Here is a 56,026-nt window from a genome sequence, read left to right as displayed (position 1 = left end):
GCCGACTCCGTCACCGGCTGGCTGAAGACCATGGCCCTGCCCGCCTTCGCCCTGTCCCTGCCGGTGGCCGCCCAGCTGACCCGGATCGTGCGAACCTCGGTGGTGGAGGAGCTGGACAAGGACTACGTCCGTACGGCGATCGGGAGCGGGCTGCCGCCCCGGGTGGCCGTCGGCCGGAACGTGCTGCGCAACGCGCTGGTCAACCCGCTCACCGTGCTCGGTCTGCGCGTCGGCTACCTGCTCGGCGGCGCCGTCGTCATCGAGACGATCTTCTCGCTGCCCGGCATGGGCAAGCTGATGATCGACGCCGTGCAGAACGGCGACCCGGCCGTGGTCCAGGGGGTCGTGCTGACCACGGCCACCGGGTTCGTCGTCGTCAACCTCGTCATCGACATCCTCTACCTGCTCGTCAACCCGCGTCTGAGGGCGGCCTGATGGTCACGCGCGCGAGCCTCACCGAGCGGCTCTCCCGGCCCGGCGTCCGACTCCGGGGATGGCGCCGGCTCCCGCCCGTGTCGAAGGTCGCCGTCTGCTTCCTCGCCGTGGTCGTCCTGGTCGCCGTGCTCGCCCCGGTGCTCGCCCCGCACGACCCGCTGGACCAGCAGGACCCGGTCGACGGCACCGGGCACCCCTCGGCCGCGCACTGGATGGGCCAGGACAGCCTCGGCCGGGACATCCTCAGCCGGCTGATGTACGGAGCCCGCTGGTCGCTCGCGATCGGACTCGGCGCGACCGCACTGGCACTGGCCGTCGGCGCGCTGCTCGGGGCGCTCGCGGCCACCTCGCGCAAGGCCGTGGACGAGACGCTGATGCGCTGCCTGGACGTGGTGATGGCATTCCCGGGCATCGCGCTCGCGGCCGTGCTGGTCGCCGTCTTCGGCGGCGGGATCGGAGTGCTGATCGGCGCGATCGCCTTCCTGTTCACCCCGCCCGTCGCACGGGTGGTGCGGGCCAACGTGCTCGACCAGTACGGCGAGGACTACGTCACCGCGGAACGCGTCATCGGCGCCCGCACCCCGCACATCGTGCTGCGGCACGTGGCCGTCAACTGTGCCGCGCCGGTGCTGGTGTTCTGCACGGTCCAGGTCGCCGAGGCCATCGTCTTCGAGGCCTCGCTGTCCTTCATCGGCGCGGGCGTGCGCCCACCCGACCCGTCCTGGGGCAGTGTCATCGCCGACGGCAAGAACATGGTGCTGACCGGCGGCTGGTGGGCGACCGTCTTCCCCGGGCTGCTGATCCTGCTCACCGTGCTGTCCCTGAACATCCTCTCCGAGGTCGTCTCGGACGCCTGGGCGGCGCCGGCCGCCCGGGAGGTGGAGGCGCCCGAGGACCGCCTGGAGACACCGGAACCCGGCACCGGCGAGGTGCTCGCGCTGCCCGGCCTGACCGAGGCGGCCCGGCGCCTGCGCTCCCGGGCCCGCCCCCGCCCCGCACCCGGCGGCCCGCCGGTACTCGCGGTTGAGAACCTCGCCATCGGATTCCCGGACCGGCACCGGGGTGTGGACATCGTGGACGGGGTCAGCTTCGAGGTGCACCCCGGGGAGGTGCTGGGCCTGGTGGGCGAGTCGGGCTGCGGCAAGTCGCTGACCGCGCTCACGATCATGGGGCTGCAGCCGAAGGCCGCCCGGGTCCGCGGCCAGGTACGCTTCCGGCAACGGGACCTGCTCGCCGAGCCGATGCGGGTACGGCGGCGGCTGCTCGGCCACGAGATGGCGATGGTCTACCAGGACGCCCTGTCCTCGCTGAACCCCGCGATGACCATCCGGGCCCAGCTGAAGCAGCTCGCCCGGCGCGGAGGCCGCCGAACCCCACCCGAGCTGCTCTCGATGGTCGGCCTCGACCCCGACCGCACCCTGCGCAGCTACCCGCACGAACTCTCCGGCGGCCAGCGCCAGCGCGTCCTGATCGCCATGGCCCTCTCCCGCGACCCCGGGCTGATCGTCGCCGACGAGCCGACCACCGCGCTGGACGTGACGGTTCAGGCCCAGGTCATGGAGCTGCTGCTGCGGCTGCGCGAGGAGCTGGGCTTCGCGCTGATCCTGGTCTCGCACGACCTGGCACTGGTCGCCGACGTCACCGACCGGGTGGTGGTGATGTACGGCGGGCAGATCGTGGAGACGGGAGTGACCGCCGACCTGGTGGAGGCACCGGCCCACCACTACACGCGCGGGCTGCTCGGCAGCGTGCTCTCGCTGGAGTACGCGGAGCAGCGGATGACACAGATCAAGGGGGTCGTACCGGCCCCGGCGGACTTCCCGGCGGGCTGCCGCTTCGCCGACCGCTGCCCGCTGGCCACCGAGGTCTGCCACACGACCGCGCCCGTCCTGGCGGGCACCCCCACGCACACGGCCGCCTGCCACCACCCGGCGGTGGAGCCCACGTCGGCGGAGAGCGAGGCCCTGCAGTGACCGCTGTCGTGGAGGTACGGGACGTCCATGTCGTCCACAAGGCCCGCAGCGGGGGCGTTTTCACCCGCGACCGCGTCCACGCCCTCACCGGCGCCGATCTCGCCGTCGCGCCCGGTGAGACGGTGGGCGTGGTCGGCGAGTCGGGGTGCGGGAAGTCGACGCTGGCGAAGGTGCTGGTGGGCATCCAGCGGCCGACCTCGGGGACGGTGTCGTTCCAGGGCCGCGACCTGTGGTCGATGTCGCCCGCCGAACGCCGGGCCGCGGTCGGCGCGGGCACCGGCATGATCTTCCAGGACCCGTCGACGGCCCTGAACCGCCGGCTGACGGTGCGGCGGATCCTGCGCGACCCGCTGGACGTCCACGGGCGCGGAACCAAGACCGAACGGGACGACCGGATCAGCGAGTTGATGACCCTCGTCGGCCTGCCCCGGGCCCTCGCCCACGCGCTGCCCGGGCAGCTCTCCGGCGGGCAGCGGCAGCGCGTCGCCATCGCCCGCGCCCTCGCGCTCGACCCGGGCCTGGTGGTCGCCGACGAGCCGACCAGCGCACTGGACGTGTCGGTCCGCGCCCAGATCCTCAACCTCCTCCTGGACCTGAAGGAACGCCTTGGCCTCGCCCTGGTGTTCGTCTCGCACGACATCCAGACGGTACGGCGGATGAGCGACCGGGTGATCACCATGTACCTCGGCCGGATCGTCGAGGAGACCCCGGCCGACCGGGTCACCGACCAGGCCCGGCACCCGTACACCCGGGCCCTGTTCTCCGCGACGCCCGGCCTGCTGGACCCCATCGACCCGATCCCGCTGACCGGCCCGGTGCCCTCGGCGACCCGCCCGCCGAGCGGCTGCCCCTTCCGCACCCGCTGCTGGAAGGCGGACGAGATCTGCGCGGGCGCGATGCCGGACTTCTCGGCCGCGTCACGGCCCGGACACCGCTACCGCTGCCACCATCCTGTGGAGGAGGACCAGTCGACCCGTGACCTAGCCCGCCAGGAGCCGTGAATGACCCTTCCCGTCCCGCTGACCGGTGTCGTCCCGCCCGTCTGCACGCCCCTCACACCGGAGCGCGAGGTGGACGTGCCCTCGCTGCTCGCGCTGGTCGACCACCTGGTGGCGGGCGGGGTGCACGGGCTGTTCCTGCTGGGCTCCTCCTCGGAGGCGGCCTTCCTGACGGACCGGCAGCGCCGCCAGGTGGTGGAGGCGGTCGTGGCCCACGTCGGCGGGCAGTTGCCCGTCATCGCCGGGGCCATCGACATGACCACCCCGCGCGTCCTCGACCACGTCTCGGCGGTCACCGCGGCCGGCGCCCGGGCCGTCGTCGTCACCGCCCCCTTCTACGCCCGCACCCACCCGTCCGAGATCGTCCACCACTACCGCCGGATCGCGGCCGCGAGCCCGGTTCCGGTGATCGCGTACGACATCCCCGTAGCCGTGCACAGCAAGCTCCCCGCCGAGCTGGTGCTGGGTCTCGCCGCCGACGGTGTGCTGGCGGGTCTGAAGGACTCCAGCGGGGACCTGGGCGCCTTCCGGGAAGTCCTCACCGGTGCCCGCGCGCACGCCGGGTTCAGCGTCCTGACCGGCTCCGAGGTGGTCGTGGACGCTGCCTTGGCCATGGGCGCCGACGGCGCGGTGCCCGGGCTCGCCAACGTCGACCCGCACGGCTACGTCCGCCTCTACCGCCTGTGCCGGGCCGGCGACTGGGAGGGCGCGCGGGCCGAGCAGGAGCGGCTGTGTGCGCTGTTCGGGATCGTCCGGGTCGGGGACCCGGCCCGGATGGGCGGCAGCTCCTCGGCACTGGGCGCGTTCAAGGCGGCACTGCACCTGAGGGGGGTCATCGACTGCGCGGTGACGGCGGAGCCGCAGATGCCGCTGTCCGGGGACGAGGTGGCGAAGGTGGGGAAGTTCCTCGCGGCGGCGGGGCTGCTCTAGGGGCAGGTGGGCGGGGTGACTTTCAGGGCTTCGATGAAGGGGGTGAAGGCTGCGGGCGGGAAGGTGAGGGTTGCTCTTGCCGGGGCCTTTGAGTCGCGGATGGCTATGTGGTTGGGGCGTGCCGCGATCTCCACACAGTTGTTGCCGTCGCCGCTTCCCGAGAAGGACGACCTCCGCCAGTTGTCAGGGGCCACGGTGTGCCTCACAACTCTTTCGCTAGCTTGTGGATGAAGTCACGCGACCGCTCAGGGTCGAGTGACACAGCCTCCACTTTACGGAAGAGCGTTCGAAACGCGCCGAGTTGGGCCTCGGAGTCGATGAACCCGGCACCATGGGGCGCGTCTCGCACCGCCGTGTCCAACCTGGGTACGGCACCACCTACGTACATCATGGCGTTCGTGGCTCCGGCGAAGCCGTCCAGGTCGAACGGGATGACGCGCACGGTGATGTGGGGCGCTTCGGAGAACTCCAGGATGCGGTCGAGCTGAGCGCGTGTGGCGGCCCGATCTCCGGCCCTGATACGCAGGGCCGCCTCGTGGATCACTGCCTCGTAAGGGATACAGGCAGGGCTCTCGATAATGACCTTGCGTTCCATTCGATGGCGGACGCGCAACTCAAGGTCAGCCTCGGGTAGTTCGGGGACTCGATACGAAAAGATGGCGCGTGCGTAGTCATCCGTCTGGAAGAGGCCTGGTACGTGCAGGAACTCCACGTCAAGGCGATACGAGGCGTGGTATTCCAACTCGGCGAGATCCAGGAACGACGTTGGCAGCAGGCCCCGGTACTCCTCCCACCAGCCCGAGGTCCGGTCGGTCGCCATCGTCACCAACGCCTCGATCAACTCGGCGTCCGTACAGGAGTACTGAGCGGCGAGTCGTCGTACGCGCTCCTCGCTCACGCCCGCCGTGCCGAACTCGATCTGACTGATCTGAGCCGAGTCCGTCCCGAGCAGGGCGGCGGCTTCGAGTCCTTTGAGCCCGGCGGCCTCGCGTAGTTTCCGCAGCTCAGAACCCAGACGCGTCTGGCGTACCGTGGGCTGTTTCCTGCGCGCCATGTCTTCCTCCTTGCCGCCAACTTCTCTGCAACAAAGCCTCGTTCGAGGGGCAGATTACGGCAGCGACTTGCACGGTCCCAAATTGTGGCTCTACCGTCGGTGACGCAACGCACACGCAGCGGAAGTGCACCGCGTGGCGTCCTGCCATGACGCCCGCGGCAATGCCACCGCGCCCGAAAACCCCGCCACCACGCCTGGAGTTGACGCATGCCCGAAACCTGGGACTACTCCCTCTACATCCCCAACGACCTCAGAGCTGTGACGATCTGCCGCCGCACCCTGCGCCTGATCCTGACGATGCACGGGTTGATCGGGCTGGTCGACACGGCCGAACTCCTCGCCACGGAGCTGGTCTCGAACGCCGTACGCCACACGAAGGGGCCGGCCGCACTCAGGGTCCGCCGGACGGCGGAGGGGGTGGTGTGGATCGGCGCCTGGGACACGGACCCCGGCCCACCCGAACCACCGCAACCGCTGGACCAGCTCGCCGAGCTGGCGGAGGCGGGCCGGGGCCTGGCATTGATCCGGGCGTGCGCGGACTACTGGGGCTGGCAGCCGTCGGCACGGTTCGGGAATCGGGGGAAGTACGTGTGGTGCGAACTTGCGGCGGCCTAGCTCGTTGATCACGTCGGACAGGAAGGAGAGCTGATGGTCGGCTCGTCGCATGAGGCACTGCACCGGATCTTCCAGAAGGACCCGGCACTGCTGACCCGCGCGTTACAGCGGGTGCTGCACGTCCCGTTTCCCGAACCGAGGGAGATCGCCGCGCTGAACGTGGACCTCACCGAGATCGAACCGATCGAGCGCCGCGTGGACACACTGCTGCGAGCGGAGACGGACGAGGGCACGTACCTGCTCGTGGTCGAGTCCCAGGGAAAGACGGACGAGCGCAAGCGGGGCAGCTGGTCTTATTACCTCTCCTACCTCTACGAGAAGTACCGCTGCGAGCCGGTGCTCATCGTCATCACACAGAGCAGCGCTACGGCCCGGTGGGCGTCCCGTCCGATCCGGCTGGGCTTCCCCGGCTGGGACTCGCTGACGGTACGACCCCTGGTCCTGGGCCCGGACAACGTGCCGGTGATCGCGGACGAGCGGCAGGCGGAGGGGGATGTCCCTCTTGCGGTGCTCTCGGCGATGACACACGGGCGTGGCCCGCAGGCCGCCGCCATACTGAAATCCCTGGCATCCGCCCTGCGGACCATCGACCCCGACAGTGCCGCGGTCTTCGTGCAGTTCATCGACTCATGCCTGGCCGACCCCCAGGCGAAGCAGATGTGGAGGGAATTGATGACGGCGATCCAGTACTTCTGGCGACACCCGCTCGCCGAGCAAGTGCGCGAGGAAGGACGAGAGCAGGGCCTGGAACAGGGCTTGGAGCAGGGTCGGGCCGAGGCCAAGGCCGAGATGGTCCTCCACATCCTGGAGTGGCGTGGCATCCCCGTACCCGACAGCGTCCGCGAACGGGTGAACGCCTGCACCGATCTGGACCGACTTGAGGTCTGGGCCCAGCGAGCTGTGCGCGCCACGAACGCGGCGGAGCTGTTCGCCGAGGAGTGAGGAGAGCGACATGAGAAAGCGGTCGGGCTCACCACCCACCGGAGTCACTGGAAAGGGAATGTTGAGTCAGGCGCTGCCAGGGTCAGGCAAGCATGCCGTGGTACCAACCCCGACCCACCGCCCTTACGCACTGGGATCCACATTCCACGCCTCGGGCAGACCACTACCGCAGAAGACGCAGAAGAAGTCGTCCTCACGCACGATGTTGTGCTGCTGGCAGCCAGGGCAGCGCCGGAACACCACCTCGTGGGTGAAGCCGGGCGGACGGCTGAGGCCTGCGCGATCGAGAGCCCGAGCAACCGCCGCCCAGGAGCTGACGTCGGGGCAGTACCCGGTGGACTGATTACTGACGTCACCCACGCCCCAGCGATTTGCCTCACAGGTGAAGCTGATCTCACCGGCGCCCAGGACCGCTTCTCCACCGGCACAGGCCACGTGCTCGCTGCGTCGCGGTGCCAACCGAAGCACTCCGTCCAGACCGACCACAAAAGTGAACGGGTCGACCAGTTCCGCTGCCGGTCGCCCAGCGAGCCAGTTCGCGAACTCACCCGCCGAGCCGATCCGGCAGCCGCCGCTGTCCGGCCGTACGGCGGCCTTGAGCTCAACCGGTCCCACGTAGCGGTAACTTCGCTCCTGCGCGGTCATGTGGGCCAGCCTAGGGCAGGCGACGGCACCGCAGATGCCTTTGTAGGCGGTGAGAGCCGCTGCCGGATCGCGGTTCGGCGGGTCGGCGATTCGGAGACCATAGTTACGTGCGCGCGATGCCATCGAGTAGAGAAGCATCCGAGAATTCACCCATTCCGACTGCAACCGCCATACAGCATCACGACTCGTCGTTCGCGATAGCAGTAATGATGACGCCCTTCTTCAGCGCGTCAATCCCTCCACCCGACAACTGCACCTTACTGCACCGAATATAGGAACTCTCTGACTTCATCGATAGTAGTGTGCCACTCAGAGATCTTATGCCCATCTTCATCAACCGTGGATCGCGGTTCCACAAAACGCCACGGCTCTTCCGGGGTGAAATCCTCCGAGAGCCCCTCCAGGAAAATGATCGAGTTCTGGACGTAGACGACGTCTCCATACCTGTAGAGGGGCCAACAGAAAATGAAGTTACTACTCCTTGGATCCGTGATAGATGAAATAAGGCATGATGTGGCATCATCCGCACGCTCTAGAGCCCTCAAGGATCGAATCCAGCTGGCCTCGTACTCGGCTGCATCCCAATAGGTAAGATCCATCGGAAAATTCTCCTGGAAGTCCCGTACGGTGATGCACCCAATGGCGCTGTCGCTCGCCGCTTCGGATGACGATGGGACAGATGCCACCCTGATGGAGAACGATTCAATCCTTGATGTAGTTGAGATCCGCATCATAAGTACCGATCCTCTGACCCCTCTTATTGAACATCTTCCATCCGTCGGAAACATTGTGCCCGTCTACGTCCGGCGTGATGTAGTTCTTCCCGTTGAAGAACACCTCTTGCCCGTGAGAATGGAAGGGAGCCTTCTGAGGTGAAATTCTCCTGGCGTACCCGAGCTCGGCGGCCCTGTCTGCTGGCGTCGGGCCGTAGAGTTCCCGGTTTCCATCCCTCCGCTGTTTAACCATATCAGGGTGGTACGGGTCATTCTCGAGCGCCGGAGACGATGTATACCCCTCAGGGAGTACTTCTTTCCTCTTGCAAGGAGTCAACCCGAGGGGGTCGGCCCAAGTATGGGGGTTGTGGACGTAACCGACGGAATTTGGCGCAGGAGTGAGGCCGAGGGGGTCGGGCGTGAGGTAGCGAGCAGTTTCGGGGTCGTAGTGGCGGAAGTAGTTGTAGTGGAGGCCGGTTTCAGGGTCGTAGTACTGGCCGGGGAAGCGCAGGGGCGTGTAGGCGATGCTGTTGGCCGCCCATGCCGTTGTTCCCCATAGGGTGCTGCGGGTGTGCCAGGCGATGTCGCCGTGCTCGTCGACCAGTTCGCTGGGGGTACCGACCAAGTCGGTGACGATGGCGAAGAAGCGGGAGTCGATCTCGTCCTGGGGTGCGTCGGCCGCGATGATGCGTTCCGTCTGGGCGAGGGGATACAGGCCCTCGTGGTCCCAGGTGAGGGTGATCGGGTTGGGGAGGTCGGGGGATGTCGTGGTCTGTTCGCAGAGGGTGGTGCCGTCCCATGTGAAGTCGACTCGTTCGACGATCGTTTCGGCGTCCGGGGCGAGACGGAGTTTCGTGGTGCGGCGGCCCAGCGGGTCGTAGGTGTAGCGCCAACGGGTGCCGTCCGGGGTCACGACCGAGGCCAGGCGGTCCTCGGGGTCCCATTCGTAGTGCCAGGTGTCCGGCTTGCGGGACAGGCGGGTCTTCTGGCGGAGGGTGATGCGGCCCAGCGCGTCGTGTTCGTAGCGGACGTTGCCGGCGCGCGTGATGCGGGTGCCCGTGTAGGTGCGCGGGCCCACCGCCTCCTGGCCCGGGTGGGTCGACGGCCAGCTCGCCTCGGTCTGGTTGCCCGCCTCGTCGTACGCGTACCGTTCCGTCCAACCCGCCGCGTGTACCGCCGTCACCCGGCCCGCCGCGTCGAGGTCGAAGTGGCGGGAGCCGGAGAGCTGGTCTTCTATGCCGATGAGGTTGCCGTCGGCGCGGTAGGTGTACGCCCGGTGTTGCACCGTGCGGCCCTCCACCCCCGTCACCCACTGCGTGGTCAGGCGGCCCAGCGCGTCGAAGGCGTGCTCCAGGGTGACCGTCTCGCCGATGCGGCGGGACAGTTCGCGGCCCGCCTCGTCGTAGGTGAAGTCGATCGTGCGGCCCGAGGCCACCATGCCGGTGCGGCGGCCGGCCGCGTCGTAGGACCAGGTGGTGGTGGCGCCGGTGGGCGTCGTGCGGCCGGTGCGGCGGCCCAGGTCGTCGTACCTGTACGTGACCGTGCGGCCGTCGACCGATTCCGAGTGCAGGCGGCCGTGCCGGTCGCGCAGCAGCGTGAGCGTCGTGCCGTCGGGGCCGGTGGCCTGGGCGAGCTGGTCGGTGAGGTCGTAGGCGTACGTCGTGACCCGGCCGGCGGCGTCCTTGCGGGTCACCTGGCCCAGTTCGTTGCGCTCAAAGGACACCACCTCGCCAAGAAGGTTTCTGCGCGAGGCCAAGCGTCCTGCCGCATCGTGCGTGTAGGTGAGGGTGCGGTCGTCGAAGTCCGTCTCCGTCACCAGGCGGCCTGCCGCGTCGTACTCGTACGTCCACGTCAGGCCATGCGGGTTGGTGACCTTCGTCAGGCGCAGTTCGCTGTCGTGGTCGAACTCGTAGCGGACACCGTCCGGGCCGGTGCGTGCCGTCAGCAGGTCGAAGTGCGTGTACTCGAAGCGCGAGACGCCGCCCAGCGCATCCGTGTGGCTCGTGCAGTTGCCCTCGCCGTCGTACGTCCATGACTCGGTCGTGCCGTCCGGGGCCGTACGGCACGACAGGCGGCCCTCTACCGTCCACTCCAGGCGGGTCACCGCACCCGTCGGGTCCGTTGTCGCGATCGGGCGGCCGGCGGCGTCCCGTTCGTAGCGCGTCACTGCGCCGAGCGGGTCCCTCACCTCCACGGGGAGGCCCGCACGATCGCAGACGACCCTTGTCGTGTTGCCCAATGGATCCGTCACGGACGTGAGGTGACCGGCTTCCGTGTACGTGAAACGGGTCGTCTGACCCGCCTGGTCCGTCACCGACGTGCGGTTGCCTCGCTCGTCGAAGCCCTGGCGGATCACCGTGCCGTCCGGATTCACCACCTTCACCGGCAAGCCGAGTTCGTTGTACTCCGCCCTCGCCTCGCGGCCGTCCGGGCGTACCACCCTCGTGGTGTTGCCCGTCTCGTCGTACTCGAATGTCGTCGTGTGGCCCAGTGGGTCCGTCTGGGACAGCAGGCGGTTGTAGCGGTCGCGGTGGTAACTGGTTTCGGCGCCGAGCGGGTCGATCACGGCCACCACCTGCCGTGCTCCGTTGACCAGGTAGCGAGTGCTGTGGCCTTCGCCGTTGGTCGCCGTGGTCACCCGCAGGCCCGTCTCCGGGTCCGGTTCCCCGTAGGAGAAGCGCGTTGCCATGTGGCCCGCGGAGCCGGTCTGGGCTGTGCAGCGGTCCTGGTCGTCGTACTCGTACGTGTAGCTGCGGTCGTTCGTGTCCCTCCAGGACGTGACCCGGCCCGAGTCGTCGTAAGTGAAGCGGAGTGGCAGCCCCGAGGAGTTGATGATCTCCGTGAGGTTGCCCTCTGTGTAGCCGAAGCGTTTCAGCTCCTGGCTGGTCGCCGCCAGGTGGTAGGTCGTGACGCGGCCCGACTCCGTCGTGATGCGGACTCCCTGGCCTGCGCTCGTCCCCACGGCTAGGGGCGTGCCTTCCGCGTCGTACTCGAACGTGATCCAGTTGCCGTTGCGGTCGTCGATCTGTTCCAGGACGGCCAGGTTTTCGCCCCGGTCGGCGAAGTGCCAGGTGCGGAGCGTGCGCGGGTCTGTGATCGTGTAGCCGTCGGCAACGCGGTCCAAGGGCCAGCGGGGGCCGTGCGATGGGAGGGTGGGCAGACCGGGGGCCGGGTGCGGGTACGCCAGGAGCAGACCGTCCTCGGTGACGAAGACGACTCCCTCCGCGTCGATCTCCAGACGCTGGTCCAGGGTGGAGGACCACGAGGGGCCGAACCAGCGGCCCAGGCGGTAGCCGGACTCCACTCGCCGCTTCAGGACCAATGGCAGCACACCGGGGAGGGCCGCGTCGGTCTGTGGCAGGAACATCTTGCCGGTGGCGACGTCGACCGGGTCACCACAGTCCTCCACGGCGTCCTCTTCGCGGGAGTGATCGTGCGGGTCATCGTTGACCGTCTCCCGCGCGGAGTTTCCGGCCTCGCCCTCCGCCGCTCGTTCCCCGGCCGCCGCTTCCTCGGCCCCCCTCGTCCCGTCCTCCGCAACCCGGACACCGTCCGCGGCCGCTCCCTCGGCGCCCGCCTCCGGGATGAGGAACTGGGGCAGGAGTTCACCGCCGACCCCGCCGGGGTCCTGCAGGAAGGAGTTCCAGAGCTGGTTGCCGGTCTGGGTGGGATGCGTGACGAAGTGCACGGCGCCGCCCAGGAGTTCCACCTTGGCCTGGAGCGCTTCGTAGGGGTGTGTGATCGCGTACGGGTCGAGCGGGTTCGCGTTGCGGGCCAGGTTGTTCAGATCGCCCAGCCCGCGCATGAAGCCGCCGAAGAAGCGCATGTCCTCCGTCTTGGCGGCATCCCAGACATCAGCACCGTCCAGTTTGAGCTGGTTCAGGGCCGACGGCTCGCTGGGGGCGTGCTGCAGCGCTGCTTTGACACGGTCGGCGGCCTCCGCGGCAAGGTGGCTGCGCTGGCGCCTTGCGGCGGCCAGGATCTGCTCGGCCGCCTGCTTGGCCTCATCCCCCGGGTCCTGGTCCGAAGGCTTCGGACCAGGGTCCTTCTCGCCCGCCTCGACCGCGTCGTTGTACGTCTGCACCTTCTGCTCATGGGCTTTCGAGGCGGCCTTGCCCTCGCGGTACTTCGCCACCGCCTCCCGCGCCTGAGACTGCGCCCACTCCACCGTGTGCGCGAAGTTCTCCAGAGCCGAGGCCGCCTCCCCGCACGCCTCGGCCGCCTGACGCCACTTGACCTGATGCGTCGCGAACGTCTTGCGGAAGGTATCGGCCGCCTCACCCTTGAAATCCGACGAGTCCAACGTCTGCATCCCCGACGCCACCGCGCCGAAGGACCCCGCGAAGTTCCGCAGATGCCCCGCCGTCTCCCGCAGCTTCGCCGGGCTGCCGTGGATGAGTTCCTTCGGATCCTCCGTCTCGTCCAGCTGCTGCTCGTCCACGTGCGCGCCCAGCCTGGACGCGGTGGAGTCACCCCAGTCGTCGACCTTGTCGGCCGCACCGTGCGCGCCGGCCCAGTCGAGCGCGTCGCCCACGCCGTGGGCGCCCTCGTCGATCACGTGGCCCGTCGCCCGCTTGACGTCGTCGTACCCGGACTTCAGCGAACCGACGGCACTGTTGAACTTGCTGGTGAACGACATCAGTTACCGTCACCCGGCCCGGCCACATCCCGCACGATCGACGGCGAGATCGGGTTGCCGGGCATGCCCTCGCTCGTCTCCACGTCCGTGAGCATGCCCTTCCCGGTCTGCTTCACGGAGTTCACCAGGTTGTCGCGGTCCTTCTCGCCGTAACCCGTGGTCGCCGCGGCATGGTTGATCTGGTCCAGGCTCTCCTTCTGCACCTGCTCGTTGGAGGCGAAGGGATCTCCGACCACGGAGTTGTAGGCGACCTTCAGCGAGCCCTTCACGTACTCGTCCGTCTGGTGGAAGGTGCCGGCCGCGAGCCCCATCCCCTCCGCCAGCGCGTTGCCCTCCTGCATCAGATCGCGCACCCCCCACTGCCAGCGCTCGCAGAAGGTGTGCAGCATCGCACCGAGATGGTCGTCACCGACGTCCATGCCGTCCATCTCCAGGCCGGTGAAACCACGCCCCGCGCCCGCCCAGCCCTTCATCCCACCCAGCGAATCCATCTCGCTCAGCGCCTTGTTGATGCCCTCGGCGATCGACTTCAGCCCCTGCACCCGCAGATCCGGCTGCCCGCCCCCACTCGGCGTCGTCACTGCCGTCCCTCCCCCGTGTCCGGTCCGTTCACAGCGACCGCTTCCGGCACGATCCCGACGACCGGTGGCAGCACCAGCCCCCGCTCACCGTCACCGGCATCCACCAGCACCCCGCACGGCAGCCCGGCCTCGGCCACCGCCGGTACGCCCGCGTCCAGCACCGCGGCGCCCCACACGGCCCGGTACCGCCAGGTCCGGTCGCGCTCCTCACGCGCCCTCGCATAGCGCGCGAGCGCGGCCTCGTCGGTGAACGCGAGCAGCCACCGCGCCCCCTGCATCTCCACCGTGAGGGCCGCACCGTTCTCCCCGTACGGGACGAGAACACGGCGACGTCGGAACTCCCCGAGGCGGGCGTGGAACAGGCGCCGGTGAACGCTGAGTCGCAGGGCCTGTTCCGCAGAGAGCGGCGCGTCTCGCCGGTCGGCCGGCTGTGTTGCCACGGATTCCGGGCCGGCCGTGGGTGCGGGCTCGGCCATCGTTGCCGTATCCACTGCGGACTGCTTCGCGGTGGCTAATGTGTGTGAATCCGGGTGCGATGGAGTCGCAGAAAGCACCTCAGTAGGTGGCAGCGGTGCACTGCCAGCGTGCAGAACCGTCTGCTCCGCGATGTCCGTCAGCGCCGACCTGGGCGGATGCACCTCGGCCTCGCCCGTCGATCCCGTCGCCCCCGTCGATCCCGTCAACTCAGCGCTGCCCACAGCGCTTTCCCCCCGCCGAAAATGTCTTGATACGTTCAGCCGATTTTCATTCCGTGAACGATCTTCAATGCTCACATGCGCGGGCTGACGCGAGCAACGTTCGTCGGATCAATAATGGGCAAAGGACGGTCAATTGCCGCCGTGTAAGCAGCAATTAGCCCACCGAAACGGACGGCCAAGCCGGCCGTACCCGCTGGAACTCGATCGTCTCGTACGCCCCCGCCACCCCCGTCTCGTACAGGATCCCGACGGTGTCGCGGCCCAGCTGCACAAGATCGGAGTAGGCGGCTCGCTGCGAGGACAGCGTCAGGGTCTTGGTGAAGGTCGCTCCGCCGTCCACGCTGGACCACAGGGCCATCGCCCGGCGCGCGGTCGGCACGGACGGGCCGGAGAACAGCAGCGGTGCCGTGCGGCCCCGGAGTTGGAGGACACTGCCCTGGATCACCGGGATGTCGTTCAGCGTGGGTTGGCCGGCGAAGGGGCGGTCGAGAGTCTCGCCGGCGTCGCTCGAATAGGCGTCGAGACGGTTGCCGGGGCTGCTGCCGTTCTGGTCGCGTGAGGTGAAGTAGAGGCGGCCGTCCGGGAGTTGGGCGGCACTGGTCTCGTTGGCGTTGGCGACGCCGTCGTAGGTGTCGTCCACGAAGCCCAGGTGCCAGGTGCGGCCGCCGTCGTCGCTGTAGAGGGCGTGGGCGCCGTAGTACCTGGGCTCCTGGCCGGTGTCCGGCGAGCCGGGGGGCGGGGCCGCGGAGTGGTCGGCGGGGACGAGGAGGCGGCCGGTGTGCGGGCCGCGGGTCAGGGCCAGCGCGTGCCCGGGGCCGGTCGCATACCAGCGCCAGTGCGGCGGCTTCACCTCGGCCGTGATGTCCCTCGGAAGGGTGAAGTGGCGGCCGTCGTCCGGGCTGCGCTGCACGAACACCCGCCGGCTCTGCTCCGGCGCGGCCTCCCCCCGCATGATCTGCGCCTCCGTCACCGATCCGCTGTTGTAGGAGGTGACCAGGACGACCTCGCCGGTGCGCGGGTCGACCACGGGTGCCGGGTTGCCCCGGGTGTCGCCCTGCCCGGCGGCCACCACCGTCAGCGGGCCCCAGGCGCAGCCTCCGTCGGTGGAGCGGCGCAGGACGACATCGATGTCGCTGCTGTCGCCGGGGCCCTCGTGCCGGCCCTCGGCGAAGGCCAGGACGGTGCCGCGCCGGGTGCGGACGGTCGCGGGGATGCGGTAGGTGTCGTAGCCGCCCTCGCCCGCCACGTACGGCACGGAGGAGACGCAGCCGTGCGCGGTGTGGGCGGAATGGGCGGTGACGAGCGGGGTGAGAAACGCGGTGGCGGCGAGAAGGGCGCGGCTCAGCGGGGTCACGCCCCCATGGTCCCCGGGATCACCGGCGCCGATGCGCGACTCAGGGCCGAACGGGTGTTCGTCAGGACGGGGTACGCGCGGCGGCCAGCAGCCGGTTCACGTCGTCGGCGCAGATGGTGAGGGCGGCGCCGATCGTGGTGAGGGCGTCGCGTTCCGCGGGGGTGTAGGGGCCGTCGGCCAGGGCGATGCGGGCCGCCTGGAGGAAGAGGGACTCGCGGCCGGCCGGGGCGAGGTGCGGGGCGAGCGGGTCGAGGGCCTCGTGCAGCTCTATGGTGAGGCTCGCGCCGCACGGCCCGCCGAGGACCCGGCCGGTGTCGGCGGCGAGGGCGTCGACCAGGGCGGCCAGTTGGTCCTCGGTGCAGTCCTCGAAGCCGGCGGTGCGGACCGCGGTGGCGGCCGTCTCCAGGGCCGTACGGGAGCTGGTGCCGCCCGCGGCGAGGACGGCGAGGGCGACGGTGTGCACGGCGTCGCGGAGCATCGCGGAGAAGCGGCGGGTGGTGGGGTGGTCGAGGACGTCGGTGCCGTAGTGGTGGCCGCAGGACGCGCACTCCACGACCGGTCCGGTCACCCCGCGCGGCAGCACGGGCACGCCGAGGAGGGTGAAGCGGCGGCGGCCGGTCAGCCGCTGGTAGTTGCGGTCGCCTCCGCAGCCGGGGCAGTAGAACTCACCGTCTCCCACGGGTGTCCATGCGGTGCGGGTGCCCAGGATGCGCACAGCCCTGGTGGCACGGCCGTCTCGTCCCCGTACTGGCAGCACGTCGCACCTCCGTAACGACGCGGCAGCATCGCCGCGCTGGCGTGATGTTAGCCACATCCGGGAGGCTGAGTCAGTACCCCGTACGAGACCTGTCCGTTACCTGAGGGGTGCAATGGCCGGCAATCGACGGGGCTCCAGCCGCCGTATGCAGCGACTGGAGCCCCGAAACGCCCGGTCAGAGCAGGGTCAGCGGGTCGCGCGGTTGACCGCGGAGACGACCGCCTTCAGCGACGCACGCGTCGTGTTCGCGTCGATGCCGATGCCCCACAGAACCTTGTCGTCGATCGCGCATTCGATGTAGGAGGCGGCCTGCGCGGAGGCGCCCTCGCTCATCGTGTGCTCCTGGTAGTCCAGCAGGCGTACGTCGATGCCGATGGACTGCAGGGCGTCGAAGAAGGCCGAGATCGGACCGTTGCCGGAACCGGTCAGGACCGTGTCCTCGCCGTCGACGGTGGCCTCCACGGTCAGGGTGTCGACGCCGTCGGTGTCCGTGGTCGACTGGCCCGTCCTGACCTGGATACGGCCCCAGGGGTTGTCCGGGTTCGGCAGGTACTCGTCCTGGAAGGCCGCCCAGATCTCCTTCGGCGTGATCTCGCCGCCCTCGGCGTCCGTCTTCGCCTGGATGAGCTTCGAGAACTCGATCTGCATCCGGCGCGGCAGCTCCAGCTTGTGGTCGTTCTTCAGGACGTAGGAGACACCGCCCTTGCCGGACTGCGAGTTGACGCGGATGACGGCCTCGTAGGAGCGGCCGACGTCCTTCGGGTCGATCGGCAGGTACGGCACCGCCCACTCGATGTCGTCCACGGTGACACCCTTGGCCCGGGCCTCGGCCTCCATGGCGTCGAAGCCCTTCTTGATGGCGTCCTGGTGGGAGCCGGAGAAGGACGTGTAGACCAGGTCGCCCACGTACGGGTGGCGCGGGTGGACCTCCATCTGGTTGCAGTACTCCCACGTACGACGGATCTCGTCGATGTCGGAGAAGTCGATCTGCGGGTCGACGCCCTGGGAGAACAGGTTCATGCCCAGGGTGACCAGGTCGACGTTGCCGGTGCGCTCGCCCTGCCCGAACAGACAGCCCTCGACGCGGTCGGCGCCGGCCATCAGCGCCAGCTCGGCCGCCGCCACGGCGGTACCGCGGTCGTTGTGGGGGTGGACGGACAGGCAGACGTACTCGCGGCGGGACAGGTTGCGGTGCATCCACTCGAAGCGGTCCGCGTGCGTGGACGGGGTTGAGCGCTCGACCGTGGCGGGCAGGTTGAGGATGATCTCGCGGCCCGGGCCGGGCTGGTAGACGTCCATCACCGCCTCGCAGACCTCCAGGGCGAAGTCCAGCTCGGTGTCGGTGAAGATCTCCGGGCTGTACTGGTAGCCGAAGTCGGTCTCCGGGCCCAGCAGCTTCTCGGCGTACTCCATGACCAGACGGGTGCCGTCGACGGCGATCTGCTTGATGTCGTCCTTGGAGCCGCGGAAGACGACCCGGCGGAAGACCGGGGCGGTGGCGTTGTACAGGTGGACGGTCGCGCGCCTGGCGCCCTTCAGGGACTCCACGGTCCGCTCGATCAGGTCCTCGCGAGCCTGGGTCAGGACGGAGATGGTCACGTCCTCGGGGATCGCGCCCTCTTCCTCGATGATCGAGCGCACGAAGTCGAAGTCGGTCTGGCCGGAGGCGGGGAAGCCGACCTCGATCTCCTTGTAGCCCATCTTGACCAGCTGGTCGAACATCCGGCGCTTGCGCTCGGGCGACATCGGGTCGATCAGGGCCTGGTTGCCGTCACGCAGATCGGTGGAGAGCCAGCGGGGGGCGGCGGTGATCCGCTTCCCGGGCCAGGTGCGGTCCGGGATGTCGACCTGCTCGTACCGGCCGTACTTGTGGATCGGCAGGGAACTGGGCTGCTGGCGGTTGGCCATGATGCGGGGCTCCTTGGAAGGTGTCCGGAAGGACGGCCGACGACGCAACGCCAAGCTCCGCGGGGAGGGAGTCGGCCTCGACTACAGGCCCTCGCCGCGGCAGCTAAGAAGGAGCAGCCCGAAACGCATGATGCTCAGCATGCTAGCCGAGCCGCGCCGGACCGCGAGGGCCCGTATCAGTATGCGGGACCGACGGAATCAAACTGGACAAAAAGTGCGCCATACCACTTTGACTACGCGGAGCAAGGCTGACACCACCGTATTGTCACCGTATTTCAGCAATCATGGTTGCGAGTAGTGACAGGAGCGTCACTCAGTGCAAGGGTGCCCGGCATGACGACCAACGGGGGCTTCCAGCCCGTCTTCTGCACGATCGTGCCGCCGCACGTCCTCGACAAGCTCGCCCGTAACGAGGACCCCGCCCTCTCCGGCCCCGCCCGCCGGTCCCTGGAGCACGACGCCTACCAGCGCACCCACCGCCGCCTGACCACGGTGATCGGCGCGCCCGCCGTCGCCCCGCCCGCCGGTGCCGTGGCCGACCAGCCGCACCGCACCATCTACGACGCCCGGCACCAGCAGGACCTGCCCGGCAGCAAGGTCCGCGAGGAGGGCTCCGAGCCCGGCCCGGACGCCACGGTCAACCGCGCCTACACGGGCCTCGGCGCCACCTTCGAGCTGTACCTGAAGGCGTACGGCCGCAACTCCATCGACGGCGAGGGCCTGCCGCTGGACGCGAGCGTGCACTTCGGCACCGACTACGACAACGCCTTCTGGAACGGCGAGCAGATGGTGTTCGGCGACGGCGACAACGAGATCTTCCTCGACTTCACCATCCCGGTGGACGTGATCGGCCACGAGCTCACCCACGGCGTCACCCAGCACACCGCCAACCTGACCTACTTCGGCCAGTCCGGCGCACTCAACGAGTCGGTCTCCGACGTCTTCGGCTCGCTCATCAAGCAGTACGCACTCGGCCAGACCGCGGCCGAGGCCGACTGGCTGATCGGCGCCGGGCTCCTCGCGCCGCGCGTCACCGGCACCGCCCTGCGCTCGATGAAGGCGCCGGGCACCGCGTACGACGACGACGTCCTCGGCAAGGACCCGCAGCCGGGGACGATGGACGACTACGTCCGCACCGGCCGCGACAACGGCGGCGTGCACATCAACTCCGGCATCCCGAACCACGCCTTCTACCTCGTCGCCACGGCCATCGGCGGCTACGCCTGGGAGAAGGCCGGGCAGATCTGGTACGACGTGCTCACCGGCGGCGGGCTGAAGCAGGACGCCCTGTTCGCCGACTTCGCCACGCTGACCGTGCGGGCCGCCCGCGAGCGGTACGGCGCCGGCGACGAGCTCCAGGCCGTGCAGAAGGCGTGGGAACAGGTCGGGGTGCGGACGCTGTAGATCCGTACTAGACAGTCCCCCATGCGTATTCGAGTGCGGCGCACGGGCGGTTTCGCGGGTATCGAGCGCCAGGCCGAGGTGGACACCTCGGGCCGGCCCGACGCCTCCGAGTGGCACACCCTGGCCGAGCGTGCGATCGCCTCCGGCGACCGCACGCCCCCGGCCGGGGTACCGGACGGCTTCAGCTACGAGATCACGGTGGACGGCCGCACGGCGTACGCGGCCGATCCCCGACTGACCGAGGATCAGCGGGAGTTGATCTCGCGAGTACTGAAGGAGGGGGCCTAGTGTTCTGGTCCTGAGTGCGCGTCTCGTCATGTGAGTCGTCGTTCGGCAACCCCTTTGCCCGCTGAGGCGTTGACGCGCGTTACCCCGGGTAAGGATGATGCCGGCCATGGCGACTGATGCAGGCGACCCGATCCCCCGTTTCCCGGCCGGCTTCCTGTGGGGTGTGTCGACCTCGGCCCATCAGATCGAGGGTGCGGTCGACGAACGTGAGGCATCCGTGTGGGACGTCTTCACGGCCGGGCCGGGGCGGGTGAAGGACGGCTCGACGGCGGCGGTGGCCTGCGACCACTACCACCGCTACCGGGAGGACGTGGCCCTGCTCGCCGGCCTCGGCGTGGACGCGTACCGCTTCTCGATCTCCTGGCCCCGGGTGAACTCCCCCGGCGGCCTGGACTTCTACGACCGTCTGGTGGACGAGCTGTGCGCGGCCGGCGTACAGGCCGTGCCCACCCTGTTCCACTGGGACCTGCCCGCCTCGCTGGACTGGCTGGAGCGGGACACGGCGGCCCGGTTCGCCGAGTACGTCTCCGGGGTGGCCCAACGCCTCGGCGACCGCGTCACCCGGTGGATCACCCTCAACGAACCCGCCGAGCACACCCTGCTGGGCCACGCGCTGGGCGCCCACGCCCCCGGCAAGCGGCTGCTCTTCGACGCGCTCCCGGTCGCCCACCACCAGCTCCTCGCCCACGGTCTCGCGGTACGGGCGCTGCGCGCTGCCGGGGCGACGGACCTCGGCATCGCCAACTCCCACGGCCCCACCTGGCCCGCCTCCGCGGAACCGGCCGATCTGGAGGCGGTGGGCTTCTACGACGTCCTGCTCAACCGGCTGTTCGCCGACCCGGTCGTCCTGGGTGAGTACCCCGAGGGCATCGGCGAGTTGATGCCCGGAGACGTGCACTCCGACCTCGAGGTCATCGGCGAACCCGTCGACTGGTACGGCATCAACTACTACGCGCCGACCCGGGTGGGCGCCCCGCAGGGCACCGAGACCGAGTTCGGGGGCCTCACCATGCCGGCCGAACTCCCCTTCTGCGTCCGGGAGATCGAGGACCGCCCGGTGACCGACTTCGGCTGGCCGGTCGTTCCGGAGGGGCTGACGGAGCTGCTCACGGGGTTCCGCGACCGCTACGGCGACCGGCTCCCGCCGATCGTCATCACGGAGAACGGGTGCTCGTACGAAGGCATCGACGACCAGGACCGGATCACCTACCTGGACGGCCATGTCCGGGCGCTGCACGCGGCGTTGGAATCCGGCGTGGACGTGCGCGGCTACTTCGTGTGGTCCCTGATGGACAACTTCGAGTGGGCGGAGGGCTATGCGCGCCGCTTCGGCCTGGTCCACGTGGACTTCGACGATCCCGCGACGCTGAAGCGCACTCCGAAGGCCTCGTACCACTGGTTCCGGGACCTGCTGCGGGCGCAGAGATGACCACCGCCCGCGCCTCGGCCGCGCTCGCCGAGCCCGTGGAGCCGGTCGGCCGGGGCTGGACGGCAGCACTGTCGCTGGCCAACGGGGCGATCTGGGTGGGCTGGTTCGGCCCGCTGCAGATCCTGCTCGCCTCCCAGGCCGGGGACTTCGCGCCCGGCTCGGGGATGTCCAAGGAGACGATGCTGGCGTGGGTGACGGGCGCGGGCGCGGTGGTCTCGTTGTTCGCCAACCCCTTCTTCGGTGCCCTGTCGGACCGGACCACCGCCCGCCGGGGCCGCCGTACGCCGTAGATCGTGGCCGGTACGGCGGGCGGTGCGCTGTCGCTGCTGCTGCTCGCGGGTGCGGGCGGCCCGTGGACGATGACGCTGGGCTGGTGTCTGGCGCAGCTCACGCTGAACGCGGCCTTCGCGGCGGTGACCGCGGCCGTGCCGGACCGGGTGCCGCGGCTCCAGCGGGGCACCGTGGGCGGCTGGCTGGGTGCGGCGCAGATCCTGGGCGTGGTCGGCGGGACGGGCCTGGCCACCGTGGCGGGCGGGACCGGTGCCGGGTATGTGGCCTGCGCGGTGTTCACGGTGGTGGGCGTGTTGCCGTACGTGCTGCGCCACGAGGATCTGCGGCTGGCGCCGCGGGACCGGCCGGTCTGGTCCTGGCGCGCCTTCCTGGCGGGCTTCTGGCTGAGCCCGCGCCGCTACCCGGACCTCGGCTGGGCGTGGCTGACCCGCTTCCTGATCAACCTCAGCAACTCGCTGGTACTGCTGTACCTCCTGTACTACCTGCGGGACCGGCTGCACTACTCCGACCCCGACCAGGGCGTGCTGCTCCTGACGGCGGTCAACAGCCTGACGCTGGTGGCGGCCGTCGTGGCCGGGGGGATCCGGTCGGACCGGGTGGGCCGCCGCAAGCCGTTCGTCGTGTGGTCCGGCGTGCTGATGGCGGTGGCGACGGCGGCTCTCTCCGGCTGGCAGACCTGGCCGGGCGCGATCGTGGCGGCGGCACTGCTGGGGGTCGGCTTCGGCGTGTTCACCTCGGTCGACTTCGCGCTGATGGCGGACGTCCTGCCGAAGGCGCTGGACCGCGGCAAGGACCTGGGCGTGATCAACGTGGCCAACGCCCTGCCCCAGGTGGCGGCTCCGGCACTCGCCGCCCCGATCGTGACGTACCTGGGCGGCTACCGGGTGCTGTACCTGCTGGCGGCGGTGATCGGGCTGGCCGGGGCGGTGCTGGTGGGGCGGATTCGCGGCGTGGAATGACCGGTCACAGGGCTCCGGCGTCCCGGGCGGCCCACAGGGTCGGATACTGCTGCTGGTGGGACACCCACGAGGTGGCCGTGCGCCAGGCCGCCACCGAACGCTTCCAGCACCCGGTGGTGGGCCTGCTGGAACTGGACTGCGAGATCCTCCTCCACCACGGCCGCCACCAGCTCCTCGTCATCCACACGGCCCGCCCGGGAACGGACTCCTACGAGAGACTGCGGTTGCTGCGGGTGGTAGGACTGCAGGACATGACCCCCCAGGGAGCCGCCGGCTAGAACCCCAGCTTCCGCAGCTGCTTGGGATCCCGCTGCCAGTCCTTCGCCACCTTCACATGGAGGTCCAGGAACACCGGCGTACCGAGCAGGGCCTCGATGTGCTTGCGGGACTTGATGCCGACCTCCTTCAGGCGCTTGCCCTTGGGGCCGATGATGATGCCCTTCTGGCTGGGCCGCTCGATGTAGACGTTGGCGTGGATGTCCAGCAACGGCCGGTCCGCCGGGCGGTCCTCGCGCGGGAGCATCTCCTCGACGACCACCGCGATGGAGTGCGGCAGCTCGTCGCGTACGCCCTCCAGCGCCGCCTCGCGGATGAGTTCCGCGATCATGACCTGCTCGGGCTCGTCCGTGAGGTCGCCCTCGGGATAGAGGGCGGGGCCCTCGGGCAGCAGCGGGATGATCAGGTCGGCCAGCAGGCCCACCTGCTTGTCGCCGACCGCCGACACCGGCACGATCTCCGCCCACTCGAAGCTCAGCTCCTTGCCGAGCTGGTCGATGGCGATGAGCTGCTCGGCGAGGGTCTTGGAGTCGACCAGGTCGGTCTTGGTGACGATGGCGACCTTCGGGGTCTTCTTGATCCCGGCCAGCTCCTTGGCGATGAAGCGGTCACCGGGGCCGAGCTTCTCGTTCGCCGGAAGGCAGAAGCCGATCACGTCCACCTCGGCCCACGTCGTGCGGACGACGTCGTTGAGCCGCTCGCCGAGCAGCGTGCGCGGCTTGTGGAGCCCCGGGGTGTCCACCAGGATCAGCTGGGCGTCGGGACGGTGCACGATCCCGCGTACCGTGTGCCGCGTGGTCTGCGGCTGGTTGGCGGTGATCGCCACCTTCTGCCCGACCAGAGCGTTCGTGAGGGTGGACTTGCCCGCGTTGGGGCGGCCCACGAAGCAGGCGAAGCCGGCGCGGTGGGCGGTCTCGGCCGGCTGCTCGGATGACTGGGTACGGACGCTCATGGCGACCATTGTCCCTGATCCACGAAGCCGTGCCGTACCAGTCCCGGCCACCGGGTCTCCCCGTGAGCTTCCGGAAACCCCCACGCAACGAAACGTCACGGAAACACACCTGTACGCAACCGGAAACGCTCACCGGTGACCCTCTGACGAGCCCCCACACCGTTGGAGACGCCCGTGACCCTCGCCGCCGCTCGCATCGACACCGGCGACACCGCCTGGCTGCTCGCCGCCACCGCCCTGGTCCTGCTGATGACCCCGGGTCTGGCCCTGTTCTACGGCGGCATGGTCCGCACGAAGAGCGTCCTCAACATGCTGATGATGAGCTTTGTGTCGATCGCCCTGGTCACGGTGGTCTGGCTGGCGGCCGGCTACTCGCTCGCCTTCGGTGACGACGCCTTCGCCGGACTGATCGGCGGCCTCGGGCACGCCGGCATGAGCGGCCTCGGCCCGGACAGCGTGCACGGCACCGTGCCCACCCTCCTCTTCGCCACCTTCCAGCTCACCTTCGCCGTCATCACCGCCGCCCTGATCAGCGGCGCGGTCGCCGACCGCACGAAGTTCTCGGCCTGGCTGGTCTTCGTCCCGGTCTGGACCCTGCTGGTATACGTTCCGGTCACCCACTGGGTGTGGGGCCCCGGCGGCTGGATCCTGGACAGGCTCGGGGCGCTCGACTTCGCGGGCGGTCTGCCCGTCGAGATCACCTCCGGCGCCTCCGGTCTGGCCCTGTGTCTGGTCCTCGGGCCCCGGCTCGGGTTCAAGAAGGACGCGATGCGTCCCCACAACCTGCCCATGGTGATCCTCGGCGCCGGTCTGCTCTGGTTCGGCTGGTTCGGATTCAACGCGGGCTCCGCGCTCGGCGCGAACGGCCTGGCCGCGGCCGCCTTCCTCAACACCCTCGCCGCCGGCTGCACCGGTCTGCTCGGCTGGCTCTTCGTCGAACAGAGGCGCGACGGCCACCCGACCACCCTGGGCGCCGCCTCCGGCGCGGTGGCCGGCCTGGTCGCCGTCACGCCCTCCTGCGGCACGGTCTCCCTGCTCGGCGCGCTGGTCGTGGGCCTGGCCGCCGGCGTCGTCTGCTCCTGCGCGGTGAGCTGGAAGTTCAAGCTGAACTACGACGACTCGCTGGACGTCGTCGGCGTTCACCTGGTCGGCGGCATCATCGGCACCGTGCTGATCGGCCTGTTCGCCGAGAAGGCGATGACCGGCGGCGCGCAGGGCCTGTTCTACGGCGGCGGGCTCGCCCCGCTCGGCAAGCAGCTGCTGGCCGTGGTGGTCGTCGCCGGGTACGCGTTCGGGGTGACCTTCGGCCTCGGCAAGCTGATCGACAAGGCGATGGGCTTCCGGGCGAGCGAGGATCAGGAGCACACCGGCCTGGACCTTACGGTGCACGCCGAGACGGCTTACGATCACGGGGTCCTGGGGCACGGTGCCCCGGTCTCCCACTCCGTCCTCGCCGGCTCCTCCACGCAGAAGGTCAAGACCCAGGCATGAAGCTCATCACCGCGATCGTCAAGCCGTACCGCCTCGACGCGGTCAAGACGGCACTTCAGGAGCTGGGCGTGCACGGTCTCACCGTGACCGAGGCGAGCGGCTACGGCCGCCAGCGCGGCCACACGGAGGTGTACCGGGGGGCCGAGTACCGGGTCGACCTGGTGCCGAAGGTCCGCATCGAGGTCGTGGTCGAGGACGCGGTCGCCGACGACGTGATCGACGCGATCGTCAGCGCCGCGCAGACGGGGAAGATCGGCGACGGGAAGGTGTGGGCGCTGCCCGTGGAGACGGTCGTACGGGTACGGACCGGCGAGCGCGGCCCCGACGCGCTCTGACCAGCAGCGCTCCGGTCACCGCTCCGGCCGCGAACAGCAGCCCGGCGCACAGCCAGGGCAGCGCGAGGAAGGAGGCGCTCGCCGACTGACGGGTGTCCTGTGCGCTCGCGGTCACGGTGAGGTGCCCCCAGTCGAGCTGGGGTGCGCCGTGCCAGGCCTCGGTGAGCCGCACCCGCTGCCCCGGCAGCAGCTCGGACGGGATTCCGGTCAGGCCGCGGTCGAGCAGCGTACGGCCGAACAGCCCGCGCGCCCTCAGCCGCACCCTGGGGTCCAGGGTGACGTTCCCGGTGTTGCGCAGGGTGTAGGTGATGGTCGCCGTGCTGTCGCCGAGGCCGGGAACGAGTGGCTGGTGGTGGCCGATGCGCACGTGTTCGACGGAGAGCGCGGGAAGCGTGGGGCCGCCGACCCGGAGGTAGACCCGGGCGCCGACGGCCCGCCGGACACCGAGCGCGAGCCTGCCCCCGCCGGGGGCGCCGCTTCCCCCCTCTCGGGTTCGCCCGAGCGGGTGGACCCCCGTTTCCAGTGCGACGATCGCGCCCGGGTGGTCGCCGGGCTCGGCACCTTGGGGCACACGCAGCGTGAACGGCACGGTGACGGTCCTGTGGCCGGGCACGGTGACGCGTGACAGGGCGGGCTTCGCCCAGGCCCCCACCCCGCGCATACGTTCCTTCAGTGTGCGGACGGCGAACCCGCCGTCGCGCGCGGTGTTGTAGGCGTCGGCCGCGTAGAGCCGGAAGGTGAGCGGCTTGCCGGTCTTGTTGGTGACGGCCACCTTGTCGGTGAGGGTCTGCCCGGGGTCGGCCGAGAGGGAGAAGTAGGGGCGTGCGGCGACCTTCGAGGCGACCGGGTAGACGGACCAGCTGCCGTTGTCGGCGGCCCGCGCGGGGGCGGCCGTCCCGCCCAGGACGAGACAGATGAGGCTCAGGAGGAGGACGTACGGCTTGCGCATGGGTGCGGACCCCCCGTGGGCTCGGGTCGGGCGGGCGGGCGGTCGGGCGAGTGCGGTCCCGTGGTGCGACGGGGGCGCCCGGCCACCGCTGTCGGCGCTCTCAGGTCAGGGTGAGGGTCAGGACGCCGGAGTACGCGCCCGGAGGCGTGAACGCCGGTACGTCCAGGGAGAGTCCGGCGTCGACGGTGAACTCGCCACCGGTGAGCGTGCCGTCGGGGGTCGACGCGAGGGTCGCTCCCGAGGTGCCGACGGTGCCCGTCGAACCGGCCTTGCAGGTGCTGGGGCTGCCCGCCTTGGTCGCGCAGGCGGGGGTCCAGCTCAGCCTGCTCGCGTCGATCTTGGCGCCGGGACCGGTGAAGTCGGTGACCTTGCCGGTCAGGGACCAGCCCGCGGGGCCGCCGCGGAAGTCCTTGACGGTCACCGTCCGCAGGGCTCCGGTGGAGGCCCCGCCCTTGCCGAAGTCGACCGCCGAGAGCGCGACGGCGTCCCCGGCCTGGGACATGGACAGGGTGCCCGCCTTGACGGTGGTGGTCAGCTTCTGGCTGCCGGCCGGGACGGGCGTGTTGTCGTTGACGACGTAGGCCGCGGGGCCCGCGCCCTTGTCCGCGTTCCAGGAGCCGCCCTCGTAGGCCACGATGCCGGTCGTCGTCCTGTCGTTGACGACGAGTGAACCGCTGAAGGAACCCTGGGCGTTCGCGGTCACGGTGGCGGTGTCCGCGGTCTGGGTGGCCCCGGCCCGCCCGGCCAGGGTGACGGTGACACCCGGCGTGAAGTTGCTGCCGTGGACGGTGACGCCGGCGCCCGGGTCACCGGAGGCCGAACCGAGTGAGATGGCTCGGGTGTTGGCCGGTGTCCCGTCGGTGGCCGTGACGGTCTGCGACACCGGGGCGGGCGGGTTGGTGACCGTGCACGGAGTGTCGAGCTCGAGGATGTAGCTGGTGTGGATGTTGTAGTCGCCGGGTGAGAGGGTGATCTGCCCGGCCTTGGTGACGGTGAACGTCCCGGTCATGGAGAAGGACGGGAAGACGCCCTTCCCCGGCACCGGGGTGTTCTTCTTCGGCCCGGCGACCGTGACGTCACCGGTCTGGGCACCGCCGAGGGTGACCTTGCCGGTCGGGGTCATGATGTCGGCCGGCAGGGCCAGGTCGGTGGGGTTGCCGGCGGCGGGCGTGACCACCGTGTAGGTCACGGTGACCGTGTCGCCGACCTTCGGGCCGGCGTTGTCCACCGACACGCTGGCGGTGGTGGTGCCGTCGATCGGCGGGATACCCGCGACGGCGGGCGGGATGCAGTGCGTGGCGAAGTCCACGTTCGTGCCGGCGGCACCGGCCGGACAGGCCAGCGCGCCGCCCGCGGTGACCGCGAGGGCGGTCGCCCCGAGCAGTGACGCCCAGCGCCACCGTCGGGATCTTCGGGGTGTCGAACCCATGGGGCCCCTCCTGAGGGTTGTGGGCGCAGCGGCTCATCTGCGCCAACAGGGGGCATTGATGTGGAGCGGGGGTGAGAAGTCAATGGAGATGCCGCAGAAATCTGACGGATCATCAGTTTCTGCGGCATCCACGGGAGAACCGGAACAGATCGCTCAGTCGAACACGAAGGGGCCGGGCGACTGCTTGGCGGTCGCCGTACAGGTCACGTTGACCCCGAAGATCGTCATCTGCAGCGAGCCGCCGTACGCCTCCAGGCTGTCACCGGAGGCCACGGTGCCGCTGAGCGGGCCGACGGAGACCGGGTCACCGGCGTTCATGGCCGGGTTGGTCGTCCCGCTGAAGACGGCGGTGCCACCGCTCGCCCTGACCAGGGTGAGCTTGGAGGTGATGGAGTCCTTCGCCACCGCGACCGGCGCCTTGACCGCGCTGGAGGTGAGGGTGAAGGTGGCCGAGGTGCCGCTCTGGGTGGCGGTGAGCGTGGCCGTGCCGCCGCCGAAGAAGCCGCAGGTCGCGTTGATGGCCGCCGACTGGGGGGTGACGGCGGCCGCGGTGGGCGCGAAGACGAGTCCGGTGACCGCGAGGGCCCCGGCGACCAGTGCCGCGCCTGTTGCCGTGCGCTTGCCTCTCATGGGGATCCGCTTCCCTTCCCTGTGGGGATGCCATGTGGGGATGGTCGGAAGGTGCGCCGACGAACGGCAGGCCGGGCAGGTGGATGCGGAGACACGGCGCCGGCGGTGCGGATCTGACGGGTCGTCGGAACGTACGGCTCCATTGATGCGCGAGAGCACCGTCCCAACAAGGTTGAATTCCAGCCGACCTTTCGGTCGGCCGGTACGTCAGCCGGCGGAAACGGTGACCCGCACGGTCCCGTCGGGCGAGGCCAGCAACACCGGCGTCCCGGGACCACCCAGGTCGGCTACAGCGGCCCTGTCCTCGGCCGCCACCGACTCCACCTCGCTCACCACCGCCGCCGCCTCCAACGACCGCGCCCCCGAGGCCACGGCCATCGCGACCGCGGTCCGCAACGCGCTCAGCTTCAGCGAAGCCAGCTCCACCGACCCGGCGACGTACGTACGCCCGGTCTCGTCCCGTACGGCCGCCCCCTCGGGCACTCCGTTGCGGGCCCGCGCGGAACGGGCCAGGGTGACGATCTTGCGGTCCTCGGGATCAAGCGCGTTGCTCTCGGTCATGCCCAGAGCATACGAAGCCACCGGAGGCTCACCCCGCCACGGGGTACATCGCGCCGCGCCGGCCCTCGGGAGACGCCAGCCATTCCAGCTTCGCCGCGGTGTTCGCCTCGTCCAGTGGTGTGTGCAGCACGATCATCAGATCGGGGCGGGCCGGCACCTTCAGCACCGTCGACTCCACGACCAGCAGCCCGGCCAGCGGATGCACCAGCTCCTTGCGAACCTGCCCCTGGTCCTCGATGTCCCGCTCCGCCCACAGCGCCACGAACTCGTCACTCGCCGCGCTCACCTCGGCGAGCACCGCCTGGAACCCCTCGTCGTCCGGCCGTGCCGCGCACGCGGCCCGGAACTGCGCCACGACCGTCCGCGCGTTCAGCTCCCAGCTGCTGCTGCGCGACCGGTACAGCGGGTCGACGAAGAAGTCGACGAGGCAGTTCTGGGTGATGTCCGGCCGCATCCCGAGCACGATCGCCGCAGCGTCGTTGTACATCACACAGTTGTAGTACAGGTCCATGATGTGCGCCGGGTACGGCATCCAGGTGTCGATCAGCCGCCGCAGACCGTCGCACATGTCCCGCTTCTCCGGCGCCACTTGGGGCGCCGGCGGGTTCAGCCCGGCCAGCAGGTACAGGTGCCGGCGCTCGGCGTCGCTGAGCCGGAGCACCCGGGCGACGGCGTCGAGGACCTGCGGGGAGACGGAGATGTCCCGGCCCTGCTCCAGCCACTGGTACCAGGAGGCGCCCACTCCGGCGAGCACGGCGACCTCCTCCCGGCGCAGTCCGGGCGTACGGCGCCGGCCCCCGCCACCCGGCAGCCCGGCCTCCTCGGGACTGACCCGGGCCCGACGGCTCATCAGGAATTCGCGCAGCTCGTTCCGCCGATGACTGCGCATCGCCTCCGCAGCGGTCACGTACCGCTCCTCCCCCGTCGTGTCTGGTGGTGCCACCACCACCATAAGTTCCGACTCCCCAGCATTCTTCCGCCCGGCGGAAGCTCTTGCCATGGCGATCGACACCACCACCCAACCCACCGCTCCCGCAGGCGCGTCGCTCGGCACCCCCCGGCTGTCGACGCGTGACAAGCTCGTCCTGTTCGTCCTGTGCGCGGCCCAGTTCATGGTCGCGCTGGACTTCTCCGTCCTGAACGTGGCCCTGCCCGACCTCGGCACCGACCTCGGCATGAGCCGCTCCGCCCTGCAGTGGGCGGTCACCGCGTTCGCGCTCCCGTCCGGTGGCTTCCTGCTGCTCTTCGGCCGGATCGGCGACCTGTACGGCCGCCGGAAGCTGTTCCTGACCGGCCTGGCCCTGTTCGGCGCGGCCTCGCTGCTGGCGACCCTGGCCTGGGACCCCACGTCCTTCCTCACCGGGCGCGCGCTGCAGGGCCTCGCCGCGGCGGCGATCGTGCCGACCGGCATGTCCCTGCTCACCACCACCTTCCCGGAGGGCCCGGCCCGCGACCGCGCCCTCGGCATCTCCGGCACGCTGCTGTCGCTGGGCTTCACGGTCGGCATGGTCGCGGGCGGTGCCCTGACCGACGCCCTCGGCTGGCGCTCCACGATGGCTCTGCTCACGGTGTTCGCGCTGATCGTGCTGCCGCTGGCGCCGGGCCTGCTGCCCGAGTCCCGCACCCCTGACCGCCCGCGGCTCGACGTGCCTGGCGCGGTCACCGTCACCGCGGGCCTGCTGTCGCTGATCTACGCCCTGTCCACGGCCGCCGACCACGGCTTCGGCCGCCCCGACGTCATCACGGCACTGATCGCCGGTCTCCTGCTGCTGGCCGCGTTCACGTTCGTGGAATCCCGCTCGGCGGCGCCCCTGGTCTCCCTCCCCATGCTGCGCCGCCGCACGGTGGCCTGGGGCAACGTGGGCGGTCTGGTCACCTTCTCGATGATGTCCACGGTGATCTTCGTCCTGACCCTGTACCTCCAGGAGACCCTGCGCCTGTCGGCCTTCGAGACGGGCCTGGTCTTCGGCTTCCAGGGCGTGCTGTCGGCCGTCGCCGGCACGATGGCCCCCAGGGTCATCGGCCGCTTCGGCGCCCGCCGCACCCTGGTCGGCTCGCTGACCGGACAGGGCGCGCTGGTCGCCACCCTGCTGCTGCTGAACACCCACCCCTGGTCGGTCTGGCTCGCCACGGCCGCCGTGTCGCTGGCGAGCGTGTGCCACCTGGGCGCGATCATCTCGTACGGCCTCACGGTCACCTCCGGCGTCCCGGACGAGGAACAGGGCCTGGCCACCGGCCTGGTGACCTCCACCCAGCAGGTCGGCATCACGGTGGGCATCCCGCTGCTGGGCGTGCTGGCGACCACCTCCCGCGACCTCCTCTCGGGCGTCCACACGGTCCTCGCCCTGGACGCGGCGATCGTCCTGACCGCCGCCGTCCTGGTCGGACTGGGTCTGCGCCGAGGTCAGTCCAGGGTCTGAACGATCTCACTCCGCGCGGCCGTGTGCACCACACGGCCGCGCGCGCCGTTGACCAGGGAAGGCGCGACATGGCCGCACTCGACGTCGGCGACGATCGGTACCCCGAGCGGGCCGAGGGCGTCGAGGACGGCCTCGTGCTGGGTGAGGGTGGGGCCGTGGGGGGCGTGGGTGCGGCCCACGAGGACGGCGGCCGCGCGGTCGAAGAAGCCGGCGAGGCGCATGCCGTGCAGGTTGCGGCAGATGGTGAACGCGTTGTCCTCGCAGGCCTCGACGTAGACGAGCAGCGGCTCACCGGCGGCGAAGGACGAGGTGTCCAGGTACGGCGTCCCGGCGAGGTTGGCGAGGGTCTCGGTGCAGCCGCCGATCAGCCGGCCCTCGACGTCCACGTCACCGGTGCCGTCGAGGCGGGTCCAGGTGCCCTCGGCGTCCAGCGTGAAGTCCCGTACGAACGCGTGGGACCGGTAGTCGTCGAAACCGTCGGAGCGGTGGCGGCCCGGCGGGGTCTGGGTGAACGGCCCGCCCTGCGCCGCGGCGACGATGTCGAGCCAGGACAGCAGGCCCTCGGGCGTCCGGTAGGGCGTGTCCATGACGTTGTTGCCGTGCACGGTCGCGGTACCGGTGAGCAGCGTCAGCGGGGTGATCAGGGTCGCCATGTCGGAGTAGCCGACGACCCAGGTCGGCTCGGGCCGCCCGATCCGCTCGAAGTCGAGCAGCGGCAGCAGGTCGATCGCGGTCTCCCCGCCCCACGGCGGGACCGCGGCGCGGATCGCCGGGTCGGTCAGCATCTCGGTGAGTTCGGCGGCGCGTTCGGCGGCCGGGCCGCTGATGTGGCCCGAGCCGTCCATGCACCGGCCGACGACCACCTCGTACCCGAGCGCCTCCAGGTCGCGTATCGCCACATCGAGGCGCCCGCGCATCTTCTCGGCCACCTCCGCTGGAGGGGGACGTCACGCCGACACGGTCACCGGGCGCAGCGGGCGCGGGTGTCGAACGGTCACACGCCGGATTCTGACACGGGCTCAGCAGCTGCCGACAAGGGATTCACGCCCGGTCCAGCCGCAGCCGCTCCGCCCTCGGCAGCCCCGCGACGACGAGGTCGTACGAGTCCTCGATCAGCTCACGCACCAGCCGGTCCGGCAGAGCGCCGTCCACGGTCACGGTGTTCCAGTGCCGCTTGTTCATGTGCCAGCCCGGGACGATCAGTTCCTCGTGCTCGCCGCGCAGCCGGATCGCGTCCTCCGGGTCGCACTTGAGGTTGACCGTCAGGGGCCGCGCGCCCAGGTTCGTCAGGGCGAACATCTTGCCGAGGACCTTGAAGACGGAGGTCTCCGGGTTGAACGGAAAGTCCTCCACGGCCGCGTTGAAGGACAGGCAGAAGGCCCGCAGCTCCTGAGGTGTCACTCGGGCTCCTCCTCCTCGGCGGCCCCACCGGCCGGCTCCACCAGCACGGTGACGATCTTGTTCCGGCGACCGGCCGCCGCCTCCGCCGTGAGCTTCAGGCTGCGCCCGTCGGGCAGTTCCACCTCGGCCGAGGCTCCGGCGATGGGGACGCGGCCGAGCGCCTTGGCGAGCAGTCCGCCGACGGTCTCCACGTCCTCGTCGTCGTACTCCTCCAGGCCGTACAGCTCGCCCAGGTCGGTGATGTCGAGGCGTGCGGTGACCCGGTAGCGGTCGTCGCCGAGGTCCTCCACGGGCGGCAGCTCGCGGTCGTACTCGTCGGTGATCTCGCCGACGATCTCCTCGAGGATGTCCTCGATGGTGACGATCCCGGCGGTGCCGCCGTACTCGTCGATGACGACGGCGACGTGGTTGCGGTCCTTCTGCATCTCGCGCAGCAGGTCACCGGCGTTCTTGGTGTCGGGTACGAAGACGGCCGGGCGCATGGCCGTGGACACCAGGTCGTTCTCGGCGTCGCGGCTGATGTGCGTCTTGCGGACCAGGTCCTTCAGGTACACGATCCCGACGATGTCGTCCTCGCTCTCGCCGGTGACCGGGATCCGGGAGAACCCGGAGCGCAGGGCGAGGGTGAGGGCCTGGCGGATGGTCTTGTACCGCTCGATGACGACCAGGTCGGTGCGCGGGACCATCACCTCGCGCACCAGGGTGTCGCCGAGTTCGAAGACCGAGTGCACCATGCGGCGCTCCTCGTCCTCGATCAGCGACTCCTTCTCGGCGAGGTCGACCAGCGCGCGCAGCTCGGCCTCGGAGGCGAACGGGCCGCGCCGGAAGCCCTTGCCGGGGGTGAGCGCGTTGCCGATGAGGATGAGGAGGGACGGGATCGGGCCCATGATGCGCGCGAGGGGCAGCAGCACGTACGCCGCCGCCGTCGCCGTGTTCAGCGGGTGCTGGCGGCCGATGGTGCGCGGGGAGACGCCGACGGCGACGTACGACACCAGGACCATCACGCCGATGGCGACCAGCAGGGCCTGCCAGGTGGCCTCGAACTCCTGCAGGCACGCGTACGTCACCAGGGCCGCGGCCGCCATCTCGCAGGCGACGCGGACCAGCAGGGCCACGTTCAGGTAGCGGGTGGGGTCGGCGGCGACCTGGGCCAGCTTGGCGCTGCCGCGCCGCCCGTTGCGTACGGCCTCCTCGGCGCGGAAGCTGGAGACGCGCGCGAGGCCCGCCTCCGCGCAGGCGGCGAGCCAGGCCACGACGACCAGCGCGATCGCGCCGACCACGATCTGCGGACTCATACGGGGACCGGCCCGCCTACGAGACGGTCGGCGCCGGGGACGGCCCGGTCAGCCCCCGCTCGGCCCGCCATCCGTCGACGATGGCGGCCTGGAGCCCGAACATCTCGGCCTTCTCGTCCGGCTCCTCGTGGTCGTACCCCAGCAGGTGCAGCACGCCATGGACGGTGAGCAGCTGGAGCTCCTCGTCCATGGAGTGCTGTGTGGGCGCCTCCGCCCCCTGCTTGGCGGCGACCTCCGGGCACAGCACGATGTCGCCGAGCAACCCCTGCGGCGGCTCCTCGTCGTCCTTCGACGGCGGCCGCAGCTCGTCCATCGGGAACGACATGACATCGGTCGGACCCGGCAGGTCCATCCACTGGATGTGCAGCTGCTCCATGGCGTCGTCGTCCACGACGATCACCGAGAGCTCGGAGAGCGGGTGGATGCGCATCCGCGCGAGCGCGTAGCGGGCGATGTCGAGGATCGCCTGTTCGTCCACCTCGGTGCCGGACTCGTTGTTGACGTCGATCGACATGGTCGTGCTGGTCTACTTCCCCTTGGGAGCCTTGGCGCCGGTCCTGCCACGGCCGCCCTTGTGGGTGCCGTTCTCGGTGCCGTGCTGGCTGTCGTACAACTCGTACGCGTCGACGATACGGCCCACCAGCTTGTGCCGTACGACATCGTGGGACGACAGCCGGGAGAAGTGCACGTCCTCGACGCCCTCCAGGATCTCCTGAACCTGCCGCAGACCGCTCTTGGTGCCGTTCGGGAGGTCGACCTGGGTCACGTCACCCGTGATCACGATCTTCGAGTCGAAGCCGAGGCGGGTGAGGAACATCTTCATCTGCTCGGGGCTGGTGTTCTGGGCCTCGTCGAGAATGATGAAGGCGTCGTTCAGGGTCCGTCCACGCATGTACGCGAGCGGCGCGACCTCGATCGTCCCGGCCGCCATCAGCCGTGGGATCGAGTCCGGGTCGAGCATGTCGTGCAGCGCGTCGTACAGCGGGCGCAGGTAGGGGTCGATCTTCTCGTAGAGCGTGCCGGGCAGGAAGCCGAGCCGCTCTCCCGCCTCCACCGCCGGGCGGGTGAGGATGATCCGGTTGACCTGCTTGGACTGCAGGGCCTGTACCGCCTTGGCCATGGCCAGGTAGGTCTTGCCGGTGCCGGCGGGGCCGATGCCGAAGACGATCGTGTGCTTGTCGATCGCGTCGACGTACCGCTTCTGGTTGAGCGTCTTGGGGCGGATCGTGCGGCCGCGCGAGGAGAGGATGTTCTGCGTCAGTACCTCGGCCGGGGTCTCCGGGCCGTCGCTCGTCCCGTTCTCACTCGCCTTGAGCATGGCGATCGAGCGTTCCACTGCGTCCTCCGTCATCGGCTGCCCGGTGCGGAGCACCAGCATCATCTCGTCGAACACGCGCGAAATGAGGGCGACGTCCACGGGGTCGCCGACCGCGCTGATCTCATTGCCCCGGACATGGATGTCGGCTGCCGGGAACGCCTTCTCGATCACGCGCAGGAGCGAGTCACCAGAGCCCAGCACGGTGACCATGGGGTGCTGGGCGGGGACGGTCAACTGCGCTCTCGCCTGCTCCTGCGCGGGGGTGTGAGCTGTTGGTGTCTGAGTCATGGGCCGGCTCTGTAGGCCTGCGGTTCCTCCTCGTCACGGCCGCATAGCTGAGGGCGGCCTCGCACTGTCCAGAGTACGACGGTGCACTGACACAGCCGTAGGACTTTTCCCGGGGCCGCTTCCGGCCGCCCGGGCCGGAAGCCGCGTTTCCCGGCCGGGCGGCCGGAAACGGGCGGTCACGTCGAGCGCCGGAACCCGATGGTCGGCACGGCCCTGCGCAGCGGCCACGGCCGGTCCAGTTCCTCCGGGACGAGGCCGTCGAGAAAGGCGTACCGCCGCAGACCGGCCGGATCCTGCCCCTCCACCGACTGCACCCTCCGCCACCACGCCCCGATCTCCGACCAGCCCGGGGCCGACAGCGAGCCTCCGAACTCCTGGACGGACAGAGCCGCCGTGAGCCCCGCGAAGGCGAGGCGATCGGCGAGCGGCCAGCCGGCCAGCGTGCCGGTGACGAACCCGGCCACGAAGACGTCCCCCGCACCGGTGGGGTCCAGTGCCTCCACCGCGATGGCGGGCACCTCGGCCGTCTCCCCCGTACGCCGGTCCACCGCGTACGCCCCTTTCGCGCCCAGCGTCACCACGGCCAGCGGCACATGCTCGGTCAGCGCGTGCGCGGCCGCCTTCGGGCAGTCGGCCCCCGTGTACCGCATCGCCTCCGCCGCGTTGGGCAGGAACGCCTCGCAGTGCCGGAGGTCGGTGAGAGCGGACAGATCCCACTGCCCCGTGTCGTCCCAGCCGACGTCCGCGAAGATCCGGGCACCCTCGCGCGCGGCCGCGGCGATCCAGGGGGCGTGCCTGCCGGGGGTGAGCGAGGCGACGGCCGCACGCGCGCGGGACGGGACGTCCGGTGCCGGCTCCTCCGGCGGCGGTTCGTGCCCGTGGGACACCATGGTCCGCTCGCCCTCGTAGGCCATGGAGACGGTCACCGGCGAGTGCCAGCCGGGCACCGTCCGCGAGGGCCTGAGGTCGATGCCCTCGCCCTGTTCCAGCGCGTCCCAGCAGTACTCGCCGTAGTGGTCGTCCCCGAAGGCCGCCGCGAGGGACGTCCTCAGGCCGAGACGGGCGAGCGCGGTGGCCATGTTGGCGACCCCGCCCGGGCTGGAGCCCATCCCCCGGGCCCAGGACTCGGTGCCGCGCACGGGCGCCGAGTCCAGGCCGGTGAAGATGATGTCCAGGAAGACCGTGCCCGTGAGATAGACGTCCCAGGGCGGATCGCCCGGTGCGCGCAGGGCCGCCAGCGGGTCGACCTGGGCCTGGCGGCGCGCTGCCTGCGTGAGGTGCTCCGGTTCCTCTCCGGCGATCAGGTGGGACGGGGTCACGGTGCGCTCCCTGACGTGGTGCGGATCTGGCCAGTGTGCACCACATCTCGTCCGGGACACGGGCCGTCACACGGGACCGGGACTACCAGCGGGGCATCACCGGAGTCCGCCATTCCGGCTCCGCCACGCGCATCGCCGCCGCGTCGTCCCGCTCGCGCAGCGTGCCGTCGTCCTCGGCCCACCGCCGGTGCAGCCGGGCCAGTTCGTCACGGTCCAGCTCGACGCCCAGCCCCGGCGCGTCGGACACGGCGACCCGGCCGCCGGTGAAGGAGAGCCGCTCGGTGAGGACGTCCTCCGACTGCCAGGGGTAGTGGGAGTCGCAGGCGTGGTGGAGGTTCGGCACGGTGGACGCCACCTGGGTCATCGCGGCGAGGCTGACACCGAGATGGGTGTTGGAGTGCATGGACACCCCGACACCGAAGGCGGCGCAGATCGCGGCGAGATGCTGGGTGTTGCGCAGCCCGCCCCAGTAGTGGTGGTCGGAGAGGACCACCTGGACGGCGTTCGTGGTGAACGCCTCCCTGATCTCGCCGAAGGTGGTCACGCACATGTTGGTGGCGAGCGGGACGCCCGCCCGTCGCCCACCACCCTCGTCCGAGGCGCTTCGCGCCGCCCCTCTCGATCCGGCGGACACCTCGGCCATCGCGGGGGTGCCCAGCGTCGGGTCCTCCAGGTACTCGAGGACGTCCCCGAGTTCCGTCGCCACCTTCAGCGAGGTCTCGACCGACCAGGCCCCGTTGGGGTCGAGCCGCAGCGGGTGCCCGGGGAAGGCCTCGGCCAGGGCGCGTACGGCCGCGATCTCCTCGTCGGGCGGGAAGACCCCGCCCTTGAGCTTGAAGGAGGTGAACCCGTACCGCTCCTTGAACTTCCGTGCCTGGGCGACGACTCCGGCCGGGTCCAGGGCGGCGCCCCAGTCGTCCGGCTCCGAGGCGACGCCCTCCGGATGGCCGGCCCACTTGTAGAACAGGTAGGCGCTGTACTCGACCGCGTCCCGCACCCTGCCGCCGAGCAGCGCGTGCACCGGAAGCCCGAGCGCCTTGCCCTGGGCATCCAGGCAGGCCACCTCGAAGGCGGAGAGCACGGACAGCCGCAGCTTGTCGGCGGTCTGCACGCCGCGCAGACCGCCGGCGTCGACGGCGCCCCTGACCCGGGCCGCGTCGACGGCGAGGTCCAGGGAGAACAGACTGTTCACATCCATGACCGAGCGTCCGGTGAGGTGCTCGGCGAGGGGACGGGCCAGTTCCCGGTACTTGGTGTCGCCGTAGGTCTCGCCCAGACCGGTGATCCCGTCCGCCGTCACCACCTCGACGATCAGCCGCGGGGTGTACGGCTGGTGCACTCCCTGGGTGTTGAGCAGCGGCGGGTCGGCGACCAGGATCGGCGTCAGCCGCACCTCGGCGATGGTCAGGTCACGGGTCACAGCAGGGCTCCTGCGAGGTCGAGTCCGGTGGTGAGGAGGGCCTTCAGGTCGGCGAGGTCGGCGGGCGAGGGGTCGGTGAGCGGGGCGCGGACGGGGCCGACGAGCTCGCCGCGCAGCCGGGCCGCCGCCTTCACCAGGGACACCGCGTATCCGGGTGCGCGGTCGCGGAGTTCGACGAAGGGGACGTAGAAGTCGCGCAGCAGTTTCCCGGTCGTGTCGTGGTCGCCGCCGCGCAGCGCGGTGAAGAAGGCGCCCGCGATCTCGGGGGCGAAGGCGTGCACGGCGGAGGAGTAGGCGGGGACGCCGACGGTGGCGTAGGCGCGGGCCTGGATCTCGGCGGTGGCGGCGCCGTTGAAGAACAGGAAGTCCTCGGGGGCGGCGAGGGTGAGGCGCTGGAGGCGGTCGAGGTCACTGTGGCCGTCCTTGAGGCCGATGACGTTCGGGACGCGCGCGATGCGCCGCAACGAGGCCACCGTGTAGGCGACCTGGCCGCGCTGGTAGGCGACGAGGGGCAGCCGGGTGCGGGCGGCGAGCTGCTCCAGCTGGGCGGCGAGGCCGTCCTGCGGGGCGGCGACGAGATAGTGCGGCAGCACGAGCAGGGCGTCGGCGCCGGCCTCCTCGGCGATCCGCGCGAACCGGGCGGCCTGCGCCCAGCCGTACCCGGTCCCGGCCACCACGGGCACCCGGCCGGCCGCCTCCTCGACGGTGATGGCCACGACCCGCCGGTACTCCTCCTCGTCCAGCGAGAAGAACTCACCGGTACCGCAGGCCGGGAAGACGGCCCCGGGGCCGTCGGCGAGCCGCGCGGCGACGTGGGCGCGGAAGCCGTCGGGGTCGAGGGAGCCGTCGTCGTGGAAGGCGGTGAGCGGAAAGGACAGCACGCCGTGCGCCATGCCCTCCCGCAGTCGCCGTGCCACGTCCTGCGGACTCGGGTCGCCAGCCACCTGACCATCTCCCCTGAATACCGTCTATGTATGAGAACAGAGGCTAGATACGCGAACACTGGGCGTCAATGGGCCTCGATCACGGAGGCAGGAAGGGGAGGGGGAGGGAGAGAAGGCGGGGGAACGAAAAAAGAGCCCCACCCCGCACAGGGCGGGATGGGGCTCGAGCGGAGCGCCGGGCAGGCCTTGCACCTGCATCTCCCCGCAGGAAGCGGGGCGTCTTTCCTTGGACCACCAACGCACTGTCCGCCACCGGGAGTCCGGCGACCGCGACGTGATGAACCATAGCGCATCCCGCGGGGCTCGAGCCAACACACCGACGGGACGCAGCCTCCTACCCTCGGCCGCCGAGGGCAAACGCAACAGTGATCCGGATCACGTCCCCCGAGCTTCTTCCGGAACCGCGTGCTTGATACAACTTGCTCGCGCGTTCCCGTCCGTCGACGGCCGTCGCCCCCTCCCCTCTTCCGCGCCGCTCTTCTCGCCTGCCCTGGGAACGCCCGTGTCCGCCCCCCGCTCCGCCCCCTGGCCCCTCGTCGCCCTTTTCACGGCCGGGTACCTCGCCCCGTACCTGCTGCCGACCATCGTCGGCCGGCTCGACTCCGGGCTTCCGCTCTCCGCCACCCAGGCCGGGGCCATCGGCAGTGCGCTGCTGCTGAGTTCGGCGGCGGCAGGCTTCCTGCTGGCCTCCCGGGTGGAGCGGCTCGGCGCGCGCGTCCTCGCCCGGCTCGGCCTCGCGCTCGCCCTCCTCGGCTACGGCGGTGCCGCGCTCACCGGGGCCGTACCGGCCGTCGTGGCGGGCGCGCTGGTCGGCGGCTTCGGGTCCGGTACGGTCACGGCGGTCGCGGCCAGTGGCATCGCCGCGGTGGGGGTGCTCCCCGCGCGCACGAAGTCGAGAGCTTGGGGGAGCGACCCGCACCGGGTCACCACGCTCGGCCTGCTCGGCGTCTCGGCACTCGCGGGTGTCCTGTACCTGACGATCCCGCACCTCGGTCCCGGCCACGGCTGCCCACTGGCCGCGCTCGCGGTCACCGCGCTCGCCGTGTGGCCGCTCACCGGCCGTCTGTCCGGCCCCACGGCCCCCGTGCGGACCTCCTCCGCCGGACGTGGCCGGCTCCCCCACCTCCGCGCCGGCCTGCTGCTGGCCGCGGCCATGCCCTGCTGGTCCCTGGCGCAGAACTCCCTGTGGGGCGTCAGCGGCCGCATCGGTCTCGGGCAGGCGCACCTGGGTGAGGTCACCGTCGGCGTGGTGTTCGCGATCGCGCTCGGCGCCGGGCTGTTCGGGGTCGTGGGTGCCGGGGCGCTCGGACCCCGGCTGGGGCGGGCGGTGCCGATCGGCGCGGGTACGGCGCTCATCGCGGGCTGCATCGCGCTCAGCGCGTCGGCGACCGACCTGCCTGCCTTCGCGGCGGGCGAGATCTCATGGAACCTGCTCTACCCGGTCGTGCTGTCGTACGTCATCGGCCTGGCCGCCTCCCTGGACCCGCGCGGCCGCTGGGCGGTGCTGGTCGGCTCGGCGTCGTCGCTGGGCACGGCGGCGGGCCCGCTGACCGGGAGTCTGCTGGCGGCGTGGGCGGGGTTCCCGGTCATGGGCGAGGTCCTGGCCGTCGGGCTGCTCGGCGTGGCGGTGCCGATGACGGCGGTGGCGCTGCGCGCGGGCAGGCAGTCGCTGTCTGTGGTGGAGATCCCGGTGGACGCCCCCGCCGTGCCCGCCCAGCAGACCTACGGCACCGCCTACCCGAACTCGTACGCCGCCACCTCGGCCAGGTAACGCGCCCGCCGCTCCTCGTCGTCCTCCAGGAAGGACGCGAGGAAGGAGTTGCGGGCCAGCTCGCGCAGCCGTTCCTCGGTGAGGCCGAGCGCCGAGCGCACCGCGTCGAAGTTGTCGCCGGCGTAGCCGCCGAAGTAGGCCGGGTCGTCGGAGTTGACCGTGCACAGCAGGCCGGCGTCGAGCATGGCTGGAAGGGGGTGCTCCGCGAGGACGTCCACGGCCCTCAGCCGGACGTTGGACAGCGGGCACAGGGTCAGCGGGACGCGGTCCCGGACCAGCCGCTCGACCAGCGCCGGGTCCTCCATGCAGCGCAGCCCGTGGTCGACGCGCTCCACACCGAGCACGTCCAGGGCCTCGGTGATGTACTCCGGCGGCCCCTCCTCACCCGCGTGCGCCACACGGCGCAGGCCGAGCGCGGCGGCTGCTTCGTACACCTCCCGGAACTTCACCGGCGGGTGCCCGACCTCGGCCGAGTCCAGGCCGATGCCGGTGATCCGGTCCAGGTACGGCCTGGCCGCCTCCAGGGTCGCCAGGGCCGACTCGGCGGACTCGTCACGCAGGAAGCACAGGATCAGCCGGGTGGAGACCCCGTGGTTCTCCTCGCTGCGGCCGAGTGCCCGCCACAGCCCGTCCACGACCGTGCCCATGCCGACGCCCCGGGCGAGGTGGGCCTGCGGGTCGAAGAAGATCTCCGCGTGCCGCACGCCCTGCCGGGCGGCCCGGGCGAGGTAGGCGTTGGCCAGGTCCTCGAAGTCCCGCTCGGTCCGCAGGACGGCCATCAGCTCGTAGTACAGGTTCAGGAAGGACTGCAGGTCCTCGAACTGGTACGCCTTGCGCAGCTCGTCGGTGTCCGCGTAGGGCAGCTCGACACCGTTGCGGGCGGCCAGCTCGAACGCCAGCTCGGGCTCCAGGGTGCCTTCGACGTGGAGGTGCAGTTCTGCTTTCGGGAGGGGCATCCAAGCATCGTACGGCGCTCCCACCTGCGGCTTCATCTGCGCTTGGGGAGCGGCACTCGCTGTAGGTCGTACGCCACGGTCAGCTCTCCCTCGAACCCTGTGTCCCGCGCCTGCCGCTCGAACTCCTCGGGGTCGGAGTAGCGCTGGCTGAAGTGGGTGAGGACGAGGTGGCGCACCCCCGCGTCCCGCGCCACGGTCGCCGCCTGGCCCGCCGTCAGATGGCCGTGGTCGACGGCCAGTTCGATGTCCTCGTCGAGGAAGGTGGACTCGATGACGAGCAGGTCGCAGCCCTCGGCGAGCGCGTGCACCCCGTCGCACAGCCGGGTGTCCATGACGAACGCGAACCGCTGCCCGCGCCGCACCTCGCTGACCTGGTCCAGGGTCACGTCCCCGAGCCGGCCCTCGCGCTGGATCCGGCCGACGTCCGGCCCCGTGATCCCGTGCGCGGCGAGCCGGTCGGGCAGCATGCGGCGGCCGTCGGGCTCGATCAGCCGGTAGCCGTAGGACTCGACGGGGTGGGACAGCCTGCGGGCCTCGAGGGTGTACGACGGTGTCACCGCGAGGGTGCCGTCCGCGGCGACCGGTGCCTCGGTGAGGCGGACGGTCTCCCGGTAGGCGGTCGCGTACCGCAGCCGATCGAAGAAGCGCTGGCCGGAGCGCGGGTAGTGCGCGCTCACCACGTGCGGCACCTGGTCGAGGTTGATCCGCTGGATGACGCCGGCGAGGCCGAGGGAGTGGTCGCCGTGGAAGTGCGTGACGCAGATCCGGTTCAGGTCGTGCGCGGCGACCCCGGCGCGCAGCATCTGCCGCTGTGTGCCCTCGCCGGGGTCGAACAGGATGCCCTCGCCGTCCCAGCGCAGCAGGTAGCCGTTGTGGTTGCGCTGCCGGGTCGGGACCTGGCTGGCGGTGCCGAGGACCACCAATTCACGTACGGACACGGCGACTTATCCGGGGGGCCAGTCCAGGCCACGGCCGCCGAGGACGTGGGCGTGGACATGCCACACGGTCTGGCCGGCGCCGCTGCCGGTGTTGAAGACGACGCGGTAGCTCTCCAGCTTGTCCTCGTCGGCGACGGCCTGCGCCTCGGCGAGCACGTCGGCGGCGAGCTGGGGGGCGCCGGCGGCGAGCACGGCGGCGTTCTCGTAGTGCGCCTTGGGGATCACCAGGACGTGGGTGGGTGCCTGGGGGTTTATGTCGCGGAAGGCGACGGTCGTCTCGGTCTCACGGACGATCGTCGCCGGGATGTGCCCCGCGACGATCTTGCAGAACAGGCAGTCGTCCTGCGGTTCTCCCGCCATGCGGGTGCCTCCTCACGCTGGTGATCAGTACCTGGGCATCGTATCGGGGGCGCCGTGGAACCGGTCAGGGCAACTCCGGTGGCGTCTTGGCGGGCGTGGAGTCCAGTGCCTCCAGTGCCAGCCTCACCGCTTCGTCGAGCTGTACGTCCCGCCCCGCCGCCCAGTCCTGGGGGCGCTGGACCACCTCCACGTCCGGGTCGACGCCGTGGTTCTCCACGCCCCAGCCGTACCCCTCCAGCCAGAACGCGTACTTGGGCTGGGTGATCAGGGTGCCGTCGACCAGCCGGTAGCGGCTGTCGATGCCGATGACTCCGCCCCAGGTGCGGGTGCCGACGACCGGGCCGATGCCGAGGGCGCGGATCGCCGCGTTGACGATGTCGCCGTCGGAGCCGGAGAACTCGTTGGCGACGGCGACGACGGGACCGCGCGGGGCGTCCCTCGGGTAGCTCTCGGGCCGCATGCCGCGGGGCAGGTCCCAGCCGACGATCCGCCGGGCCAGCTTCTCCACGACGAGCTGGGAGGTGTGGCCGCCGCGGTTCTCCCGCACGTCGACGACGAGGCCTTCGCGGGCCACCTCGACGCGCAGGTCGCGGTGGATCTGGGCCCAGCCGGGCGCCTGCATGTCGGGCACATGGAGGTAGCCGAGGCGGCCGCCCGACTTCTCGTGCACGTGGGCGCGGCGGTCGGCGACCCAGGCGTGGTAGCGCAGGGGTTCCTCGTCCGCGAGGGGGACGACGACCGCGTGCCGGGGGTCGCCCCCGCCGGAGGGCGAGATGGTCAGCTCGACCGGCTTGCCGGCCGTGCCGATCAGCAGCGGGCCGGGGCCCGTCACCGGGTCGACCGGCTGTCCGGCCACCGCGACGATCGCGTCCCCGGGTCGCACGGCGACGCCCGGCGCGGCGAGCGGGGAGCGGGCGTCCGGGTCGGAGGTCTCCGCGGGCAGGATGCGGTCGATGCGCCAACTGCCGTCCTCGTGGCGGGAGATGTCGGCACCGAGCAGGCCCTGCCGGGCCCAGTCGCCGAAGGCGCCGCGCGGGGTGACGTAGGCGTGGGAGGTGCCGAGTTCGCCCTGCACCTCCCACAGGAGGTCCACGAGGTCGTCGTGGGTGGCGAGCCGGGCGAGGACGGGCCGGTAGCGGTCCAGGACGCCGTCCCAGTCGACGCCCGCCATGTCCGGCCGCCAGAAGTTGTCCCGCATGATGCGGCCCGTCTCGTCGTACATCTGCCGCCATTCGGCGACCGGGTCGACGGTCTGCCGGATCCGGGTCAGGTCGACGGTGATGTTCGAGTCGCTGTCCTCGTCGTCGGAGGCGCGCCGGTCCGCGGGTACGACCTTGAGGCGGCCGTCGGTCCACAGCAGCACCCGCTTGCCGTCGCCGCTGACCTCGAAGTGGTCGGCGTCGGCGGCGAGGTGCTCCAGACGCTGCTGGGCGAGGTCGTACCGCTCCAGCTCGGTCTTCGGGTCGGGGGCGTCGGGCGTGGCGCGGGAGGCGCCGAGGACTCCGCGCACCGGATGGCGCAGCCAGAGCACGCCGCCCTTGGCGGCGCGCAGGTTGGAGTAGCGGGCCGCCTCGACCGGGAAGGGCACGATGCGGTCGGCGAGACCGTCGAGGTCGATCCGGGTCGCCGGGGTGCCCTCGCTGTCGGGTGTCTCCTCCTTGTCGGGGGTCCCGAAGGGCCGGCCGTGCCGCTGCGGCCCGAACGGGGACGGCGTGGTCGCGGCGAGGGTGATCAGGTGCGGGCGGGCACCCTCCACGAAGGCCAGATCGAAGACGTGCTCGTCGTAGACCGGGTCGAAGGAGCGGCTGGAGAGGAAGGCGAGGTGCTTGCCGTCCAGGGTGAAGGCGGGCGCATAGTCCTGGAAGCGCAGCGGGGTCGCCTCGGTGACCGACAAGTCGGTGGTGTGGGCGATGCGCAGCTGGGACAGGGGGCGGGGGCCGGGGTGGGACCAGGCGAGCCAGCCGGAGTCGGGCGAGAAGGCCAGGTCCGAGACGTCGCCGTGCTCGCTGCGGTCCACCTCGCGGACCTCGCCGCTCTCGCGCTCGACCAGCAGCAGCCGCCCGTCGTGCGAGGCGACGGCGGCCCGGCTGCCGTCGGGGGCCATGGCGAGTTCCAGGACGCGGCCGAGCTGACCGGCGGCGATCCTGCGCGCGGTCGCGCCGAGGGCGACGCCGGTGGCGGGCGCGAACTCCAGGGCGTCGTCGCCCTCGGCGTCCGTCACCCACACCACCCACTCCTCGCCCTCCGTGCGGAAGGTGCGCGGCAGCCGGGCCCGGACACCGGGCTGTGCGGCGAGGGCGCGGGCCGGGCCGGCGCGGTGGGTGACCCAGTGGACGGCGCCGCGCACGGCGACCGCGCTGCCGCGCGCGGTGTGGTCGGGGGCGGCGTGCCCGAACCAGCGGGAGGCGTTCACCGGGAAGGGCTGCAGGTCCACGCGCGGGCCGCCGAGCCGGACGTCGAGGCGGCGCGGCGTGGCGCCGTCGAGGTCGTCGAGCAGCCAGAGTTCACCCGCGCTGGAGTAGACGACCCGGCCGCCGTCGGTGGCGGCGTGCCGGGCGTAGAAGCCGTCGAGGGGTGTGTGGCGTCGGAGGTCCGTCCCGTCGGCGAGGGAGGAGTAGAGAGCTCCGGTGCCCTCGTGGTCGGACAGGAACGCGATCCGGTCCCCCACCCACAGCGGGTACTCGATGTTCCCGTCCAGTTCCTCGTGCAGCCGGGCGAACTCGCCGGCGCCTTCCCCGTCGGGGCCGTCCCGGTCGATCCACAACTTGCCCGCCGTACCGCCCCGGTAGCGCTTCCACCAGGCGGCCTCGCGGCCCATCGGGGCGGACAGCAGCACGGTGTGCGGGCCGTACGCGATGTCGCCGACCGGCCCGTAAGGCAGCGTGGTGGCCGGTCCGCCGTCCAGCGGAACCGCCCGCGCCCAGGTGCGGCGCAGGCTCGCCTGGCCCTCGGTGCTGACCACGAGGACCTCGCCGTCCGGGGTCCAGCCGCGCACCTGGGTCTTCCCGTTGCCCCAGTGGGTCAGCCGCTTGGCGGGGCCGCCGGCGACGGGGGCGATGTGCACCTCGGGGGCGCCGTCACGGGTGGAAGTCCAGGCGACGGTCGTGCCGTCGGGCGAGATGCGGGGGTGGTTCACCGGCATGTTGTCCGCGCTCGCCCGCCAGGCCCGTCCGCCGTCCAGGGGTGCCAGCCATACGTCGTCCTCGGCGGTGAAGGTCACCAAGTCGCCGTGGAGATGGGGGAATCGGAGGTAGCCGGATGATCCCGTCGAAGCGCCCTGAGTCACCCCGTCACTGTACGCAGCGGCCGGTGCGTCCGCCTCCGGTTCCGATCACTTGCCCTGCACGGGCCAGCAGGTCGGGTCGCCCTTGCACCAGAGGGTCCGGGTGACGGTGACGGTGACGGTCGGCCGCCCGCCGGTGGGCCGGTAGGTGACGGGCGGCTTGTACGTCGGCCCGGGCGTGGCGTCGCAGTTGCCGAGCCCGCTGACGTGGAACACCTGCCTGCCGCCGACCTTGGCCGTCAGGTCCCCGCGCACGCAGGCGCCGTCGACGGCCTTCGTCACCTTGCCGGTGACGGTGATCTTCCGCCCGTCCTTGGTCTGCCCCTGGCAGTCGACGGAGACGACGGTGGTCTCGGTCGGGGAGGGGGACCTCCCCGGCGTGTAGCCGCCCTTGCCGTAGTTCCCGGTGCAGGTGAGCCAACTGATGTCCACGTGCCGTCGTTTCAGCTCGTCGGTCGCGGTCCGGTCGGTGGTGTACGCCACCGTGGCCGAGCTGAGATCACCCGGCTGACACGCGGTCACCACGCCCACGGTGACCACCGCGAGCCCCGCCACGGCCAGGACGCGCGTGGATCCCGGCCGACGCCAAATCCGCCTCAAAGCCCCCATGGAGGGCAGCGTGCCACCGGCGCGGGCGGGACGGAAGACCGCTTACGGCCACTCACCTGTTCGGGCGGGCACACCCGTGGGGCCGCCGCGGTCCGGGCCGCCGTACGCTGGCGCGATGGGCGGGAGAGGCAGACTCAGGCGACTGGCCGGGCCGGACGGGGAGCTCTGGTGGTGGCGCGTCGGACACCGGCACCGCCCCGGCGGCGGGCCCTGCCAGGAGACGCTGGTGCTGTACCGGGACGGCCGGGCCGACCGGCCCGCGGCCCGGCTCGTCTTCGCGGGCGGACCGGGCCGGGTGGCGGGCGGCGATCCGTACAGCCACTCCGGGCTCGTGATCGACGAGCACGGGAACGCGGCCAATCTGCACCTGCCCTCCGTCGTGCGGGCGTTCGTGGACGAGGTGCGGGCGCGGGAGCCGGCGGACGGCGAGGTGGACGGGTGGGAGCTGCTGCCCGCCGTCGTCGTCAGGCGCGCAGCAGCAGCCACTCCTGGAGTTCCACCAGGTTGCCCTCCGGGTCCTTGAGGTGGGCCACGCGCATGCGGTCGGTCATGGGGGCCGGGCCGTGCAGGACGCTCCCGCCCCGGGAGGTGATCTGCTCGCAGTAGGCGTCGAGGTCCTCGACGCGCAGGACGACCAGGGAGCGGTGACCGGTGGCCGTCCCGCCCAGTTCGTCCAGGATCTCGGCCATCATGGCGCGGTCCTGCAGCGCGATACCGGCGGAGCCGGCGTGCGGGCTGAACTTCTCGTACGGGCCCTCGGTGGCCCCGGACTGCGGCCTGAGGCCGAGGACGTCCGCGTAGAAGCGGTAGCAGGCGGGGAAATCGGTGACGAGGAGCCGGACTTGGGCGAGTTCCATGGTGTTCCCCCAGAAGGTCAGGACCAGCGGCCGGTGCGGCCCAGCAGGAGGGCCGCGGCGGCGGTGCCGGCGGTGGAGGTGCGCAACACCGTGGGACCGAGCACGTAGGGCCTGGCTCCCGCCTCCTCGAAGAGCGCCAACTCGTCGCGGGAGACACCGCCTTCGGGCCCGACGACCAGCACGATCTCGCCGTCGGCCGGGAGTTCGGCGGTGGCGAGCGGCCCGCTGCCGTGCTCGAAGTCGGAGTGGAGTACGGCGGCGAAATCGGCTTCGGCGAGAAGTGCGGCAACCTGCTTGGTCGTCGCCGCGTCCGCGACCTCCGGGAAGCGGACCCGGCGGGACTGCTTGCCGGCCTCGCGGGCGGTGGCCCGCCACTTGCCGAGGGCCTTCAGCCCGCGGTCGCCCTTCCACTGGGTGATGCACCGGGCCGCCTGCCAGGGCACGATGGCGTCGACGCCGACCTCGGTCATGGTCTCCACGGCCACCTCGCCCCGGTCGCCCTTGGGCAGGGCCTGGACGACGGTGATGCGCGGCGTGGGCGCCGGCTCCTCGGAGACGGAGCCCATGTGGACGATCAGCCGGTCCTTGCCCTCGGTGCCGATGACCTCGCACACGGCGTAGCGCCCGGCGCCGTCGGTGAGGACGACCTCCTCGCCGGGCTGGAGCCGCTTCACGGAGACCGCGTGGCGGCCTTCGGGGCCGTCCAGGACGTACCGGTTGCTGTCCGGGTCGACGTGCTCGACGACGAAGACCGGGGCCGTCATCGTCCGTCACCTCCGGGTCCGGGGAAGGCCGACAACGCTGTCCTGGCGGCCGCGAGTTCGCCCGCCAGCACCTCCACCAGCCGCCCGGCGGGCAGCTCGCGGGCCAGCCGGTGGCCCTGGCCCGCCCACAGCGCCATGCCCTGCGCGTCACCGGCCTTGGCAGCGGCCTTGCGCAGCGGCGAGGTCAGGTGGTGGATCTCGGGGTAGGCGGCGGGGGCGTACGGCCCGTGCTCGCGCATGAAGCGGTTGACCAGTCCGCGTGCCGGGCGGCCGGAGAAGGCGCGGGTCAACTCGGTGCGCACGAACAGCGGGTTGGTCAGCGCCTGCTTGTACACGGCGTTCGCGCCGGATTCCGGGGTGGCGAGGAACGCGGTGCCCAGCTGGGCGGCGCTCGCGCCCGCCGCGAGGACGGCGGCGATCTGGCTGCCGCGCATGATGCCGCCGGCGGCGACGACCGGGATGCTCACGGCCTCGCGGACCTGCGCGACCAGCGACAGCAGGCCGATGCCCGAACCGTCGTTCTCCGCGAGGTCCCGGTGGGTGCCCTGGTGACCGCCGGCCTCCACACCCTGCGCGATCACCGCGTCCGCGCCGGCCCGCTCGACCGCGAGGGCCTCCTCGGCGGTGGTGGCGGTGACCAGGGTGACGGTCCCGGCCCGGCGCAGGGAGTCGATGACCTCCCGGCTCGGCACGCCGAAGTGGAAGGAGACCACCGCCACCGGGTTGTCGAGGAGGACGGCGAGTTTGGCGTCGTAGCCGTCGTCCCGGCCGCTGTCGGGGTCGCCCAGCTCGGTCTCGTACCAGGCGGCCTCACCGGCCAGCTGGTGCGCGTAGACCTCGACGGCGCCGGAAGGGGGCGCGGCGTTGGCCGCTCCGGTGGAGCCGGTGCTCGCACCGGGGTACTCGGGCTGGGGCATGAAGAGGTTCACACCGAAGGGCCGGCCCGTGAGCCCCCGCAGCTGCTTGATCTCCTGGTACATGCCGTCGGCCGTCTTGTATCCGGCGGCGAGGAACCCGAGACCGCCGGCCTCGGACACGGCGGCGGCGAGCTGCGGGAGCGAGACGCCGCCCGCCATGGGAGCCTGCACGATCGGGAGGGGGAAGAGATCGGTCAGTGCGGAGGACATGACGGCATGTTGTCACGTCCTCCGAACAAGTCCGAATCCGGGCTTCCGCCGGCATGAGCCAGGGGCAGAGCCGGGGATCAACGCCCGTCGGCGGTGTCTTCCGGGGGGCGGGCCCCCCGGATCCCGGCTGCCCGTCAGCCGTCGTCAGCGCCCGTTGAACGCGTCCTTCAGCCGGGAGAACAGCCCCTGCTGACCGGGCTGGAACTGACCCAGCGGCCGCTCCTCGCCACGCAGTTTCGCCAGCTCGCGCAGCAGGCGTTCCTGCTCCGGGTCGAGCTTGTGCGGGGTCTGGACCTCGACGTGGACGATGAGGTCGCCCCGGCCGCCGCCGCGCAGGTGCGTGACGCCGCGGTTGTGCAGCGGGATCGACTGGCCGGACTGGGTGCCGGGCCGGATGTCGACCTCCTCCATGCCGTCCAGGGTCTCCAGCGGCACCTTGGTGCCGAGGGCCGCCGCGGTCATCGGGATGGTGACCGTGCAGTGCAGGTCGTCGCCGCGCCGCTGAAAGGTGGAGTGCGGCAGCTCGTGGATCTCGACGTACAGGTCACCGGCCGGGCCGCCGCCGGGGCCGACCTCGCCCTCGCCGGCGAGCTGGATCCGGGTGCCGTTGTCCACACCGGCCGGGATCTTCACCGTCAGGGTGCGGCGGGAGCGGACCCGGCCGTCGCCCGCGCACTCCGGGCACGGGGTCGGCACGACCGTGCCGAAGCCCTGGCACTGGGGGCAGGGGCGGGAGGTCATGACCTGGCCCAGGAAGGACCGGGTCACCTGGGAGACCTCACCGCGGCCGCGGCACATGTCACACGTCTGGGCGGTCGTGCCCGGGGCCGCGCCCTCACCGTTGCAGGTGTTGCAGACGATCGCGGTGTCGACGTGGATGTCCTTGGTCGTCCCGAAGGCCGCCTCGTCCAGCTCGACCTCGATGCGGATCATCGCGTCCTGGCCGCGCCGGGTGCGCGAGCGCGGGCCGCGCTGCGACGCCGTGCCGAAGAACGCGTCCATGATGTCGGAGAAGTTGCCGAAGCCGCCGGCCCCGAAGCCGCCCGCACCGGCGCCGCCCGACTGGGAGAGCGGGTCGCCGCCGAGGTCGTAGACCTGCTTCTTCTGCGGGTCCGACAGCACCTCGTAAGCGGCGTTGATCTCCTTGAACCGCTCCTGGGTCTTCGGGTCCGGGTTGACGTCCGGGTGCAGCTCGCGCGCGAGCCGACGGAACGCCTTCTTGATCTCATCCTGCGACGCGTCGCGGCGCACGCCGAGAACGGCGTAGTAGTCCGTGGCCACTTACGACTCCGCCAGGATCTGTCCGACGTACCGTGCCACTGCGCGTACCGCTCCCATCGTTCCCGGGTAATCCATGCGGGTCGGTCCGACCACGCCGAGCTTGGCAACCGCCTCGCCGCCCGAACCGTAACCGACCGACACCACGGAGGTGGAGTTGAGTCCCTCATGGGCGTTCTCGTGCCCGATGCGCACCATCACGCCCGGATCCTTCGCCTCGCCCAGGAGCTTGAGGAGCACGACCTGCTCCTCCAGTGCCTCCAGGACGGGCCGGATCGTGAGGGGAAAGTCATGTCCGAAACGGGTGAGATTGGCGGTGCCGCCGATCATCAACCGCTCCTCGTTCTCCTCCACCAGTGTCTCCAGCAGTGTGGAGAGCACGGTGGAGACCGTACCGCGGTCCTCGGCCTCGAAGGCCTCGGGCAGGTCCTCGACCAGACGCGGTACGTCGGTGAACCGGCGGCCCGCGACACGGCTGTTCAGCCGGGCCCTCAGGTCCGCCAGGGACGCCTCACCGAAGGGCGCCGGGCAGTCGACCATCCGCTGCTCGACCCGGCCGGTGTCCGTGATCAGCACGAGCATCACGCGCGCGGGCGCGAGCGAGAGCAGCTCCACGTGCCGCACGGTGGACCGGGTCAGGGACGGGTACTGCACGACCGCGACCTGCCGGGTCAGCTGCGCGAGCAGCCGTACCGTGCGGGCCACCACGTCGTCGAGGTCGACGGCGCCCTCGAGGAAGTTCTGGATCGCCCGGCGCTCGGGCCCGGTCATCGGCTTGACGCCCGCCAGCTTGTCCACGAACAGCCGGTAGCCCTTGTCGGTGGGAATCCGCCCGGCACTGGTGTGCGGCTGCGCGATGTAGCCCTCGTCCTCCAGGGCCGCCATGTCGTTGCGTACGGTCGCCGGGGAGACGCCGAGGTTGTGCCGCTCGGTGAGCGCCTTCGACCCCACCGGCTCCTCGGTGCCCACGTAGTCGTGGACGATGGCGCGCAGCACCTGAAGCCTGCGTTCACTCAGCATCCGCGCGCACCTCCAGCATGTCGTCCCCTACGGCCCTTCGGGTGGTCCGCCTGGCACTCTGCGTGTCCGAGTGCCAGCGTTCCCCGGCCCAGTGTACGGCCGTGGGGTACTCACTGGGCAAGGTCGGTCCCGCCGATGCCGGTCCCCCCGCTCGAGCGAAGCCGAGAGTGGGGGCGGGTCGTACCGCTAGCGTCGCCGGTATGACGGTGACTTGGGAAGAGCTGGGGTGGGAGCGGTTGGCCGCGGGGATCGCGCGGTGCCGGCTGCCCGGCTGGGACTGCACGGTCGGGCTGGTGGTCGGCGGGGGCACGGCGCTGTTGGTCGACGCCGGGTCGAGTCTGGCCGAGGGCGTTCGGCTGCGGGAGCAGGCACAGCAGCTGGCGGGTCGCCATGTGACCCATCTCGCGCTGACCCATCCCCACTTCGACCACGTCTTCGGCGCCGCCGCGTTCGCCGGGGCCGGGGTGTACGCGGCGGTGGGCATGGACGCGGTGTTCGCCTACGAGCGTGAGGAACTGCGCCTGGACGCGATCAGGAACGGTCTGCCGGTGGCCGACGCCGACGAGGCCGTGGACGCCCTGGCCCCGCCCCGCCACCTGGTCTCCGGCGAGTGGACGCTGGACCTCGGCGACGGCCGCCAGGCACTGCTGGCCAACGTTGGCCCGGGCCACACGGCGTACGACCTGGCGGTGCTGGTCCCCGGCTCCCCCGAGGTGGTCTTCTGCGGCGACCTCGTCGAGGAGTCCGGCGAGCCCCAGGCGGGCCCGGACGCGGTCCCGTCCCGCTGGCCGGACGCACTCGACCGGCTGCTCGCGCTGGGCGGCGAGGACGCCCTGTACGTGCCCGGTCACGGAGCGGTGGTCGACGCGGCGTTCGTACGACGTCAACGCGACGAGCTGGCGGCGCGTTTCGGCGTGTCGTGAGCGGGTGTCCGTCGGTTCTCCTATCGTCATCCGAATGCGCCCACCCGTCTCCGGCCACCGCCCTTCCCACGAGGGTCCTTCGGGCCCGCGCCCTCGTAGGTACTCCGCCGACCTGACCCCGCCGTGGAAGAAGCCGAAGCCCGTGCCGGAGGTTCCGGCCGAGCCGGGGCTGGTCGTGGAGGAGTCCGGTACCGGGTTCTGCGGGGCGGTGATCCGCTGCGAGGCGGGCACGGTGACGCTGGAGGACCGCTTCGGCAAGCACCGGGTGTTCCCGCTGGAGCCGCGCGGCTTCCTGCTGGAAGGCAGGGTGGTGACCCTGGTGAAGCCCGCCTCGGGTCCGGCACGGCCCGCCCGTACGGCGTCCGGTTCGGTGGCCGTCCCCGGCGCACGCGCGCGCGTGGCCCGCGCCGGCCGCATCTACGTGGAGGGCCGGCACGACGCCGAACTCGTCGAGAAGGTGTGGGGCGACGACCTGCGCATCGAGGGCGTGGTCGTGGAGTACCTGGAGGGCGTGGACGACCTGCCGGCGATCGTGGAGTCCTTCGCCCCGGGCCGGGACGCCCGTCTGGGCGTCCTGGTGGACCACCTGGTGCCGGGCACGAAGGAGTGGCGGATCGCGGAGTCGGTGACCAGCGAACACGCGCTGGTGGTCGGCCACCCGTACATCGACATCTGGCAGGCGGTGAAGCCGTCGTCCGTGGGAATCCCGGCCTGGCCGACCGTGCCCCGGGGCCAGGACTGGAAGACGGGCGTGTGCCGGGCACTGGGCTGGCCGGAGAACACGGGAGCGGCCTGGCAGAAGATCCTGTCCCGGGTGCGGTCCTACAAGGACCTCGAGCCGGAGTTGCTGGGGCGGGTGGAGGAGCTGATCGACTTCGTCACGGGTGGTGAGGCCTGAGGCGGTTCCCGCCGGACCCGTCAGTCCACCAGATCCCGCACCACCGCGTCCGCCAGCAGCCGTCCCCGCAGCGTCAGCGCCGCGCGCCCCGCCTCGTACGGACCCTTCTTGAGGAGTCCGTCCGCCAGGGCCCGCCGGGAGGCCGCGAGTCCCTCCTCCTTCAGCAGGGACAACGGCACCCCTTCCCGCAGCCGCAGCTCCAGCAGGATCCGCTCCACGCGCCGGTCCTCGTCGGACAGGAGTTCCCGGCCGGCCCCCGGTGAGCTCCCCGACGCCAGCGCCGCCGCGTACGCCCCCGGATGCTTCACGTTCCACCAGCGCACCCCGCCCACGTGCGAGTGGGCCCCGGGTCCCGCCCCCCACCAGTCGGCGCCCCGCCAGTACAGCTCGTTGTGCAGGCAGCGCCCGGATTCGGAGGTGGCCCAGTTGGAGACCTCGTACCAGTCGAAGCCCGCCGCCGCCAGGGTCTCCTCGGCGATCAGGTAGCGGTCGGCGTGGACGTCGTCGTCGGTCGGCGGGATCTCCCCCCGGCGGATGCGGCGGGCGAGCTGGGTGCCCTCCTCGACGATCAGCGCGTACGCGCTGATGTGGTCCGGTCCGGCGCCGATCGCCGCCTCCAGGGAGGCCCGCCAGTCGTCGTCGCTCTCCCCCGGCGTGCCGTAGATCAGGTCGAGGTTGACGTGCGCGAAGCCGGCCGCCCGCGCCTGGGTCACGCACGCCTCGGGGCGGCCCGGGGTGTGGGTGCGGTCGAGGATCGTCAGCACGTGCTGCTTGGCGCTCTGCATGCCGAAGGAGATGCGGTTGAAGCCGCCCTCGCGCAGGGTGGCGAGGTAGGCCGGGTCGACCGACTCCGGGTTCGCCTCCGTCGTGATCTCCGCGTCGGGCGCGAGACCGAACTCGGCACGGATCGCGCCGAGCATCCGTACCAGGTCGTCGGCGGCCAGCAGCGTCGGCGTACCGCCGCCGACGAAGACCGTGCGGACCTCGCGCGGGTCGTCGCCGAGCACCTTGCGGGCCAGGCGGATCTCGTCGGTCAGGGTGTCCGCGTAGTTGTCCCGGGACGCCAGCACTCCCCCCGTGCCGCGCAGCTCGGTCGCGGTGTACGTGTTGAAGTCGCAGTAGCCGCAGCGGGTCGCGCAGTACGGGACGTGCAGGTAGAACCCGAGGGGTCGGTCGGCGGCCCCGGCGAGCGCGGCGGCGGGCAGCGCGCCGTCGGCGGGGACGGGCTCGCCGTCGGGGAGTGCGGAAGGCATGTCCCCCATTGTCCCGTACGACGACGGCTACTCGGCCTGGAGCACCAGCAGGGCCAGGTCGTCCTCCGGGAGACCGCCGCCGAAGTCGTGCACCAGGCGGCGGATCCTTTCCGCGATCAGCTCGGCGCTCAGGCCCGCACAGCCGGACAGGGCCCGCGCGAGGCCGTCGCCGTCGTCGAACTGGCGGGAGCCGGAGCGGCGCTCCGTGACGCCGTCGGTGACGCACAGCAGGCTGTCGCCGGGTCCCAGTTCGATGGTCTCGCTGGTGTACGTCTCGTCCTCCACGACGCCGAGCAGGGTCTGCGAGCGGGCGGCGGTGCGCACCTCGCCGTCGGGGCGCAGGACGAG

Annotated in this window: 52 protein-coding genes and 2 pseudogenes (2 of these 54 only partly in view); 18 read left to right on the top strand and 36 right to left on the bottom strand. The window is 71.1% G+C overall.

Going from position 1 to position 56,026, the window contains the following annotated elements; translation table 11 throughout:
* The 4 genes in view from ACFZDC_RS19375 to ACFZDC_RS19360 are tightly spaced (each overlapping or abutting the next) and all read left to right on the top strand, a layout consistent with a single transcriptional unit that may run on beyond the window.
* On the top strand, nt 1-435 hold the 3' portion of the coding sequence (locus ACFZDC_RS19375) for an ABC transporter permease subunit (RefSeq protein ID WP_391325286.1). The gene continues 522 nt to the left of window position 1, outside the view; 435 of the gene's 957 nt are visible here — the last part of the coding sequence; its start codon lies beyond the left edge, outside the window; its stop codon occupies nt 433-435.
* Nucleotides 435-2,408, top strand: a complete 1,974-nt coding sequence (locus ACFZDC_RS19370) for an oligopeptide/dipeptide ABC transporter ATP-binding protein (protein WP_391325284.1) — start codon at nt 435-437, stop codon at nt 2,406-2,408. Before ACFZDC_RS19375 ends, ACFZDC_RS19370 begins: the two co-directional genes overlap by 1 nt.
* Nucleotides 2,405-3,409: an oligopeptide/dipeptide ABC transporter ATP-binding protein gene (locus ACFZDC_RS19365; protein ID WP_391325282.1), complete on the top strand. Its 1,005-nt coding sequence runs from the start codon at nt 2,405-2,407 to the stop codon at nt 3,407-3,409. Before ACFZDC_RS19370 ends, ACFZDC_RS19365 begins: the two co-directional genes overlap by 4 nt.
* A complete protein-coding gene (locus ACFZDC_RS19360; RefSeq protein WP_391325280.1) occupies nt 3,410-4,336 on the top strand; it encodes a dihydrodipicolinate synthase family protein in 927 nt (308 codons plus the stop codon).
* Here the strand turns inward: ACFZDC_RS19360 and ACFZDC_RS19355 are convergent.
* Complete coding sequence (locus ACFZDC_RS19355; protein WP_391325279.1) at nt 4,333-4,530, bottom strand: DUF397 domain-containing protein; 198 nt, start codon at nt 4,528-4,530, stop codon at nt 4,333-4,335. The genes ACFZDC_RS19360 and ACFZDC_RS19355 overlap by 4 nt on opposite strands.
* A gap of 8 nt (nt 4,531-4,538) precedes the next feature.
* Nucleotides 4,539-5,390 carry a Scr1 family TA system antitoxin-like transcriptional regulator gene (locus ACFZDC_RS19350; protein ID WP_391325277.1) on the bottom strand — a complete coding sequence of 284 codons (852 nt, stop codon included), beginning with the start codon at nt 5,388-5,390 and terminating at the stop codon, nt 4,539-4,541.
* 207 nt (nt 5,391-5,597) lie between these two features.
* On the opposite strand from ACFZDC_RS19350, the gene ACFZDC_RS19345 reads away from it, so the two are divergent.
* On the top strand, nt 5,598-6,005 hold the full coding sequence (locus ACFZDC_RS19345; protein WP_391325275.1) for an ATP-binding protein: 408 nt from the start codon (nt 5,598-5,600) through the stop codon (nt 6,003-6,005).
* Nucleotides 6,006-6,038: 33 nt separating this feature from the next.
* Entirely contained in the window at nt 6,039-6,947 is a 909-nt protein-coding gene (locus ACFZDC_RS19340; RefSeq protein ID WP_391325273.1) for a hypothetical protein, read from the top strand.
* Nucleotides 6,948-7,070: 123 nt separating this feature from the next.
* Here ACFZDC_RS19340 and ACFZDC_RS19335 read toward each other — a convergent pair whose 3' ends face one another.
* The 8 genes from ACFZDC_RS19335 to leuA form a co-directional block, all read right to left on the bottom strand.
* Entirely contained in the window at nt 7,071-7,592 is a 522-nt protein-coding gene (locus ACFZDC_RS19335; protein WP_391325645.1) for a hypothetical protein, read from the bottom strand.
* A 257-nt stretch (nt 7,593-7,849) separates the two neighbouring features.
* Nucleotides 7,850-8,191: a hypothetical protein gene (locus ACFZDC_RS19330; RefSeq protein ID WP_391325271.1), complete on the bottom strand. Its 342-nt coding sequence runs from the start codon at nt 8,189-8,191 to the stop codon at nt 7,850-7,852.
* Between the two features lie 103 nt (nt 8,192-8,294).
* The gene (locus ACFZDC_RS19325; RefSeq protein WP_391325269.1) at nt 8,295-12,944 is read right to left on the bottom strand and encodes a putative T7SS-secreted protein; all 4,650 of its coding nucleotides are present in this window, start codon (nt 12,942-12,944) and stop codon (nt 8,295-8,297) included.
* The gene (locus ACFZDC_RS19320) at nt 12,944-13,525 is read right to left on the bottom strand and encodes a hypothetical protein (protein ID WP_391325268.1); all 582 of its coding nucleotides are present in this window, start codon (nt 13,523-13,525) and stop codon (nt 12,944-12,946) included. Before ACFZDC_RS19320 ends, ACFZDC_RS19325 begins: the two co-directional genes overlap by 1 nt.
* Nucleotides 13,522-14,016 (bottom strand): hypothetical protein, encoded by a 495-nt coding sequence (locus ACFZDC_RS19315; RefSeq protein WP_391325266.1) that lies wholly within the window; start codon nt 14,014-14,016, stop codon nt 13,522-13,524. The genes ACFZDC_RS19320 and ACFZDC_RS19315 overlap by 4 nt, the downstream gene beginning before the upstream one ends.
* Nucleotides 14,017-14,377: 361 nt before the next feature.
* Nucleotides 14,378-15,577 carry an exo-alpha-sialidase gene (locus ACFZDC_RS19310; protein ID WP_391325264.1) on the bottom strand — a complete coding sequence of 400 codons (1,200 nt, stop codon included), beginning with the start codon at nt 15,575-15,577 and terminating at the stop codon, nt 14,378-14,380.
* Between the two features lie 61 nt (nt 15,578-15,638).
* The gene (locus ACFZDC_RS19305; protein WP_391325262.1) at nt 15,639-16,334 is read right to left on the bottom strand and encodes a TerB family tellurite resistance protein; all 696 of its coding nucleotides are present in this window, start codon (nt 16,332-16,334) and stop codon (nt 15,639-15,641) included.
* Between the two features lie 186 nt (nt 16,335-16,520).
* Nucleotides 16,521-18,242 (bottom strand): 2-isopropylmalate synthase, encoded by a 1,722-nt coding sequence (gene leuA, locus ACFZDC_RS19300; RefSeq protein ID WP_391325260.1) that lies wholly within the window; start codon nt 18,240-18,242, stop codon nt 16,521-16,523.
* A 333-nt stretch (nt 18,243-18,575) separates the two neighbouring features.
* Here leuA and ACFZDC_RS19295 point away from each other — a divergent pair, with 333 nt between their 5' ends.
* The 5 genes and pseudogenes from ACFZDC_RS19295 to ACFZDC_RS19275 all read left to right on the top strand — a co-directional run.
* Nucleotides 18,576-19,646, top strand: a complete 1,071-nt coding sequence (locus ACFZDC_RS19295; RefSeq protein ID WP_391325258.1) for a M4 family metallopeptidase — start codon at nt 18,576-18,578, stop codon at nt 19,644-19,646.
* Nucleotides 19,647-19,667: 21 nt separating this feature from the next.
* Nucleotides 19,668-19,934, top strand: a complete 267-nt coding sequence (locus ACFZDC_RS19290; protein ID WP_391325256.1) for a protealysin inhibitor emfourin — start codon at nt 19,668-19,670, stop codon at nt 19,932-19,934.
* Nucleotides 19,935-20,040: 106 nt separating this feature from the next.
* The gene (locus ACFZDC_RS19285) at nt 20,041-21,363 is read left to right on the top strand and encodes a GH1 family beta-glucosidase (protein WP_391325254.1); all 1,323 of its coding nucleotides are present in this window, start codon (nt 20,041-20,043) and stop codon (nt 21,361-21,363) included.
* Nucleotides 21,360-22,613, top strand: a pseudogene (locus ACFZDC_RS19280) (MFS transporter). The gene ACFZDC_RS19285 and the pseudogene ACFZDC_RS19280 overlap by 4 nt, the downstream one beginning before the upstream one ends.
* Nucleotides 22,614-22,669: 56 nt before the next feature.
* Nucleotides 22,670-22,891: pseudogene (locus ACFZDC_RS19275) on the top strand (transcriptional regulator); the annotation flags it as partial.
* Here ACFZDC_RS19275 and era read toward each other — a convergent pair.
* On the bottom strand, nt 22,888-23,841 hold the full coding sequence (gene era, locus ACFZDC_RS19270) for a GTPase Era (RefSeq protein ID WP_391325252.1): 954 nt from the start codon (nt 23,839-23,841) through the stop codon (nt 22,888-22,890). The pseudogene ACFZDC_RS19275 and the gene era sit on opposite strands and share 4 nt — an antisense overlap.
* A gap of 174 nt (nt 23,842-24,015) precedes the next feature.
* Here era and ACFZDC_RS19265 point away from each other — a divergent pair, with 174 nt between their 5' ends.
* Together ACFZDC_RS19265 and ACFZDC_RS19260 are read left to right on the top strand one after the other, a co-directional pair.
* The gene (locus tag ACFZDC_RS19265) at nt 24,016-25,332 is read left to right on the top strand and encodes an ammonium transporter (protein WP_391325250.1); all 1,317 of its coding nucleotides are present in this window, start codon (nt 24,016-24,018) and stop codon (nt 25,330-25,332) included.
* Nucleotides 25,329-25,667 (top strand): P-II family nitrogen regulator, encoded by a 339-nt coding sequence (locus ACFZDC_RS19260; protein ID WP_391325248.1) that lies wholly within the window; start codon nt 25,329-25,331, stop codon nt 25,665-25,667. The genes ACFZDC_RS19265 and ACFZDC_RS19260 overlap by 4 nt, the downstream gene beginning before the upstream one ends.
* On the opposite strand, the gene ACFZDC_RS19255 is transcribed toward ACFZDC_RS19260, so the two are convergent.
* From ACFZDC_RS19255 to ACFZDC_RS19235, 5 genes are all read right to left on the bottom strand, one after another.
* On the bottom strand, nt 25,561-26,616 hold the full coding sequence (locus ACFZDC_RS19255) for a WxL protein peptidoglycan domain-containing protein (protein ID WP_391325246.1): 1,056 nt from the start codon (nt 26,614-26,616) through the stop codon (nt 25,561-25,563). The genes ACFZDC_RS19260 and ACFZDC_RS19255 overlap by 107 nt on opposite strands.
* A 100-nt stretch (nt 26,617-26,716) precedes the next feature.
* Nucleotides 26,717-28,045 carry a beta-xylosidase gene (locus tag ACFZDC_RS19250; RefSeq protein WP_391325244.1) on the bottom strand — a complete coding sequence of 443 codons (1,329 nt, stop codon included), beginning with the start codon at nt 28,043-28,045 and terminating at the stop codon, nt 26,717-26,719.
* A 153-nt stretch (nt 28,046-28,198) separates the two neighbouring features.
* Nucleotides 28,199-28,675 carry a hypothetical protein gene (locus tag ACFZDC_RS19245; RefSeq protein WP_391325242.1) on the bottom strand — a complete coding sequence of 159 codons (477 nt, stop codon included), beginning with the start codon at nt 28,673-28,675 and terminating at the stop codon, nt 28,199-28,201.
* Between the two features lie 207 nt (nt 28,676-28,882).
* Nucleotides 28,883-29,236, bottom strand: coding sequence for a cytidine deaminase (locus tag ACFZDC_RS19240; protein WP_391325240.1), 354 nt, complete (start codon nt 29,234-29,236; stop codon nt 28,883-28,885).
* 28 nt (nt 29,237-29,264) lie between these two features.
* The gene (locus ACFZDC_RS19235; RefSeq protein WP_391325643.1) at nt 29,265-30,125 is read right to left on the bottom strand and encodes a helix-turn-helix domain-containing protein; all 861 of its coding nucleotides are present in this window, start codon (nt 30,123-30,125) and stop codon (nt 29,265-29,267) included.
* Between the two features lie 109 nt (nt 30,126-30,234).
* Here ACFZDC_RS19235 and ACFZDC_RS19230 point away from each other — a divergent pair, with 109 nt between their 5' ends.
* Nucleotides 30,235-31,656, top strand: a complete 1,422-nt coding sequence (locus ACFZDC_RS19230; RefSeq protein ID WP_391325238.1) for an MFS transporter — start codon at nt 30,235-30,237, stop codon at nt 31,654-31,656.
* Here the strand turns inward: ACFZDC_RS19230 and ACFZDC_RS19225 are convergent.
* From ACFZDC_RS19225 to ACFZDC_RS19190, 8 genes are all read right to left on the bottom strand, one after another.
* Nucleotides 31,641-32,573, bottom strand: coding sequence for an LD-carboxypeptidase (locus ACFZDC_RS19225; protein WP_391325237.1), 933 nt, complete (start codon nt 32,571-32,573; stop codon nt 31,641-31,643). The two genes, ACFZDC_RS19230 and ACFZDC_RS19225, sit on opposite strands and share 16 nt — an antisense overlap.
* Nucleotides 32,574-32,697: 124 nt before the next feature.
* A complete protein-coding gene (locus ACFZDC_RS19220) occupies nt 32,698-33,057 on the bottom strand; it encodes an MmcQ/YjbR family DNA-binding protein (protein WP_391325235.1) in 360 nt (119 codons plus the stop codon).
* The gene (locus tag ACFZDC_RS19215) at nt 33,054-34,352 is read right to left on the bottom strand and encodes a CNNM domain-containing protein (RefSeq protein ID WP_391325233.1); all 1,299 of its coding nucleotides are present in this window, start codon (nt 34,350-34,352) and stop codon (nt 33,054-33,056) included. The genes ACFZDC_RS19220 and ACFZDC_RS19215 overlap by 4 nt, the downstream gene beginning before the upstream one ends.
* Nucleotides 34,353-34,368: 16 nt before the next feature.
* Complete coding sequence (ybeY, locus tag ACFZDC_RS19210; protein WP_391325231.1) at nt 34,369-34,866, bottom strand: rRNA maturation RNase YbeY; 498 nt, start codon at nt 34,864-34,866, stop codon at nt 34,369-34,371.
* 12 nt (nt 34,867-34,878) lie between these two features.
* On the bottom strand, nt 34,879-35,958 hold the full coding sequence (locus tag ACFZDC_RS19205) for a PhoH family protein (RefSeq protein ID WP_391325229.1): 1,080 nt from the start codon (nt 35,956-35,958) through the stop codon (nt 34,879-34,881).
* A gap of 176 nt (nt 35,959-36,134) precedes the next feature.
* On the bottom strand, nt 36,135-37,277 hold the full coding sequence (locus ACFZDC_RS19200) for a PfkB family carbohydrate kinase (RefSeq protein WP_391325228.1): 1,143 nt from the start codon (nt 37,275-37,277) through the stop codon (nt 36,135-36,137).
* 82 nt (nt 37,278-37,359) lie between these two features.
* Complete coding sequence (locus ACFZDC_RS19195) at nt 37,360-38,697, bottom strand: enolase C-terminal domain-like protein (protein ID WP_391325225.1); 1,338 nt, start codon at nt 38,695-38,697, stop codon at nt 37,360-37,362.
* Nucleotides 38,694-39,590 (bottom strand): 5-dehydro-4-deoxyglucarate dehydratase, encoded by an 897-nt coding sequence (locus ACFZDC_RS19190; protein WP_391325641.1) that lies wholly within the window; start codon nt 39,588-39,590, stop codon nt 38,694-38,696. The genes ACFZDC_RS19195 and ACFZDC_RS19190 overlap by 4 nt, the downstream gene beginning before the upstream one ends.
* Nucleotides 39,591-40,143: 553 nt before the next feature.
* Between ACFZDC_RS19190 and ACFZDC_RS19185 the strand changes: the two genes are divergently transcribed.
* A complete protein-coding gene (locus ACFZDC_RS19185; RefSeq protein WP_391325223.1) occupies nt 40,144-41,412 on the top strand; it encodes an MFS transporter in 1,269 nt (422 codons plus the stop codon).
* Here the strand turns inward: ACFZDC_RS19185 and ACFZDC_RS19180 are convergent.
* The 5 genes from ACFZDC_RS19180 to ACFZDC_RS19160 all read right to left on the bottom strand — a co-directional run bounded on the left by ACFZDC_RS19180 (nt 41,376) and on the right by ACFZDC_RS19160 (nt 47,558).
* Nucleotides 41,376-42,368, bottom strand: coding sequence for an adenosine deaminase (locus tag ACFZDC_RS19180; protein WP_391325221.1), 993 nt, complete (start codon nt 42,366-42,368; stop codon nt 41,376-41,378). The two genes, ACFZDC_RS19185 and ACFZDC_RS19180, sit on opposite strands and share 37 nt — an antisense overlap.
* A 32-nt stretch (nt 42,369-42,400) precedes the next feature.
* Nucleotides 42,401-43,306, bottom strand: a complete 906-nt coding sequence (locus ACFZDC_RS19175) for a ribonuclease Z (RefSeq protein WP_391325219.1) — start codon at nt 43,304-43,306, stop codon at nt 42,401-42,403.
* Nucleotides 43,307-43,312: 6 nt separating this feature from the next.
* Nucleotides 43,313-43,666: an HIT domain-containing protein gene (locus ACFZDC_RS19170; protein ID WP_391325217.1), complete on the bottom strand. Its 354-nt coding sequence runs from the start codon at nt 43,664-43,666 to the stop codon at nt 43,313-43,315.
* Nucleotides 43,667-43,730: 64 nt separating this feature from the next.
* The gene (locus ACFZDC_RS19165; RefSeq protein WP_391325215.1) at nt 43,731-46,952 is read right to left on the bottom strand and encodes a S41 family peptidase; all 3,222 of its coding nucleotides are present in this window, start codon (nt 46,950-46,952) and stop codon (nt 43,731-43,733) included.
* Nucleotides 46,953-46,997: 45 nt separating this feature from the next.
* The gene (locus tag ACFZDC_RS19160; RefSeq protein WP_391325213.1) at nt 46,998-47,558 is read right to left on the bottom strand and encodes a hypothetical protein; all 561 of its coding nucleotides are present in this window, start codon (nt 47,556-47,558) and stop codon (nt 46,998-47,000) included.
* Between the two features lie 115 nt (nt 47,559-47,673).
* Here ACFZDC_RS19160 and ACFZDC_RS19155 point away from each other — a divergent pair, with 115 nt between their 5' ends.
* Nucleotides 47,674-48,081 (top strand): hypothetical protein, encoded by a 408-nt coding sequence (locus ACFZDC_RS19155; protein WP_391325211.1) that lies wholly within the window; start codon nt 47,674-47,676, stop codon nt 48,079-48,081.
* On the opposite strand, the gene ACFZDC_RS19150 is transcribed toward ACFZDC_RS19155, so the two are convergent.
* From ACFZDC_RS19150 to hrcA, 5 genes are all read right to left on the bottom strand, one after another.
* Entirely contained in the window at nt 48,023-48,415 is a 393-nt protein-coding gene (locus tag ACFZDC_RS19150; RefSeq protein WP_391325209.1) for a VOC family protein, read from the bottom strand. The two genes, ACFZDC_RS19155 and ACFZDC_RS19150, sit on opposite strands and share 59 nt — an antisense overlap.
* Before the next feature lie 17 nt (nt 48,416-48,432).
* Complete coding sequence (locus ACFZDC_RS19145) at nt 48,433-49,179, bottom strand: 16S rRNA (uracil(1498)-N(3))-methyltransferase (RefSeq protein ID WP_391325207.1); 747 nt, start codon at nt 49,177-49,179, stop codon at nt 48,433-48,435.
* On the bottom strand, nt 49,176-50,306 hold the full coding sequence (locus ACFZDC_RS19140) for a nitronate monooxygenase (RefSeq protein WP_391325205.1): 1,131 nt from the start codon (nt 50,304-50,306) through the stop codon (nt 49,176-49,178). The genes ACFZDC_RS19145 and ACFZDC_RS19140 overlap by 4 nt, the downstream gene beginning before the upstream one ends.
* A 144-nt stretch (nt 50,307-50,450) precedes the next feature.
* Nucleotides 50,451-51,587, bottom strand: coding sequence for a molecular chaperone DnaJ (dnaJ, locus tag ACFZDC_RS19135; protein WP_391325204.1), 1,137 nt, complete (start codon nt 51,585-51,587; stop codon nt 50,451-50,453).
* Complete coding sequence (gene hrcA / locus ACFZDC_RS19130; RefSeq protein WP_391325201.1) at nt 51,588-52,604, bottom strand: heat-inducible transcriptional repressor HrcA; 1,017 nt, start codon at nt 52,602-52,604, stop codon at nt 51,588-51,590.
* A 200-nt stretch (nt 52,605-52,804) separates the two neighbouring features.
* On the opposite strand from hrcA, the gene ACFZDC_RS19125 reads away from it, so the two are divergent.
* The gene (locus ACFZDC_RS19125; RefSeq protein ID WP_391325199.1) at nt 52,805-53,527 is read left to right on the top strand and encodes an MBL fold metallo-hydrolase; all 723 of its coding nucleotides are present in this window, start codon (nt 52,805-52,807) and stop codon (nt 53,525-53,527) included.
* 34 nt (nt 53,528-53,561) lie between these two features.
* On the top strand, nt 53,562-54,425 hold the full coding sequence (locus ACFZDC_RS19120; RefSeq protein WP_391325197.1) for a DUF3097 family protein: 864 nt from the start codon (nt 53,562-53,564) through the stop codon (nt 54,423-54,425).
* Between the two features lie 20 nt (nt 54,426-54,445).
* Here ACFZDC_RS19120 and hemW read toward each other — a convergent pair whose 3' ends face one another.
* Both hemW and ACFZDC_RS19110 read right to left on the bottom strand, forming a co-directional pair.
* Complete coding sequence (gene hemW / locus ACFZDC_RS19115) at nt 54,446-55,678, bottom strand: radical SAM family heme chaperone HemW (RefSeq protein ID WP_391325195.1); 1,233 nt, start codon at nt 55,676-55,678, stop codon at nt 54,446-54,448.
* Between the two features lie 27 nt (nt 55,679-55,705).
* Nucleotides 55,706-56,026, bottom strand: partial view of a SpoIIE family protein phosphatase gene (locus ACFZDC_RS19110; RefSeq protein WP_391325639.1) — the 3' end only. Its footprint extends 1,551 nt past the window's final position; the window shows 321 of its 1,872 coding nt (coding positions 1,552-1,872); the start codon falls outside the window, past its right edge — the gene reads right to left on this strand; the stop codon is at nt 55,706-55,708.

This window comes from Streptomyces sp. NPDC007905, assembly GCF_042959345.1.
Taxonomy (GTDB): domain Bacteria; phylum Actinomycetota; class Actinomycetes; order Streptomycetales; family Streptomycetaceae; genus Streptomyces.
The sequence above is the reverse complement of the archived record's forward strand: the minus strand, read 5'-3'. Positions and strand labels throughout refer to the sequence as shown.

Bases quoted from the DNA above. Each gene is read 5' to 3' on its own strand.
- ACFZDC_RS19180 (WP_391325221.1), bottom strand. From the start codon at position 42,368: ATGCCCCTCCCGAAAGCAGAACTGCACCTCCACGTCGAAGGCACCCTG.
- ACFZDC_RS19230 (WP_391325238.1), top strand. From the start codon at position 30,235: ATGGCGATCGACACCACCACCCAACCCACCGCTCCCGCAGGCGCGTCG.
- ACFZDC_RS19170 (WP_391325217.1), bottom strand. From the start codon at position 43,666: ATGGCGGGAGAACCGCAGGACGACTGCCTGTTCTGCAAGATCGTCGCG.
- hrcA (WP_391325201.1), bottom strand. From the start codon at position 52,604: ATGCTGAGTGAACGCAGGCTTCAGGTGCTGCGCGCCATCGTCCACGAC.
- ACFZDC_RS19160 (WP_391325213.1), bottom strand. From the start codon at position 47,558: ATGGGGGCTTTGAGGCGGATTTGGCGTCGGCCGGGATCCACGCGCGTC.
- ACFZDC_RS19255 (WP_391325246.1), bottom strand. From the start codon at position 26,616: ATGCGCAAGCCGTACGTCCTCCTCCTGAGCCTCATCTGTCTCGTCCTG.
- ACFZDC_RS19285 (WP_391325254.1), top strand. From the start codon at position 20,041: ATGGCGACTGATGCAGGCGACCCGATCCCCCGTTTCCCGGCCGGCTTC.
- ACFZDC_RS19190 (WP_391325641.1), bottom strand. From the start codon at position 39,590: ATGGCGCACGGCGTGCTGTCCTTTCCGCTCACCGCCTTCCACGACGAC.
- ACFZDC_RS19155 (WP_391325211.1), top strand. From the start codon at position 47,674: ATGGGCGGGAGAGGCAGACTCAGGCGACTGGCCGGGCCGGACGGGGAG.
- ACFZDC_RS19370 (WP_391325284.1), top strand. From the start codon at position 435: ATGGTCACGCGCGCGAGCCTCACCGAGCGGCTCTCCCGGCCCGGCGTC.
- ACFZDC_RS19295 (WP_391325258.1), top strand. From the start codon at position 18,576: ATGACGACCAACGGGGGCTTCCAGCCCGTCTTCTGCACGATCGTGCCG.
- ACFZDC_RS19260 (WP_391325248.1), top strand. From the start codon at position 25,329: ATGAAGCTCATCACCGCGATCGTCAAGCCGTACCGCCTCGACGCGGTC.
- ACFZDC_RS19245 (WP_391325242.1), bottom strand. From the start codon at position 28,675: ATGAGAGGCAAGCGCACGGCAACAGGCGCGGCACTGGTCGCCGGGGCC.
- ACFZDC_RS19215 (WP_391325233.1), bottom strand. From the start codon at position 34,352: ATGAGTCCGCAGATCGTGGTCGGCGCGATCGCGCTGGTCGTCGTGGCC.
- ACFZDC_RS19225 (WP_391325237.1), bottom strand. From the start codon at position 32,573: ATGCGCGGGCGCCTCGATGTGGCGATACGCGACCTGGAGGCGCTCGGG.
- ACFZDC_RS19360 (WP_391325280.1), top strand. From the start codon at position 3,410: ATGACCCTTCCCGTCCCGCTGACCGGTGTCGTCCCGCCCGTCTGCACG.
- ACFZDC_RS19205 (WP_391325229.1), bottom strand. From the start codon at position 35,958: ATGACTCAGACACCAACAGCTCACACCCCCGCGCAGGAGCAGGCGAGA.
- ACFZDC_RS19325 (WP_391325269.1), bottom strand. From the start codon at position 12,944: ATGTCGTTCACCAGCAAGTTCAACAGTGCCGTCGGTTCGCTGAAGTCC.
- ACFZDC_RS19240 (WP_391325240.1), bottom strand. From the start codon at position 29,236: ATGACCGAGAGCAACGCGCTTGATCCCGAGGACCGCAAGATCGTCACC.
- ACFZDC_RS19290 (WP_391325256.1), top strand. From the start codon at position 19,668: ATGCGTATTCGAGTGCGGCGCACGGGCGGTTTCGCGGGTATCGAGCGC.
- ACFZDC_RS19250 (WP_391325244.1), bottom strand. From the start codon at position 28,045: ATGGGTTCGACACCCCGAAGATCCCGACGGTGGCGCTGGGCGTCACTG.
- ACFZDC_RS19145 (WP_391325207.1), bottom strand. From the start codon at position 49,179: ATGACGGCCCCGGTCTTCGTCGTCGAGCACGTCGACCCGGACAGCAAC.
- era (WP_391325252.1), bottom strand. From the start codon at position 23,841: ATGAGCGTCCGTACCCAGTCATCCGAGCAGCCGGCCGAGACCGCCCAC.
- ACFZDC_RS19150 (WP_391325209.1), bottom strand. From the start codon at position 48,415: ATGGAACTCGCCCAAGTCCGGCTCCTCGTCACCGATTTCCCCGCCTGC.
- ACFZDC_RS19335 (WP_391325645.1), bottom strand. From the start codon at position 7,592: ATGACCGCGCAGGAGCGAAGTTACCGCTACGTGGGACCGGTTGAGCTC.
- ybeY (WP_391325231.1), bottom strand. From the start codon at position 34,866: ATGTCGATCGACGTCAACAACGAGTCCGGCACCGAGGTGGACGAACAG.
- leuA (WP_391325260.1), bottom strand. From the start codon at position 18,242: ATGGCCAACCGCCAGCAGCCCAGTTCCCTGCCGATCCACAAGTACGGC.
- ACFZDC_RS19120 (WP_391325197.1), top strand. From the start codon at position 53,562: ATGCGCCCACCCGTCTCCGGCCACCGCCCTTCCCACGAGGGTCCTTCG.
- ACFZDC_RS19235 (WP_391325643.1), bottom strand. From the start codon at position 30,125: ATGCGCAGTCATCGGCGGAACGAGCTGCGCGAATTCCTGATGAGCCGT.
- ACFZDC_RS19350 (WP_391325277.1), bottom strand. From the start codon at position 5,390: ATGGCGCGCAGGAAACAGCCCACGGTACGCCAGACGCGTCTGGGTTCT.
- ACFZDC_RS19140 (WP_391325205.1), bottom strand. From the start codon at position 50,306: ATGTCCTCCGCACTGACCGATCTCTTCCCCCTCCCGATCGTGCAGGCT.
- ACFZDC_RS19345 (WP_391325275.1), top strand. From the start codon at position 5,598: ATGCCCGAAACCTGGGACTACTCCCTCTACATCCCCAACGACCTCAGA.
- ACFZDC_RS19330 (WP_391325271.1), bottom strand. From the start codon at position 8,191: ATGGATCTTACCTATTGGGATGCAGCCGAGTACGAGGCCAGCTGGATT.
- ACFZDC_RS19340 (WP_391325273.1), top strand. From the start codon at position 6,039: ATGGTCGGCTCGTCGCATGAGGCACTGCACCGGATCTTCCAGAAGGAC.
- hemW (WP_391325195.1), bottom strand. From the start codon at position 55,678: ATGCCTTCCGCACTCCCCGACGGCGAGCCCGTCCCCGCCGACGGCGCG.
- ACFZDC_RS19125 (WP_391325199.1), top strand. From the start codon at position 52,805: ATGACGGTGACTTGGGAAGAGCTGGGGTGGGAGCGGTTGGCCGCGGGG.